The following is a 48559-nucleotide window of genomic DNA, read 5'->3' on the forward strand; positions in this document are numbered from 1 at the left end:
CGTACGCGGAGGCGACACCGCCACAGGTGAGAGTCAACCGTCTTTCAGCGAGCAAGTGCTGCTCAACCAACCCAGAGACCACCGCAGTCAAGTCGGCTGCGTGAACTGCGCCTACGGCCGGGAGTCGCCGTGCCGTTCGTCTTCCGGCCCCCGTCGGACAGCAAGCACCGGACCCCCGTGGACGAGCACCCGGGGCGGCACGGTGCGCGGCGCCCTCACACCGCGCGTGAACGTGACGCCGTACCCCGCCCCGCGCAGGGGCGGGTGCCGAGAGCCGCTCGCCCCGCCGGGGCGCGTCGGGTGCTGCACCGAGGAGACGCCGGCGCGACCGCGGTGACCGTACGACCCGCGCCCGCCCTTACGGTGACGCCTAGCGCAGGGGGGCCATGAGACCGGGCCACCGCAGCGGGTCAGATGCCGCCGGTGTTGAGCAGCCGGTTGGGGGTGCCGGAGGGGACGCCCCGCAGGACACCGGGCGTGGCCGTGTGGTCGAGCCAGACATGGACCTGCTTGGCCGTGGCATGAGGGTGTGCCGACAGGTACAGCGCGATCACGCCGGTCGCATGCGGCGCGGCCCAGGACGTGGCACCGTCGTCCTCCGTGACCGTACCGCCTCCCGCCAGAGCGGCGGTCACCTTCTGGCCGGGGGCGTACAGGTCCACGCACCGTCCGTACCCCGACCCGTAGGAGCCGCCGTCGCTCCATGGGCGGTCGCCGGGGGTGGAGGCCGCGACGACGATCGTGCCGGGAACACCGGCCGGAGAGTGCTTGCAGGCGTCGTCATGGAAGTTGCCGGCCGACACCACGGTGGGTATCCCCGCGTCGACCATCTTCTTCACGGCCGCCTCCAGGGCAGCCGACCGGTGATCCAGGTTGAGCGACATGTTCACCACCGCGGGTTTCCGTGCGTGCGCGGTCACCCACTTGACCGACTTGACCAGGGCCGCCTCGGCCGCTGCCGCGGAGCCGCCGCCCTCGCTCTCACACACGATGCCCTGGACCCGTACGAGATCCGCCCCGGGTGCCACTCCGTACTTCGCCCCGCCGATGATGCCCGCGACGAACGTGCCGTGCCCGGTGCCGGCTTCACTGAAGCAGTCACCGGAGTCCTTCGCCCCCACGAAGTCGGCCCCGAGGTGGGCGCGTCCGCCGAACTCCTTGTGGCCGATGTCCATCCCGGTGTCGATCACATAGACGTGCACGCCCTTACCCCTTGCGGTGGTGGTGAACTTCCCGTCCAGGGGCCGCGACCGCTGGTCCAGAATGTCCAGGTTCCACGGAACGTGCCGGGTGACAGGCGACGCCGTGGCCCGCGCGACCCCGGACAACGTCCTCACGGCGCCGGCAGACGCCGGCACCGACCCTGACGGCGACCCGCCCCCGGACAGCACCACGGACCTTTCCGTCCCATGTGCGGGGAGCGCGTCGCCGCCCCCGGCAGCCGACCCGGTTTCCCCGCCGCAGGCCGAGGCCCCGAGCACCACCACCATGGCCACCACCATGAGACCGGCCTTCGTCACGTTCCGCGTCACAACATCCCCCACCGCTCCGCTTTGTACACAGCCAGCACACAAGACGACCAAAACAAGCCAATAGTTCCAGCCCGGCGTGTAGGCGGGCTCGTCCACTGACAGCCGCACACCACCGGGCACAACCCCGCAGCCCCACGCCGCCGCCTGGAGGAGCTGACACGATGCCCGGGCCGCCTGAAGGTGATCACACGGCACGCAAGCTTCAGGAACGCCTCGTGAATGCCGTCGCGGACCTCCTGGCGGATCTGCAGCCGTCGCAAGCCGTCGATCCACGCATTCGTCCGCTCGACCACCCAGCGGACCGGGCCCACGCCTAAGCCGTACGGAACTCCGCGTCGGACGACGACCGGCTACATGACCCGCTTCCACAGACGCCGACGGCACTCGCCGAAGCCGTAACCCCGGCCGGCGAACAACCACCGCAGCCGGCCACAGGGGCGACCGGCCACTCCGCCGATCCACTGGATCACGCCGAGCAACGGCAGCAGCCGGGTAATGCCATGGCGGCTGCCACCGGCCAGGACGATGGCGAGCAGCGTGCCCCCTGCCTCCCGGACCACATGGTGCCTCGCGCCCGACCGGGCACCGCCGACCGCGCTCGGCCCGGTCCTGGGCCACCCCGGCAGGCCCGGCAGGCCCGGCGGCCAGAGCCGCCGATCACCGCCCGGAACCAGTCCAGCTTCCCGGCACAGTGCAACCGGTCCCACACCCCGCCCTCGCGCCCGACCCCCAGCCAGCGCCAACACATCATCCCGGACCCCAAGCCGAACCCCCGCAACAACCACCCCCAACCCGACACCCAACACCAACAGCCACCCGAAAGACACCACCGGATTCGACGTCCCGCCCCCACCGCCGAACAGTCGAACCGCCGCCCGCCTGGATCACGCACGCCCACCGTCACGCCCCGGACCACGAACAACTCGTCCAGCACTCGGAAACCTTCATCACATGGGCCGCCATCACGCTGATGACCAGGCGCATCACCCGCCGGCCGTCCCGCAGGAGCACACAGCCCGCCTCCCGCGACGCCAACCGGGACTGACCGTTCTCAAGTTCACGGTCAGCAACCCCACCCGGACCGGCCCGCATCCCGGACCGGGACCAGCTCTCCCACGGCGCCGCCTGCTTCGTCTCCCTCCGGCTCCGGCAGGATGAGTACATGCTCATCGTGATCGGCGGACTGCCCGGCACAGGCAAGACCACCCTGGCGCGGCTGCTGGCCGCACGCATCGACGCGGTCCACCTGCGCGTCGACACCATCGAACAGGCCATCGTCCGCTCCGGCCTGGCACGGCACCCCGTCGGACCGGTCGGCTACGTCATCGGCTACGCCCTGGCCCAGGAACATCTCCAGCAAGGACTCACCGTGATCGCGGAATCCGTGAACCCCCTGGCGGTCACCCGCGACAGCTGGCATAACGTGGGGACCAAGGCAGTCGTCCCCGTCGTCGAAGTGGAAGTCATCTGCTCAGACCCGGACGAGCATCGAGACCGCCTGACCACGCGATCGATCGACATTCCGGACCTGCCACCGCCCGACTGGCAGCAGGTCCTCGACCGCGACTACGAACCGTGGGCCCGGGAGCACCTCGTCATCGACACAGCCGGACAAGAGCCGCACCAATCACTTGCGCTGCTCCTTCGCCATCTTGATCACACCGGGTTGATGCCACACGATCCCAACCCGGGCGCCCGTCGGCCTGCCGAACGGAGTTAGGTGGATCCTGGAGGCTGTTCGCTACTCCAGCACCGCGCGGAAGGTGCGTTCGCCGATGCCGCGCATCAGCGGGTTGTCCGCCGACTGCGACAGGAAGACCAGGGACAGGGCAAGCGCCCACCCGCGGGCCCGCTCCCAAGTTGCGTCGTCCGCGCGGCCGTACGCTTGTCGAAGGGCAGCACGCTGCTCCGCCGTGAACAACATCCAGGCCACGGACAGGTCGGTGGCGGGATCACCGGAGGTGATGTCACCGAAGTCGATCACGGCGCTGATCCGGCCACGGTAAACCAGGATGTTGGCAGGGTGCAGGTCACCGTGCAGCCATACCGGCGGCCCGTCCCAAGCAGGCGCAGCGGCGGCCGTCTCCCAGATCTGCAGTGCGGTGGCGCGCTCGTCCAGGTCGACATGCGCCAGTCCGGTCAGGACACCCTTGGCCCGCCCGGCCAGCGGAATTCCGCGAGCTTGGTTGACCGGCGCGGCCGAAGGGGCTGGGGCGTGCAGCGCATCCAGAAAATCGCCGAGCGCCGCAGCGGCTGACCAGGCATCGTCGGGCTCCGATCGCGCCGCGATCCGGCCGGGGAAGAACGGCACGACGCTCCAGGACCACGGATACTGAGCCGCCGGCCGCCCGACACGCACCGGCGCCGGCACAGGCAACGGCAAGCGGCCGGCCAACTGCGGCAACCACCGCTGCTCGTGCGCGACGAGCTCGGCGGCCATGGCACGCCGGGGCAACCGGACGAGGAACTCCTCACCAAGCCGGCACACAAGGTTGTCCCAGCCGTTGGCCAGCACCTCGACCGGCAGGCCCGCCAGATCGGGGTGCTGTTCGTCGAGCAGACGGCGCACCAAATCGGCGGAGACCGAAACCTCCGCAGCAGGCATTCGGCGAACTGTCACAGCGAGAACTCTACGGCGGCGGCCCAGTGCGCCCGAAGGTCACAGAGTGAAATGCCCTGGCCAGCCGGGACGATCACCTAGCCCACCAGACAGTGCCAAGCGAACGCCGGACAACTCTCACCATGTCATGTTTGGCCCAGAAACAGGCACTCAGCGGGTTCTGACCTAGCCGGCGCTGGCCCACGTGGCACTGAAATCGCTACCGGTGATGCTGGTACTCAGCGCGCTGACGGTGTCCTTCTTCTGGCCCCTCGTGCCGGTGGTCATGATGATCTGCAACGGGTTGGCGTTGCCGAGCGGGGCGGCGTTGACCAGGGCTTCAGTGATGGAGACCGTGCCGAAGTTCGCCAGCGGCGGGATGCAGCCGCTGTCACAGGGGGGCAGCCCCACGATGACCTCGGCGGAACTGGGCGGCGGGACCGAGGCCGCGCCGACCGGGAGCTCCCTCCAGAACCCGGGGTAGTCCGAGATCCCCATGTTGTAGTTCTTTTGGTCGGGGTTGTAGGCCGAGAAGGCGATCAGCTCGTCGCCAGGGTGGACGGGTTCGCTGAAGGTGTGCCGCTGATCCGGGTAGAACTGGTACCAGGCGTAGTACACCGGGGTGCCGTTCGAGCAGTCGGCCTCGGTGCCGATCTGCTCGACCGTGCTGCTGTTGTAGCCGCCCAGGCCCACCCAGACGCTGGAGTACTGGCTGCCGGAGGCGCAGGTGACCGCCGGCACCACCCAGGAGGCCTGGACGAGGTCGTAGGAGCCGACGGCGGCGTAACCGGACCAGTCGGCGCTCAGCACGGGGGCCGCGCCGGCAGCGCTCGCCGAGAACAGCACGGACGCGGCGGCGAGGACGAGCGAGGCGAGGAAGATGCACATGCGTCTTAACAAGGGGGTGCTCCCTGGAAGGGGTCGGAGGGCCCGGCGGCGGTCGGCTCCCGCCGCCGAGTCGTCTGCCATCCTTCCGTCCCAACCCCGCCCGCGACCACCCTTCGTCAGGAGCCGTCATGCTTCCACCGTCGGCTTCCCCGGCTCTCGCCGCACCTGCTCATCGTGCCGTGCACGGTCAGCGGCGCCGCAGTCCCTCAGCCCAGTTCCGGAGTTGGTCCACGAGGACCAGGCTGTCGCCCCGGGACACGGCCCGAAACAGCCGGGTGACGTCGGGCCGGTTGCCGCCGGTGAGCGTGACGGCGAGCGGGGATCCGTGGCATTCGACGACCAAGTGGTGCTTCGAGCCGGGGCGGGCGCGGTCAACGGGCGAGGGGCCGACGTGATCCCTGCCGACCAAGATCGTCGAACACAAGACCCGCAGCTCACTTCATTCCGAGAGGCCAGCCGGAAGACAGTGGCTGCGGCTGACCACCCCGGGCGGGCTCGGGCCTACCCCTCCGATATGACGGCTGACGTCTCTCGATACTCGATTCCGAGCGACAGATACCGATGCCACAAGCCGGATCAGAACGGTTCGAAGCTGACCTTGCCCGGACCAATCTCTCCGCGTTCTTCCAGCTCATTCAGGTCTTCCGGCTCAAGGAACTCCAAGGCAGCCGGGTCGATCCCATGGTGCGGTTCCACATCGCGCAATTGCTGGACGAAGGAAAGCACAAAGCCGGTGAACGATCCATCGAAGACCTGAGGGTTCGACCCGTTGATGTTGGTGACCACCTTCCAACGGTCCGGGTCCCGGTCGCAGGGCCAGAAGAAGTGCTCATCACCGGAGTAGTCGTATCCCCAGGAGATGAGCCCGCCCGGCTCGGGATGGAACCGGAAGGGGTACTCGTCCTGGTCGCGACGCCACGACTTGCCGAACGACTCGCTGATCCGCCGCATCCGATCGATCAGCGGACTGGACCCCCGGGGGTGGAAGACCACCAACTCTTCGCAGATCACCCCGGCGCCATAGGCGTCAAGGAACTTCTTGAAGTCGCCGGGCAGCGCCGAACCGACGTACTCCTCGACCTCGGTCCAGTCCTCGGGGGACAACTCTCGGGCTGGCGGCGGGCCGAACAACTGCACCAGCTCGTCCAATGCGGTCATACGCCCCACTTGCCTGTTCGTCCGTTGTCGGCGGCAAACCTAGTCATTCCCGGCTGCGCCGGGCAAGGGCGGAGTTGGCTGACACCGGCCGCCGGGCGGGCCGCCGACGGAAGCCGCAGCCACGCGGGAACGAGGCCCGCCCGCAACAAGGAGGACTCCCGCTGCCGGACACGCCGACGAGCCGCGAACCGGCCCCGCCACGTGCGCACGGTGTCCACGTGCACTCCCACCTCGACGGCGATACGCGCGTTGGACCTGCCGCGAGCCGCCCGGAGCACGATCGGCGCCCGTACCCGGGCCCGGTGCTCGGACTTGTGGCCCCAGGCGGCCTTCTTCAACCGGTGCCGCTCGGCGGCGGTCAGGACTATCGGGCGCGCGGCGGCAACAGGCAAGGCAGGCAGACCGATCTGCAGAAGTGGATCACGACAGCCGCAGCCTGCCGCATCCGCTTTCACCAGGGCGCGGCCCGTGCTTGGGCTGCGGGTCCGGGCGCTCACGGGGATTCCGGCGGGCGATATCGATCGGGCGGCTCAGGAGAGTTCGTGCCGGGTGCCGTCGGCGACGGCGTGGAGCTTGTCGGGGTTGGCCACGTTGTGGATGGTCGAGATGCGGTCCTCCGCGTCGAAGTCGAAGGTCAGCGTCGCAATCACACGGTCCGGGCCGCGAAAGACGACGCCCGGGCCGCCGTTGATCCAGGTGAGCTCCGCCCGCATCTGATCGGGCGTGACGCCCTGGTAGGTCACGGTGCCGAGCGCGGCGAACCAAGCAGCCACGGTCTCCAGGCCGACGACCGGCTTGAGGGCCTGGCGGACCTTGCCGCCACCGTCGGTCCACAGCGTCACGTCCGGCGAGAGCAGCTCCATCAGGGTGTTGATGTCGCCGCCCGTGGCCGCCGCGAAGAATCGCTCGGTGACGTCGCGTTGGCGGGCAGGGTCGGCGGTGAAGCGGGGCCGCCGCGCCTGCACGTGCTCGCGGGCGCGGTGCGCGGCCTGCCGCACCGCCGCCTCCGAACGCTCCACCGCCTGGGCGATCTCCCCGTAGCTGAAGGCGAAGACCTCCTTCAACACGAAGACCGCGCGCTCCAGGGGGCTCAGCGTCTCCAGGACGACCAGCAGGGCCATCGAGACCGAGTCCGCCGTGGCGACGCCGTCGGCGGCGTCCGGGCCGGTGAGGATCGGCTCGGGCAGCCACGGGCCGACGTACGTCTCACGCTGGTGGCGGGTCGAACGGAGCCGTTCCATCGCCAGGTTGGAGATGATCCGGGTCAGGTAGGCCTTGGGGTCGGCGACCTGGGACCGGTCGGCCGCCGACCACTTGAGCCAGGCGTCCTGGACCACGTCCTCGGCGTCGGCGGCGGAGCCGAGGATGCGGTAGCCGACCGAGAAGAGCAGGGTGCGGTACTGCTGGAAGGCGAGCTGGTCGGCGTCGGCCTGCTGCGGCTGGGTCACTTGGCGCTCCTGATCCGGGTGTAGCGCCCGCCGTGCGGCCAGAACGCGCCCGAGGCGGGCATCTTCTTCATGCGGGCGAAGGTCGGCCACGGCGCGGCGCTGACCGTCTCCTTGTACTTCGCGGCCCGCTTGCCGGTCAGCACGATCCGGCGCGGGCTGTCGTCGGGGTGGGTGAACTGCACGACGGCGTCGTTCCGGCCCAGGCTGACAGGCGTGTGGTAGTAGCCGAAGCGGAAGGGCTTGGGTTCCTTGCCGGCCAGCACCCGCAGGATCGAGAGGGCCGCGTGCACGCCGGTGGGCATGCCGCCCTGGCAGGTCCCGTGCATCACACCGTAGCCCTGACGGATCGCCGCCGCGTCGCCCACGGCGTAGACCTCCGGGTGGGAGACCGAGCGCAGCGCGCTGTCGGTGACCACCCGGCCGCGCTCGTCGACGGTCAGGCCCGCAGCCGCGGCCAGCGGGGAGACGCGGGTGCCGCTGGTCCACAGCACCGCGGCCGCCTCGATGCTGGAGCCGTCCGCGAGCTCGACGCTGTCCGGCAGCACCTTGACCACCTCGGCGCCGCAGCGCACCTGCACGCCGAGGCGGGCGAGCGCCGCGTTCAGGTAGGCCTTGGCCTTCGGGTGCATGGTCGCGCCCGGCTCCGCCCGGCCAAGCAGGACCACCTGGAGCTCCGGGTGCCGCTCGGCGATCTCCGCGGCGGCCTCGATACCGGTGAGGCCGCTGCCGCCGACCACAACCGTCCCGCCGTCGAGGCGGGTCAGCCGGTCGGCGAGGAGGGTGGCGTCCTCCGGGCTGTTGAAGGTGTGGGCGTGGTCGTCCACGCCGGGGACGGAGGCCGTGTCCGCGATGCTGCCCAGGCCGTAGACCAGGGTGTCGTAGCGCAGCACCCGGTCGTCGTCGATCCGGACGGTCTTCGCATCGGCGTCCACGGCGGTGACCCAGCCGCGGACGAACGCGGCGCCGGTGCCGTCCAGCAGTTCCGGGATGTTCAGCTCGGCCGTCTCCTGGCCGGTGGCGGTCATGTGCAGCCGGAGCCGCTCGGTGAAGGTGTCGTAGGGGTTGACCAGCGTCACTCGCAGGTTCCCGCGCTTCCTGGTGCGGGCCGCGAGCTGCATCGCAGCGGAGAGCCCGGCGTAGCCGGCGCCCAGGACCAGGACCTCGTGCTGCTGCGTTGTCGTGTTCATCGCTCTGCTGCCTCTTTCGAGTGGACCGTTCCCGCGTTGCGGACGACCACCAGACGCAAGCTGCCCGTTCGTTCGTGACATGGGGCCGATGTGACCCACATCACCTCGCAGAGAGAAGGCGGACACGACGCGGCACCAGCCCCCCGGAGCGCCGCGACGCAGCATTCAACCATGATCGACTGACTCCGCACCGGAACTGACGGAACAGCAGGAGCCGCAGACCAGTGGCAGGGCTTGATGCACGCCACCCGCGAGCACGACCGCCTCTACACCACCCCCGACAAGCGGCACTTCACCCTCACCACTCGATCGCGAGCTTCACCCGAGACGAACCGCACCCACATCACCGATCGTCATCACCTCGACACCTGAACGGCGGCGCCCCGCGGCCGGCTCCGGAGTCAACCCCCGAAGGACCTCTGGAGCCGACCACCAAGGAATGTCCCGTATAGATCTTCAGGGCTCGGCGGTGGGCTATCCCATGGCCGCTCGGGCCGTGTCGAGGAACGCCAGCCGGTTGTCCTCCAGGTAGTCCCGTACGCTCTCGCCGTCGGGCAAGCCTTCCCATACCGTCCGGTTGAGGTCGAGGAAGTACGCACGTGCCGCGTCATGCACCGGTAGCGGGAACTGGATGCGGATGAGCCGCTCGGCGACCCATAGTCTGTTCATGACGTCCTGGGTTTTGAGGTACCAGGGGTGGGTGTCGTCGAACTCGGCGGGCCGGCTGAAGGCGGAGCGTTCGGCCTCGGCCGCCACCTCGATGAACCGCTCCAGCAGCGCGAGTCGTTCCGCGCGCCGGGCCTCCGACAGGGTGTTCTGCTGCCGTTGCTGTTCGGCGCGTTCCGCTGACAGTTGAGTCCGGTGCTGGACGAGGTAGGACAGCATGCCGCCGAGGACGACGCCGCCCAACGATATGAGTGACACCCAGACCTGACCTGACATGGTGGTCATCGTGCCACGGGGTGGATCCTTGGGACGATCTTGCTGTGGCCGGTGTGATCACGGCGTCCGAGCCGTCCTGGATATCCCCGTTCACCGGGCTGAGTCCATGCTGTTTCGGCAAGTTGGTGACTGTGGTGCATCGCGAGAGCGCGAACGAGGTACGGCGCGGGTGCCCATGGAGCCTGCCGCCGGAGGATCGGGTGCTGCCCGTCGCGGCCTACTGGCGCGCGAACTTGACGATGCGCCAGCTCGCCCCGCTGTTCGGCATCTCCAAGTCGGCGGCCGACCGGATCATCAACCATCTCGGCCCCAGGCTCGCGCTCCGGCCTCGCAAGCGGTTCGCGAAGGGCGCCGTGCTCGTCGTGGACGGCACCCTGGTGCCCACCCGCGACCACACGATCGCCGAGCAATCGAAGAACTACCGGTACTCCACCGCCCATCAGGTCGTCATCGGCGCCGAGACCCGCCTGGTCGTCGTGGTCGGCCGCCCCTTGCCCGGCAACCGGCACGACTCCCGCGGCTGGGAGGAATCCGGCGCCAAGAACGCCGTCGGCACAACGATGACCATCGCCGACGGCGGCCACCAGGGCACCGGACTCGTCATCCCTCACCGCCGCACCAACGGCGAGGAACTCCCGGCCTGGAAGGAGGAACACAACCGCTCCCACAAGCGAGTTCGCGCCCGCGTGGAGCACACCTTCGCCCGCATGAAGGGCTGGAAGATCCTCCGCGACTGCCGCCTCAAAGGCTACGGCGTCCACCACGCCATGCTCGGCATCGCCCGCCTGCACCACCTCGCCCTCAGCGGATAACCGAGCCAATCGAGCCCCGGCCTCCTGCATCCGCATCGACTCCAAGATCACTTACGGGACAATCCTCAGGCGGTTTCGAGGAGTCGCTTCCGCAACTGGGTGGCGCCGGATTGGGCGAGCCAGTCCGCGAGCGTACGCAGTCCGGGATGGATGATGCGCAGCGCCTCGATATCGGCGTGCCAGCGCGATCCGGCTGCCCAGTGCTTCCGAACCTGGGCGATCTCAGGGTTGAGCGCGGCGGCCTCGGCGTGGGTGATCTGCTCGTAGCGCACCGTGGCGCGGGTGGCCTCGCTGATCGCGGCAACTGCTTCGGCCGGGGTGGGGGCGTCCCCGGCCAGCTCCAGACTTCTCCCCGCGAACCGGTCCGGTTGTTCGAAGGCCAGCGCGGCGAACTCTGCGATGTCCTCCACCGCGATCATCTGGACGGGTTCGTCCGGCGGGAAGATGTGCCGATGCACACCATGGACGATGCCGTCGAGACCGATGGTCGTCGAACCGAGATAGTTCGACATGAAGCGCACCGGGCGCAGTACGGTCACTGACCGGATCCGCGCGCGCAGGTGGTCCTCGATGCGTTTCTTCCCCTCGGAACCACCCGGGCGACCCGGGGTGGACGCGACGCCCGTGAACACGACGTGCTCGACCCCGACGGCGGCCGCGGCATCGATCAGCGCCCGGCCCCGGGCGAACTCCCGCTCCGCGTCGGAACCGGCCGGTCCGAATACCGCGGGCGGTACGGCGAACAGCGCCGCCGCTCCCTCCAACGCCGCGGGCAGACTCGGCGGGTCGTCGAAGTCGCCGCGGACGAGTTCGGCCCCGGCGGTTTCGAGTGCCTTGGCGGCGGGAGCCGTCGTGTCCCGCACGAGCGCGCGCACCGGCCTGCCGGCCGCCAGGAGCCGGCGTGCGGTGGCACCGCCCTGCCGGCCGGTCGCACCGGTCACGAGGACCAAGCGGTCAGTGGTCATGTCGTCCTCCGCCCCGGGATTGTCGGTGGGCTTGGTCGGATCGGGCCCGGGGTCGATGTGGGATGCTCCACCCGGTTGAGTCCGGCGGACAAGGGATTACGTGACATGACCGCAACCCCCCAGAGCATCGGCCGAGCCGATGCCCGCCGTAACCGCGTGAAGGTGCTCGCCGTCGCTTCGCGGGCGTTCGACGAGCACGGCCTGGACGTCTCGCTCGGCGCGATCGCACGGCAGGCCGGGGTGGGCGCCGGCACCGTGTACCGGCACTTCCCCAGCAAGGAGATCCTGCTGGAGGCCGTACTCGTCCAGCAGGTCGACGACCGGGTGGTCGCGGCTCGACAGTGGGCGGCCCGCGCTGATCCTGTCGCGGCGTTCTTCGGCTTTCTCCTGGAGGTCGTCGCCGCATCCCACGGGCGCAAACACCTGTGCGACGCCTTGACCACGGAAACGAGCTGGCCGCGCCCGAGCCTGGCCGCGGCGGCGCAACGATTCCGTCAGGCACTCGACGAACTGCTCCACGCAGCCCAGCAGGCCGGCGGCGTCCGTACGGACGTCAGCGCGGACGATGTCGCCGCGCTCACTGTCGGGTGCGCGACGATATGGGCCGCCCACCGCGACCGGAACGGCGGCACTCGCATGGTTCGGCTTGCGCTGGAGTGCCTGCGGAATCCCGCACCCGTCACGGAAGACCGCACGTTTCGTGACTCACTCGGCACGCTTCACGCGGCACCGCGGTGTGAGGAGTGCGGTGCCCGGCTCGAGGCCCGGTCCACCGGCCGCCCGGCCCGCTACTGCGGCGCGACCTGCCGACAGCGAGCACATCGCCGCCGCCTTGGACCGGCAACGCTTCCCTAGCGGAGGACTCAAACAGGGTGCTCGCGGCCGACGTCGCTGTTCCGATCCACACCAGTCGTTACCGGCGAAATCCCGCATCCCCAGACGTGAAGATCACGATCTGCAACGTGAGTACTAAGACCGTGTCCCACGTGGTGAGGCGGACGTTGACCCGGTACGGGGCGGGGAACCTGGAGCTGGATCGTGCCGGACGGGCTGTGGGAGATCGCGCAGCCGCTGATCCCACCGTCGAGGGTGCGGCCGCAGGGGGCGGCGGTACGCAGGGACCTGCGGAAATGGTTACGTGGCAAGCACATTGGAGTCCGGATCGCCCGCAAAGGCATCGAGTCCAGCGAACGGCTGGGCTATCGCAGGTGGGTTGTCGAAAGGACGATGTCGTGGCTGTCCGGCTACCGCGGACGCAGCCCACGCTACGAGCGCAACCCCCGCAACTACCTGGCCTTTCTCGGTCTCGCCGCGGCGATCTGCTGCCGCAGACGACTCGTCCGCCTCATCACGTGGGACACGGTCCGAGCCGTGCCCTCCTTGAAGAGGTCGCCGGGGTCAGCGGCACGGCGCTTCGCCCGCACCTGCCTCCGTACTTCCTCATCCGTGATCACCTCTGCGCTGCCCCTCCCCCTTCCCATCTGCACTGCGGGGATGCGCAGGCCGTACGACAACCGCACGGCGTGCAGGATGTCCCGCCGGGCAGCAACTCCACTGTGTGACAGTTCTGTTGACGGTTTCGAGACGGCAAGCCCGGCACTGCGCGGGTCGTGCCGACGGCGAAAATCGGGCAGCATGGTGGACTCGCCGGCCTCAATCGGCGTGCCGGCAGAGCGCGCCCCCTGCGATCGCGCCGCTGCCGGACCCTTCGTCCCGCAGTCCGCCCCCATCGGCAGCCCGTGACCCGGATCACACCCGCATCCCGGAGATTCATTGCCGGTGACCACGCCCCCGGTGACCGAGAGGTGAAACAGCCCGACCACGCAAGGAGCGGCCAGCAATGACCTACGACATGCCCGACCCGCCCGGCAACTGGCCCATGCACATCCCAGGACGCATCATCGGACATGTGTACGACATGGTCGTCGAAACCGCGGACGGCATCCGGCTGATGAGCGATGACGAACTGAGCCGTCACTACTGCACCAGTCTGGAAGCGCTCCGGGATCCCGTTCCCATGATGCGCACCGAGCCTCGGCCGGACGTCGTGTTCGCCTTGACGGCCCGTGGTGGCGTCCTCGGGAACCGTCCCCTTCCGCCTGCGGAAGGGGACGCCGCCGTCGACTTCTTCGGCGCCCGTTCTCTTGTGGTCCCCCGCAGCGAGCGGTGGCGGGAGGCCTTGTCCACCGCTCTGGTCGGCCCTTGGTGCGATCCACTGTGGGAGTCCGGGCACCTGCCGCACTCCGCACTCGGCGCGCTGAAGGCCGAGGCGCGCGTCCTGCACCGGCGACTCGTGCCGATGTGGCGGCGGCGCACCCGGCACGGGCGGGTCCTGTCCCTGGACGCCGACCTCGGCGGCCTGTCGCTGTACGACCTGGTCGCCGTCGACGTCGACCATCTGACGCACACGGCGGGCGGGGTGTTCGAGGACGAGCGGCTCGGCGCCGTGCTACGCGGCCTCGAACCGGCCGAACTCACGGTCGTCCTCACGTACGCCGAAGGCGAGACGGCCACCTGGACCGAGGCCGCGGCCGCCGCAGGGGCCACCGACCCGGCCGCCTTCGGCGAACGGGTCCGGCGCAAGGCCAAACGGCTCGCGGCCGAACAGCACCGCCGCGCCGCACAGCGCCGCACGCCTCCCCCGGCCGCCTGACCCGGGCTCACCATTCCGTCGACGGGCCGACTTGCCCATGCTGCGCCTGGACTGCCGCCATCGGCTCAAGGCCCGGGCGCTGTCTGTCTGCGCACAGTGAACGTGCAGCTCAGAGCCCATCCGGGCGGTCGGCGGCAGGCTCCACCACTCATATGGTCGCGCAGACTTGCGCGGCTTACCCACCGCTGCCGCATACTCCCGGCCCTGTCGGAACCCTCACCCCACGACACCAAGGGTGAGCCCCGCCCACGCTCCACTCCGCATGCGAGAGGCGCATGCCCGAACCCACGGGAGAAACCCGCCATGTCCACGCTCGCCCTGCTCGTCGCCGTCCTGCTCGGCCTGGCCTTCATCCTTGTCCCCGGCGCCCTCGCGTACCTGGCATACCGACATCCGACTGCCCGCGGCCCGATGGGCGTCGGCATCGCCGGCGTGGCCGCCATGGCCGCCGTCGTCATCCCGATCATCCTTCGCTGAGAGCGTGCACGCCGCTCCCAGGCCGGGCCCCGTCCCGTCTTCCCCCATGCGGATTTCGCCGAATTCGCTTCCTGGTGCCCTCGGACGGCAGCCGAAGGAACCAGGAAGGGCCGTGGGGTCTGCGACCGGCTGCAGGGTCGGACAGCTCAAGTTGCCCCGCCCTGGCTGGATGCGGTCGAGCAGGGTGTCGTGACAGGCAGGGAGGGAGCCGTCGCGAACGGGGGGCGGGCCCGCCGGTGAGCGTGTGCGGCAGCGAGGTGCGGCGAACGATCACGGCTTCAGCGCCACGGCTCCCAGCTGGGGTACGACCGTGGGCTCTTCGCCGGGCGCCGGCCGCCACAGCGAGCAGGACACGAGCCCGGGCTCCAGGAAGGTGAGCCCGTCGAAGTACTGGGCGACCTCCTCGCTGCTGCGGGCGGTGACCGGCGGTTTGGCGTTGGCGTTCCAGAACGCCATCGCCTCAAGCTGGAGGTCGCCGCCGAGTTCGGGCTCCGTGGTGGGATGGGTCAGTACGAGGAAGCTGCCGGGGGCCAGTGCCTCCAGGAGCCGACGTGCGATGGCCCGCGCCTCGTCACCGTCAAGGATGAAGTTGAGGATGCCGAGCAGCATGAGTGCGGTGGGCTTGGTGAAGTCGAGTGTCCGTCCGGCGATGCGCAGGATGGTGTCCGGGTCGTGCACATCGGCGTCGATGTAGTCGGTTGCGCCTTCCGGGGTACTGGTCAGCAGGGCGCGGGCGTGCGCGAGCACGATGGGGTCGTTGTCGACGTACACGATCCGCGACTCGGGGGCTGTCCGCTGGGCGATCTCGTGGGTGTTCTCCAAGGCCGGCAGGCCGGTGCCGATGTCGAGGAACTGACGGATGCCGTGCTCCTCTGCCAGGCTGCGCACGGCGCGGCCGAGGAACTCCCGGTCGGCGCGCGCGATGTCGCGGATGACGGGGATCATTCCGGCAACGTGGTCGCCCACCTGCTGGTCCACCTGGTAGTTGTCCTTGCCTCCCTGCCAGTAGTTCCACACGCGAGCGTTGTGCGCCGTCCCCGTATCAAGTCGCTGCACTGCGGCGTCGGCACTCTGGTTCTCGCTCACGTCTTCCTCTCCTCGCACGCCCAAAGACCGCATGAAACAAGGCACTTGCGGTCACGGCTGCGCTACGGCACATCGGTGGACGTCATTCTGCCGCACACCTCCTATGCCTTTCCTAAGAGTCCCGGTCCTCCGGCACAAGGCCGTCCTCACTCCTCCTATCAGAGGCTGGCTCAGCACCGCGGTACCCAGCAGACCTTCCGCTCTGGCTCTGGCGGTGCCTCCACAGCGCACGCCACCAGGCGAGCTCGGATGTCAGGAATCCGGGCGTTCTCGTCCGGACTGCATCCCGTTGTACGGAGGACCTTTCCAGGAGATGTATCGGTCGGGGCCACACCGGCTCGTGGGGTCTGCGCTCCCGGCGGCCGTAACGGTCGGAGGCCTGCGCCCAGGCCTTCTGCATGGACTGTTCAAGTGTCAGAGAACTCCGATGACGGGCGCTTGCCGCCAGCCACTCCACCAGGTCGGCAGGAACACCTGCCACCAGCTCGGCGGCCGCCGAGACCCCCGGCCTCCGTCACACCGCCCGCGTACCCGGAACCCTGCACCCATGCCTGCGTCCATCCGCCGCACTGCGCTTCTGAACGCACCAGCCCACCGCCCCGGGGAACAGCCTCCGCGGCACACCGGCCCTGAACAACGCCCCCTCGACAGCAGCAGCCTCCGGTCGGGCGCCGGGGAGCGCGGGCCGCCGGTCGGGCGGCCCGCACCGCACGGTTTGTTGCGTCAGCGGATGTCGTAGGGATGCTCGGCGCCCTCCCGCTTGGTGTAGATGTCCCAGTAGCGCTGGGCGATGGTGTCGGCCTGGGTTTCCGGGCCGCCGGAGCCGATCCACGCGAAGATCGGCACGTGGGCCGCGTACACACCTGTGCCGTCGAGGACCTGGTTCAGTTTCAGCACCCAGGCGCGCAGGGCGGCCGTGGCGATGGCGATGTTGCCGAACTCGGGCGGTCCGGCAAGCGGGTCCAGGGAGGACCCGCCGGTCGTGAACAGGAGCGTGCCCGCGTCACGGTCGATCATCTCGGAGAGCACCTGCTGTGCGGCAGCGATTCCGCCGTAGAGGTAGTAGTTCAGCTGCGGCTGGATGTTTTCGGCCGTGGCGTTCAGCGGAGTGGTCATGGTGGCGCCTCCCACGTGGTCTTCGGCGCCGCCCTCCGGGTTGTGCGATGCGGGCGAGTACTCCAGTACGTCAATGCCGCCGAAGCGCTCCTTGATGCGGGCGAACGCGGCGGCCAGGGACGGCCGGTCCATGACGTCGGCCGCGAACCCGGCGGCCTCGATCCCTGATTCGCTCAGCTCCGCGGCGAGGGAGTCCAGCTTCTTCTTGGTCCGCGCCACGAGTGCCACGGAGAAGCCGTTGCGGCCGAAGACCTTGGCGATGGACAGGCCCAGTCCGGGACCGGCACCGACGATGGCGATGGTGGGCATGAAAGTGTCCTTTCGGGAGAAGGGTCGAGCGTGGATGGGGAACGGTGCTGACGGTGTCGGCACCGATGCCGGTCGTGGCCTGCGGGGCCTCGTTCGGCGCGGAGGCGCGTGCGGGTCACCGGTGCTCGGGTTGCCTGGTCAGATCGTGATGACGAGCTTGCCCCGGGCATGGCCGACCTGGCTGCGGGTGTGGGCCTCGGTGATCCGGGCGAGGCGGTAGGTGGCCGAGATGTGCGGGGTATAGCCTCCGGCCGAGCCCAGGGCCGCGGCTTCGGCGATGGCCGACGCGGGGTCGTCGGCGGTGGCCGAGAGCCGGACGCCGTGTTCCTGGGCGGTGGGGTCGGCGATGGTGACGACGGCGTCGGCACTGGGCGCGATCCTGGTGAGGTCCGGCAGGGAGCCGGCACCTGCCACGTCGAGGATCGCGTCCACGCCGGCAGGGGCGAGGGCGCGCACGCGGTCGGCGAGTCCGGGGCCGTAGGTGGTCGGCATGGCACCGAGTGAGCGCAGGTATTCGTGGTTGCCCTCGCCGGCGGTGCCGATCACGGTGGCTCCGCGGGCGAGGGCGATCTGGGCGGCGGCGCTGCCGACTCCCCCGGCGGCACCCTCGATGAGCAGCGTGCTGCCCGCACCGACACCCAGCAGGTCCAGCACGCGGATCGCGGTCTCGCCCGCCACACCTGCGGCAGCGGCCTGCTCCGTGGTCCATGCGTCCGGCACCGGCGCCCACGCGGTGAGCACGGCGTACTCGGCTGCGGTCCCCGTGTTCGACAGCCCGAAGACCCGGTCGCCGACGGCGGTGCCGGTCACGCCGTCGCCGACCTCGTCCACCACTCCGGCGGCATCCTGCCCCGGGATCGCAGGCAACTGCTGCGGCATCACCTGCTGCAGGAACCCGGCCCGGAGCTTCCAGTCGATCGGGTTGACGCTCGCCGCCTGGACCCGGATCCGTATCCGCCCCGGACCTGCATGCGGCTCAGGCACGTCCTCGATCTTCAGCACTGACGGGTCGCCGTACGCGTGATATGTCGCTGCTCGCATTGAAGAGGATCTCCAAGTTTTCTGTCGGATCGGCGGGTTGGGTCGCACGACCGGCCGCATCAGGACGGGCCGGCGGCGTAGTGGACGCCGGTGAGGTCTTCGGACAGCTGCCACAGCCTGCGCGCGGTCTCGGGGTCCTCGGCGGCGGGATCCGGCTCGACGACTTTGGGGTGACCGCGCAGCTCCCGGAATCCGTCGGGGCCGAAGAACTGTCCGCTCTCGACGCCCGGGGCGGTCGCCGCGTACAGCTGGGGCAGGGCGCCCGTCGCGGCGTCCTGGGCCGCAAGGCGGTTGGTGATCTTGGTGAGCATCGTCCGTTGCAGGCCGGTCGGGCCGGTGCTCTGCAGGTTCGTGGCCGTGTAGCCGGGGTGGGCGAGCAGGCTGCGTACGGGGCTGCCGGCCGCGCGGAGCCGGCGGGCAAGTTCCAGTGCGAACGCCACGTTGGCGAACTTGGACTGCCGGTAGAACCGCATCGGGGTGTACCTGCGGGCACCGGTCAGGTCGTCGAAGTGGATCCGTGCGCCACGGTGGAGGTCCGAGGTGACGGTCACGACGCGCGGATCGCGCCCGGCCTGCAGCAGGTCGAGCAGCAGGCCGGTGAGGGCGAAGTGGCCGAGGTGGTTGCCGGCGAACTGGCGCTCGTGGCCCTGCGGGCTCAGTCCGCGGGGCGGAGCCATCAGACCCGCGTTGTTGATCAGGACGTCCACCGGCATCCCGTCGGCGTGAACGCCCTCGGCGAAGGCCTTGACCGAGTCCAGGTCGGCGAGGTCGAGGCGGCGCACCTCGAGGCGGGCACCGGGTCGGCCGTCACTGATCTCCGCGACGGCTCTGCGGCCCTTTGTCTCATCCCGTACGGCCAGGACGACGTGCGCGCCACGGCGGGCCAGTTCCTTGGTGGTGGTCAGACCGAGGCCGCTGTTGGCCCCGGTGACGACAAAGGTCCGTCCGCTCAGGTCGGGGATCCGGGTGGCGGTCCACTTACTCATATGACCCAGCATGCCTTTTGTGGCACACTGGGTCAAGCAGAACGCGTCGTGCCGTTTCTAGCGCGCGGTAGCAACCGCAGACCCCGACACCACCAGGCGACAAGGAGCAGTCATGTCTCCGACTCCGTCCAACCCGCCGTTCGTGCTCGCTCGCCCGGAGAGCGCGCCCCTGGACCCCCCGCCGCTCTACGCCGAACTACGCGAGGAACAGCCCGTCACCCGGGTCTCCCTGTGGGAAGGGCGCCTCAGTCCGTGGCTGGTCACCCGCTGGGAGGACGCCCGTGCCGTGCTGGGCAGCCCGGCGTTCAGCACCGATCCGACTCACCCCGGCGCACCCAACTTCAAGGAAGGATCCGCGCGCAGCCCGCGCGGCTTCTTCCAGAACTACGACGATCCGATCCACGCGGCGATGCGGCGCACCCTGACCAGGGAGTTCATGGTCAAACGCATCAACGAACTGCGCCCGGCCATAGCCCGCCTGACCGACGAACTGCTCACCGACATGGGCGAGTTGAGCGGTCCCGTCGACCTCGTGGAGCACTTCTCGCTGCCGCTGCCGTCCCTGGTCATCTGCGAACTGCTGGGCGTGCCGTACGAGGACCACACGTTCTTCCAGAAGCACTCGAAGACCATCGTCGACTTCAACTCGACCGGGGAGGAGACCCAGCAGGCCTTCGCCGCCCTCGCCGCATACCTGTTGGGCCTCGTGGAGACCAAGCGCACCACACCCGGAGACGACGTGGTCACCCGGCTCGCCGCGCAGGCGGACGAGGGTGCCATCACCGATCAGGACGCCGCCGACCTGAGCGCCTTCCTGCTCTTCGCCGGGCACGAGACCACCGCGAACATGATCACGCTGAGCACCATCACCCTGCTGAGCCACCCCGGCCAGATCCCGCACCTGCTCGGTGGGCCGGACCAGGTCGCGAACGCCGTCGAGGAACTCCTGCGCCACCTCTCCATCGTGCACGGCGGACTGCGCCGTACCGCCGTCGAAGACGTCACCATCGGCGGTGTCACCATCCGCGCGGGAGAGGGCGTGATCGTTCCGGTCCATGTCGCCAACCGCGACCCGGAGTTCTTCGACGCCCCCGACGATCTCGACCTGGACCGTGCGAACGCCCGCCTGCACCTCGCCTTCGGCTACGGCATCCACCAGTGCCTCGGCCAGCCGCTGGCCCGCGCCGAACTGCAGATCGTCCTGCCCGAGATCTTCCGCCGGCTTCCCGACCTGAAGATCGCCGTACCGCTGGAGGAGATCGCCTTCAAGCAGGACACAGCCGTCTACGGCGTCCACGAACTGCCTGTCACCTGGTGACCCGCCACCCCGAGCACCTCGCGAAGAGCAAGGAAGAACCGTCATGCGTGTAGAAGTCGACGTCCCCAAGTGCGTCGCCTCGGGCCAGTGCGTACTGCTCGCCCCCGATGTCTTCGACCAGCGGGACGAGGACGGCATGGTCGTCCTCCTCGACGAGACCCCTCCCGCCGAACTCCACGGCGCTGTACGGGAGTCGGCCACCGTGTGCCCGGCGGCCGCGATCCGGCTGACGGAATCATGACCGGCGCACCCGGCCGCGTCGTGATCGTCGGTGCCTCCGCGGCCGGCCTCACCGCCGCCGAGACCCTGCGCCGGGAGGGGCACGCCGGAACCATCACCCTCGTGGGCGACGAAGCCGCGGCCCCCTACGACAGGCCCCCGCTGTCGAAGGAGATCCTCTCCGGCGCCTGGACCCCCGACCGGCTGCCTCTGCGCACTCCGGCCGACCTCGACGCCCTTGGCCTGGACAGCCGCTACGGCCGCCGGGCCGTCCGGCTGAACACGGCTCAGCGCACCGTCGTACTGTCCGACGGCACCGAGGTGCCCTACGACGGGCTGATCGTGGCCACCGGGGTCCGCCCCAGGAAACTGCCCGGCGCACCGACCCACGTCCTGCGCACCCTGGACGACGCCCTCGCCCTCAAGGACCGTCTCGGTCCCGGCCGGAGCCTTGCCGTGGTCGGTGCCGGATTCCTGGGTGCCGAGGCCGCGGCAGTGGCGGCGGGCCTGGGCACCCGAGTGATCCTGCTCGAACCGGCCCCGGTCCCGCTGGCCCACGCGGTCGGCGAGGAGGTCGGCCGGATGCTCGCCCAGGTCCACCTCGACCATGGCGTGGACCTGCGCACCGGCATCGGTGTGGCCGAGGTCGTCCCGGAGGGCGTACGACTGGACGACGGCAGCGTGGTCGAGGCCGACACCGTACTGGTGGCCATCGGCTCCCGGCCCAACACCGAATGGCTGGCCGGCAGCGGACTGCGGCTGGCGGACGGGCTGGTCTGCGACCAGTTCTCCGCGGCTGCTCCCGGGGTGTACGGCGCGGGCGACGTGGCCCGCTGGCACAACCCGCTCTTCGGCATGCCGATGCGGATCGAGCACCGCACCAACGCCGCCGAACAGGGCATGGCCGCCGCCCGCAACCTCCTGGGCACCCAGCGGCCTTTCGCGCCCGTCCCCTACTTCTGGTCCGACCAGTACGACATGAAGATCCGCGCCTACGGCTGCCTGCGCGGCCACCACGAGGTACGGATCACCGAAGGGTCCCTTGCGGAAAGGAAGTTCACCGCCGTCTACCGCACCGACGACCGTCTCACCGGCGTCCTGTCCATCGGCATGCCACCCAGGAGCATCCGCCCCTGGCAGCAGGCCATCGCCGCCCGCGCCCCCTGGCGGCAGGCCGTGGCCCTTCCGGAAGGAACGGCGGCATGAACAGCATCACCGGGCTTGAAGGACACGGTGTCATCGTCACCGGAGCCGGGTCGGGCATCGGACGCGCCGCCGCGCTGCGGTTCGCACGGCTCGGGGCCAAGGTCCTCGTCGCCGACATCGGCGCGGCCCGTGCCGAGGCCGTGACCAAGGAAATCGGGACGGAGGGCGGCACGGCTGTGGCGGTGGTCGGCGACCTGAGCGACCAGAGGACGGTCGACGAAGTGATCGGTACCGCGGTCGGCGCCTTCGGAGACCTCGGTGTACTCGTGAACAACGCCGGGATCATGGACAGCACGACCGCCACCGCCGACGTCAGCGACGCGGAATGGGAACGGGTCATACGCATCAACCTCACCGCCCCGTTCCTCCTCACCCGCGCCGCCCTCCGCACATGCTGGAACGCGGCAACGGCGTCATCGTGAACACGGCCTCCGAGGCCGCCCTGCGCGGCAGTGGCGCCGGCACCGCCTACACCGTTTCCAAGCACGGCCTTGCCGGACTCACGAAGTCGACCGCGGTCATGTACCGGGACCGAGGCGTCCACGTCAACGCCATCGCCCCGGGCGGCACCCGGACCAATGTCATGGATGCCATCACCGTGGACAGGGACGGGGCGGCCGCCATCAGCCGCTACCAGGAGAACGTGGGACGCATGGCGTCGCCGGACGAGATCGCCGACGCCATCGTGTTCCTCGCCTCGGAGGCGGCGAGGAACATATCCGGCGTCATACTCCCCGTCGACAACGGCTGGTCAGCTGTCTGACACCAGCCACAACAGCGGTGCCCGGCCCATACGTCAGGGCCGGGCACCGCAACGCCCACCACTTCGGGCGCTGCCCACCACGCATTCGATACCAGCGCTGCCTTGGCCAGTCCTTGCGGGCCTTGATCTCGTCGGTCAACTGCGGGACGACGTCGAAGAGGTCGCCGACGACGCGGTAATCGACCAAGTCGAAGATCGGAGCTTCTGAATCCTTGTTGACGGCGACGATGGTGTTGGAGGTCTGCATGCCGGCGCGGTGCTGGATGGCGCCGGAGATGCCGTTGGCGATGTACAGCTGCGGGGACACACTCTTGCCGGTCTGGCCGACCTGGTTGGTGTGCGGGTACCAGCCCGCGTCCACCGCGGCACGCGAGGCGCCGACGGCCGCGCCGAGGGAGTCGGCGAGGGCCTCGATGATCGCGAAGTTCTCGGCGCCGTTGACGCCGCGGCCGCCGGAGACCACGATCGCGGCCTCGGTCAGCTCCGGACGCCCGGTCGACTCGCGCGGGGTACGGCCGGTGACCTTGGTCCCGGTCGCCTTGTCCGAGAAGGTCACGGCCAGAGCCTCGACCGCACCGGCGGCCGAGTTCGGCTTGACCGTGATGACCGGGGTGCCCTTGATGACAAGGGACTTGGTGGTGAAGGGCGCGGCGAACACCGACTGGGTGGCCACTGGGCCCTAAAAGGCCTGGTCCGTCATGGACACGATCGCTGGGAGGGCGGCCTCCAGCTGCTCGCTCGCCGCGTCGCCGTCACGACGGCCCTTCACCACGGCGTCCTCGAGCGAGGCCTCGGACAGCAGGGTGACCTGTGGGACGCCGAGACGCTCGGCGACCAGCGCCGGGACGACACCCATGGCGCCGTCCGTCGACGCCATCCCGGACACGACCAGGTCGAAGCCGGCCTTCTCGATCGCCTTGGGCAGGACCAGCGAGGTGCCGGTGGCGTCGGTGCCGTGCAGGTCGTCGGCCTCGACGTGGACGGCTTTGTCGGCACCCATCGACAGGGTCTTGCGGAGCGCGTCCTCGGCGTCCTCCGGGCCGACCGTCAGAACGGTCACCTCGACGTCGTCGCCTGCTTCCTGACGGTCTTCCGAGATCTGCAGGGCCTGCTCGACCGCGTACTCGTCCAGCTCGGAGAGCAGACGTCCGCGTCGTCGCGGTCGACGGTCAGGTCATGGGCGAAGTGCCGGTCGCCCGTGGCGTCGGGCACGTGCTTCACACAGACCACGATCTTCACGCGTCAAGTCCTCCTCGCTTGACCAGCTGGCTCGCGATCACGTTCCGCTGGATCTCATTGGTGCCCTCACCGACGATCATCAGGGGCGCGTCACGGAAGTAGCGTTCGACGTCGAACTCGGTCGAGTATCCGTAACCGCCGTGGATGCGAACGGCGTTGAGAGCGATCTGCATGGCGGTCTCGGAGGCGAGGAGCTTCGCCATCCCCGCCTCCATGTCCACCCGGCGCCCGGCCTGCGCCTCCCGGGCCGCGTACAGGGTGAGCTGCCGTGCCGCCGTCAACGAAGTCGCCATGTCGGCGAGGTAGTTGCCGATGGACTGGTGCTGCCAGATCGGCCGGCCGAACGACTCCCGTTGCTGGGCGTAGGCCAGGGCGTCCTCGAAGGCCGCGCGGCCGACGCCGAGGGCGCGGGCGGCGACCTGGAGCCGGCCGGTCTCCAGACCCTTCATCATCTGCGCGAAGCCCTTGCCCTCGACGCCGCCGAGTACGGCGTCGGTCGGCGCTCGGTAGTCCTCGAAGGACAGCTCGCAGCTCTCCACGCCCTTGTAGCCGAGCTTGGGAAGGTCGCGGGAGACGGTCAGGCCCGGGCCGTGTTCGACCAGGAGGATGGAGATGCCCTGGTGCGCGGGGCTCGCGTCGGTGTCGGTCTTGCACAGCAACGCGATCAGCTGGGAGCGCCGGGAGTTGGTGATCCACGTCTTGGCACCGTTGACGACGTACCCGTCGGGGTCCTTGCGGGCGACGGTACGCATCGCCTGGAGGTCGGAGCCGCCGCCCGGCTCGGTCAGTGCCATCGTCGCGCGGATCCCGCCGGTGGCCATCTTCGGCAGGTACCGGCGCTTCTGCTCGTCCGTCCCGAAGTGCAGCAGCAGCTTCGCGACGACGGTGTGTCCGCCCATGGCGCCGGCCAGGCTCATCCAGCCGCGCGCCAGTTCCTCGGTGACCAGGACGTAGCAGGGGGTGGAGACGGGAGTGCCGCCGTACTCCTCGGGGACCGCGAGGCCGAAGATGCCGAGCTGCTTCATCTGCTCGATCAGGGCTTCAGGGTAGGTGTTCGTGTGCTCCAGCTCCTGGACGACCGGCTTCACCTCCTTGTCCACGAAGTCGTGCACGGTCCTGACGATGAACCGCTCGTCCTCGGACAGGGTGTCTAGGGTGCTCATGCGGTGATGCTCCTTGGGTGGATCGCGTTGTCCGGGCGGGCCGGTGTCACAGGACGTGCTGGGCACGCAGAGCGCAGATGTCGGCCGTGCTGTGTCCCAGTTCGGCCAGAATCCGTTCGGTGTGTTCGCCAAGCGCGGGTACGGGGTCCATGCGCGGGGAGCTGCCGGCCAGGTCCACCGGAGGCAGCAGCGCCGGGACCGCCGTTCCTCCGGGGATGCGGACGTCCCGCCAGCGGTTCCGTCCGGCGAGCACCGGATGTGCCAGGAAGCCGTCGATGTCGTTGACGCCGGCGTTGGCGATGCCGGCCTCGTCCAGCAGTTTCGTCACCTCGCCGCTGTCCGACTCCGCGAAGCGTTCGGAGACGATCGCGTTCAGTTGCTCGCGACGGGCCACGCGAGCCGAGCCGGTGGCGAAGCGCGGGTCGTCGACGAGGCCGGGGGCTTCGAGAATGTCCTCGCACAGGGCGGTCCACTCGCGTTCGTTCTGGATGGAGAACAGGACGTCCTCGCCGTCGGCGCAGGTGTAGGCGCCGTACGGGGCGATGGTGGCGTGCTGGGTGCCGACCCGCGGGGGCTGGGCGCCGCCGAAGCGGGTGTAGTAGGCGGGCTGGCTCAGCCATTCCGCCAGCGCCTCGAACAGCGACACCTCGACGGCCCGTACGACACCTGTGGTGGCCCGGGTGAACAGCGCGGTGAGGATGCCCGAGTAGGCGTACATGCCGGCGGCGATGTCGGCTATGGAGATCCCGACCCGGGCGGGCTCGTCCGGGCTTCCGGTCAGGGAGACCAGGCCGGTCTGGCACTGCACGAGCAGGTCGTACGCCTTGCGGTCGGCCCACGGCCCGCTGGTGCCGTAGCCGGAGACGGAACAGGGGATGAGGGACGGGAAGCGTGCCGCGAGGGCTTCGGTGCCGAAGCCCATGCGGGTCGTCGCGCCCGGCGCCAGGTTCTGCACGAACACATCGGCCCCTGCGAGCAGTTGCTCCAGGATCCGCCGCCCGTGCTCGGACTTCAGATCGAGGCTCAGGGACTCCTTCGACCGGTTGAGCCAGACGAAGTAGCTGGACTCGCCGTGCACCGTGGTGTCGTAACGGCGCGCGAAGTCGCCGCCTCCCGGGCGCTCCACCTTGATCACCCGGGCGCCGAGATCGGCGAGCTGACGGGTGGCGAGGGGGGCGGCCACCGCCTGCTCCAGGCTGATGACCGTGATGCCGGACAACGGCAGGTCTTCGGGGGACGCGGCCATGGGTGACCTCCAGGAGGGTTTCTGGTCCCGAACCGGGAGTACCATCATGAAGACTCATGGCATTCAGAGTGAAATAGCATTTCGTGATCCAGTCATGCCGACCGGGGATGGCGGCGGAGGAAGGGACCATGGACGTCAAACAGCTCAAGGCGCTCGTCACCGTCGCCGAGGTCGGCAGCGTCACCCGCGCCGCCGAGCTGCTGCACCTGGTGCAGCCCGCCGTCACCCGGCAGATCCGCACGCTGGAGCAGGAGCTCGGAGTGCCCCTCTTCGAGCGCACCCGTCAGGGCATGCGCCCCACGGACGCGGGGACGATCATGGTGGACCGCGCCCGGCGCGCCCTGAACGAGCTGGAGCGGGCCCGTGCCGAGGTGCGGCCCACCCCCGGTGCGGTGACCGGAATCGTCACGGTCGGCCTGCTCGAGAGCACCACCGATCTGCTGGCCGAAGCGCTCGTGACCGCCGTGGCACGCGATCATCCGGGCATCGATCTGCGGCTGATGACCGCATACTCCGGGCATCTCCAGCAGTGGCTCGACGACGGCGACCTGGACCTGAGCCTGCTGTACAACCTGGACAACACGCCCTCGCTCAACGCCCGCCCGCTGGTGCGCGAACAACTGTGGGTGGTCGCGCCCGCGACGGCCGGGTTGCGAGCCGACCGGCCGGTCCCGTTCGCCGAGGCCGCCGCCCATCCCCTCGTCATGCCCGCCGCCGGTCACGCGCTGCGCGCCCTGATCGACGGGGCGGCGAGCCGTGCCGGGGCCGAGCCGCACATCGCCGTCCAGACCAATTCCATGCCGGTCCAGAAGCAGCTCGTCCTCGCCGGGCACGGCTGGACCATACTGCCCGGCGTCGGGATCGCCGAGGACGTCGCGAGCGGAACACTGAGCGCCGCACCGCTTGCCGAACCCGACGTGTGGCGCTCGATCGTCCTCGCCACCCCCAGATACGGCCGGACACCCCCCGCCGTCGAGGTCGTCGCCCGCGAGCTGGTACGCCAGATCCGCTCGGCGGTGGCCGAGGGCCGATGGCTGTCGGCCCAGCTCCTGAACACCGGCGGCACTGCCGAAACCGAGTGACCTGCCACCACACCAGCACCACCCGAGGAACACGACCATGACGGACGCCCGATCGCTGCCCCACGCCATCGCCCGCGCGGAGGACGGCACCGCACTCGCCTATCAGCACAGGGGATCCGGCTCCCCGCTCGTGCTCCTCGCCGGGCAGGCGAACAACCACCACTGGTGGGACGGCATACGCGAGGACTTCCACAGCACGCACAGCACGATCACCATGGACTACCGAGGCACGGGCGCCAGCGACAAGCCCGAAACCGGGTACTCCACCCAGCAGTTCGCCAAGGACGCGATCGCCGTCCTCGACGATCTGGGCATCGAGCGCGCCGACGTCTACGGCACCTCCATGGGCGGCCGCGTCGCCCAGTGGCTCGCCGCCCGGCACCCCGGGCGGGTCGGGCGTCTCGTCCTCGGCTGCACCACCCCCGGCGGCCCGCACGCCGTCGAACGGGACACCTCGGTACGCCGCGCCCTGGTCCAGCCCGATCCCCGAGCCGCCCGCGAGGCGCTCATCGACCTGATGTACTCCCCGGCCTGGCGCACCGCGCACCCCGGCCCCTACAACACCCTCGGCGACCCGAGCGCGCCCCCGCACGCCCGGCGCGGCCATCTGCTCGCCAGCAACCAGCACGACGCCTGGGACGCCCTGCCGGCCATCAGCGCGCCGACGCTGATCCTCCACGGCGACCAGGACCGGATGGCCCCGCCGGACAACCTCCCCCTGCTCGCCGCCCGTATCCCCGACACCCGCACTCATCTCTTCTCAGGAGCCCGGCACGCGTACTTCGAGGAGTGCCGGGCAGAGGCGAGCGCCCTGGTCTCGGCGTTCCTCGCGGACTGAGAGAACACCGGGGCCCCCGGAGGTGTAGCCATACGCCTCCCGCATACGAGGATCACGACTTTCTATTGTTCAACCTCATCCATCAGCACTCATGATGATGGGCACTTCGAGCCACGAGCAGGCTCGAAGAAGCCATCGAGCAGCGGAGTCGCATCGGATGAGCCAGACACACGCACCCGCACCGCCCTCCTGGCAGGAGGACGTCTTCGCCGCACTCAAGAAGCGCGGCATCCAGCAGATCGCCTACGTGCCGGACGCCGGCCACTCCCACACCATCCGCGAGGCCCAGCGCGACCCCGCCATCCACGACGTCGTGCTGACCACTGAGGAGGAGGGCGTCGCCGTCGTCAGCGGCGCCTGGCTCGGCGGACAGCGCGCGGCGCTGCTGATGCAGAGCAGTGGCGTCGGCAACTGCGTCAACATGTTCTCCCTGTTGCAGATGTGCCAGTTCCCCTTCCTGACGCTGGTGACCATGCGCGGCGAGTACGCCGAGTTCAACCCCTGGCAGGGCCCCATGGGCCGCACCACCCAGCAGGCCCTCGAACTCATGGGGATCACCGTGCTGCGTGCCGACACCCCCGCAGAGGTCGAGGAGACCGTCGAGGCCGCGCTGGACTCGGTGTTCGAGGCGGGCGAGCGCGTCGCCGTACTCCTCGGACAGAAGCTGATCGGCCGCAAGAAGTGGGAGCGCGACTGATGACCACCACGGACGTACGACTCGACCGGCGCCGCTTCGTCGCCGACCTGACCGCCCGGCTCCCCGAGGACACGCTGATCGTCACCGGGCTCGGCTCCCCCAGCTACGACGCCTTCGCGGCCGGCGACCGCCCCACCAACTTCTACCTCTGGGGCGCGATGGGCGCCGCCGCACCGCTCGCCCTCGGTCTCGCCCTCGCCCAGCCGGACCGCCCGATCGTGGCGATCACCGGAGACGGTGAACACCTCATGGGCATCGGCGCGCTGGCCACCATCGGTGCCCGGCTCCCGCCCAACCTCACCCTCGTCGTCCTGGACAACGCCCACTTCGGCGAGACCGGGATGCAGCCCAGCCACACCGGCCTGGGCACCGACCTCGTCGCCGTGGCCCAGGGTTTCGGTATCCGTGACGCCGTCCGGATCGACGACCTGGCGCAGGCCGAGGGCCTCGCCGCACGCATCAGGGCGCGCGCCGCGACGACATACGCGCAGGTGCTGATCACCACCGCCGAGCCGCCCCGTGCCCTGCCGCCTCGTGACGGCGTCGCGAACAAGAACTCCTTCCGTGCCGCTCTCGGCCTGAACACCTTCTGATGCGGCGGTAACCTCCCATGCAGCGCTATGAGTTGTTCATCGACGGGGAAGGCCGCAAGGCCGCCGACGGTGAGTGGTTTCCCACCGACAACCCCTACCTGGGCACCCCGTGGGCCGAGATCGCCAAGGGCACCGCACAGGACGTCGACGACGCCGTGCGGGCCGCCGGCCGCGCTCTGCGCACCGGCCCCTGGGCCGAGTTGACCGCCAGCGCGCGCGGCGCCCTGCTGCGCCGGCTCGGCGACACCATCGCCGACAACGCCCGTCATCTCGCCGAGCTCGAAGTCCGCGACAACGGCAAACTGTTCACGGAGATGCACGGGCAGGTCGCCTACATCCCCCAGTGGTTCCACTACTACGGCGGGCTCGCCGACAAGATCGAGGGCACCGTTCCGCCGCTGGACAAGAAGGGCTACTTCGCCTACACGAAGAAGGAGCCCGTCGGAGTCGTCGCGGTCATCACGCCTTGGAACTCCCCGCTGTTGCTGCTGGCCTGGAAGATCGCCCCGGCCCTGGCAGCGGGCTGCACCGTGGTGGTCAAGCCGTCCGAATTCACCTCGGCCTCGACCCTGGAGCTGGCCCGGCTCTTCCACGAGGCGGGGCTGCCGCCCGGCGTGCTCAACGTCGTCACCGGCTTCGGCCAGGACGTCGGCGCACCCCTGGTGGAACATCCCCTGGTCCGCAAGGTGAGCTTCACCGGTTCGGATGCCACCGGCCGACGTATCGGTGAAGCCGCAGCCCGCGACTTCAAGCACGTCAGCCTGGAACTCGGCGGCAAGTCACCCAACATCGTCTTCGCCGATGCCGATGTGGAAGCCGCCGTGAACGGCGCCGTCTCCGGCATCTTCGCCGCCACCGGGCAGACTTGTATCGCGGGCTCCCGGCTGCTGGTCCAGGAGGACGTGCACGACGAGGTCGTGGCCCGCCTTGTCGACCTCGCGGCCACGGCCCGGATGGGTGATCCGATGGACGAGGACACCCAGGTCGGCCCCATCACCACACCCGCGCAGTACGCCAAGGTCCTCGGCTACATCGACATCGCGCAGCAGGAAGGCGCCCGGCTCGCCCTCGGCGGCAGGGCGGCCGACCGTGGCGGCTGGTTCGTCGAACCGACCGTCTTCACCGGCGTGCGCAACACCATGCGCATCGCCCAGGAGGAGGTCTTCGGCCCGGTCCTCGCGGTCATCCCGTTCAAGGACGAGGACGAGGCGGTCGAGATCGCCAACGACAGCCGCTACGGCCTCGGTGCCGGTGTGTGGACCAGCGACATGGGCCGCGCCTTCCGCATGGCCGACCGCGTCCGCTCCGGCACCGTCTGGGTCAACACCTACCGCGCGATCAGCTATCTGGCCCCCTTCGGCGGCTTCAAGGACTCCGGGATCGGCCGGGAGAACGGCATCGGCGCCGTCACCGCGTACCTGGAGGACAAGAGCGTCTGGATCAACACCGGCGCCCCCACCGGCAACCCCTTCGTCCTGCGCTGAGCGGCACCCGAACGAACCGTTCCCCGACGCGACGAGAGCAACGGAGCTTCCCATGTCGCAGAGCCGCACCTCCCTCCCCGGCCGCTCCCGGGTCACCGCGAACGTGATACGCGGCTGCCTGGGCAACCTGATCGAGTGGTACGACTGGTTCGTCTACGCCACCTTCAGCGTCTACTTCGCCTCCGTGTTCTTCCCCAAGGGCAACCAGACGGCCCAACTCCTGTCCACCGCAGTCGTCTTCGCCGTCGGCTTCCTCATGCGCCCCCTCGGCGGCTGGCTCCTCGGCGCGTACGCGGACCGGTACGGCCGCCGCCGGGCACTGACCCTGTCGGTCACCCTGATGAGCCTCGGCTCGCTCACCATCGCCCTGACTCCGGGCCATGACACCATCGGCCTCGGCGCACCGCTCCTGCTGGTCGTCGCCCGGCTGGCCCAGGGTCTTTCCGTGGGCGGCGAGTTCGGGTCCAGCGCCTCCTACCTCGCCGAGATCGCGCCCGCGGGCCGGCGCGGCTTCTACTCCAGCTTCCAGTACGTCTCCATCGTGCTCGGCCAGCTCGCCGCCCTGGTCGTGGCGATCGGCCTGCAGAACACGCTCACCGACGCGCAGTTGAAGAGCTGGGGCTGGCGGATCCCGTTCGTGATCGGCGCCGCGGCCGGTCTGGCCGTGATGTACCTGCGCCGGTCGATGGAGGAATCCGAGCAGTTCCGGCAGGAGCAGGCCAGGACGACCCGCCAGGACCCGGCCGTCGAGGAACGCAAGGGTCTGATCGCCCTGTTCCGGGAGTACCCGCGCCAGATCCTCGCGGTGTTCGGACTGGCCATCGGCGGCACGGTCGCCTTCTACACCTACACCACCTACCTGCAGAAGTACCTGGTCAACACGGCCGGCCTCGGCAAGTCCACGGTCTCCCTCGTCGGCTTCTGCGCCCTGTTCGTCTACATGCTGCTGCAACCGGCCGCGGGAGCGCTGTCGGACCGGATCGGCAGACGCCCGGTCATGTTCGGCTTCTCCCTCTGTGGCATGTTCTTGACCGTGCCGATCATGACCGTCCTCGGACACACTCGCAGTCCGTGGCTCGCCTTCCTCCTCATGACCGTCGCTCTGGCCTTCACCAGCGGATACTCCGCCCTGGCCGCCATCATCAAAGCCGAGATGTTCCCCACCAAGGTGCGCGCGCTCGGCGTGGGACTGCCGCACGCCCTGGTCACGGCCACCTTCGGCGGCCTGACCGAACCCATCGCACTGGCCCTGAAGAAGAGCGGCCACGAGATCGTCTTCTTCTGGTACGTCACCGCGTGCATCGCGCTGACATTCCTGGCCACCGTGCTCGTACGCGAACCGTCCCGCGCCTCCCTGCTGGAGGCCGGGACGGCGGCAGCTCCCTCCGGCCTGACCACCACACCCACCCCCCAGGGAAGCTGAGACATGACCACCCCGCTCGCCTCCTACGTGGAGTCGTGGCATCCCGAACCGGCAACGGACGAGGACGACCTGGCGCCCGGCCCGGCAGCCGCCCTGTCGGCCCTGCTGGACCTGCCCGACCCCGCCGCCAAGTCCGGGGACCCGCTGCCACCGCTGTGGCAGTGGCTCCATTTCCTCAACTGGCCCGCCCAGCACGAACTCGGCCCCGACGGGCACCTGCGCGAAGCACGCTTCCTGCCGCCCGTCCCCGACCGGCAGCGCATGTTCGCGGGCGGCCGCTGCGAGATCACCGAACCGCTCCGGCTGGGCGAACCGGCAGAACGCGTCAGCAGCCTGCAGGCCATCACACCCAAGCAGGGACGCACCGGCGAGCTGCTGTTCGTCACCGAACGCCAGGAGTTCCGGCAGGGCGGCCGCCTCTGCCTGGTCGAGGAGCAGGACATCGTCTACCGCTCGGGCCGCAGCGCCGGGCAGCACCCGGCAGCGCTGGACGCCCAGAGCGTCCCGACGGCCGAGGGTCCGTGGCAGCTGCGCCTGCAACCGGATCCGAGGCTGCTGTTCCGCTTCAGCGCACTCACCGCCAACGCGCACCGCATCCACTACGACACCCCGTACTGCCGCGAGCTGGAGGGCTATCCCGGCCTCGTCGTCCACGGCCCGCTGCTGGCCCTGCTCATGCTCGAACCGGTCCGTCGAGGCGCCCCGGAGCAGCAGGTGCGGTCCTTGTCCTTCCGGCTGCACCGGCCGGTGTTCGCCGGCGAACACCTGGTGGCCGACGGCACGTTCACCGGCGGGCGGGCCCGGTTGCACGTGGCCACGCACCGGGAGGCGGCACACGCGACCGCGGAGGTGACGTTCGCATGAGCCCGCCGGACAGCGACCCCATCGCCACCGCCAGGAGCCTGCTCTTCGTGCCCGGCAGTCGGCCCGACCGCTTCGACAAGGCGGCCTCAGCCGGCGCGGACCTGGTCATCATCGACCTGGAGGACGCCGTCGCACCCGAGGACAAGGACGGCGCCCGCGGCCATGCCGCCGCATGGCTCGCCCTCGGCAACCGGGCCGTCGTACGCGTCAACCCGCCCGGCACCCGCTGGTCCGAGACCGACCTGCGCATGGCTGCGGAGCACGGCTGCCCGGTCATGGTGCCCAAGGCCGAGGACCCTGCCGTCCTCGCCGGCATCAGTGCCCGCACGGGCGGGCGCTGCGGGATCCTCCCGCTGCTCGAAACCGCCCTCGGTATCGAGCGCGCCCGTGAGGTGTGCGCCGTCCCCGGCGTCGTGCGGGCCGCCTTCGGCAACGTCGACCTGGCCACCCAGCTGGGCGTCGCCCACGACGACCACCAGGCCTTGCTGCACGCCCGCTCGCAGCTGGTCCTCGCCGCGGCAGCGGCGGGCGGCTGCGCACCCGTCGACGGCGTCACCACGGCCGTACGAGACCCGGACGCGCTCCGCACGGACATCGCCCACGCCCGGCGTCTGGGCTTCACCGGAAAGCTGTGCATCCACCCGGACCAACTGCCCGCAGTGGCTGAGGGGTTCGCGCCGACCGAGGGCGAACTGCGCTGGGCGCGCGCAGTCCTCGGCGCGGCCGAGTCGGTCACCACGGTGGACGGGCACATGGTCGACAAACCGGTACTGGAGCGGGCCCGACGGGTTCTGACGCGGGCCGCCGGGCCGCACGCCGCGGCGTGGACGTGCCGTCCGGGCCCCACACCGCACCGGGGTCCGGGCGTACGTGCGGTGTGTGGGGACGGAGGCGGACGGTGATCGAGGGCACGGCCCGCCTCCGTGTCCGCGTCCGCGTCCGCGTGGAGACCGTCAGCCACCGCCCGCGGGCCGGTCCCGGTGGTGGTGCGCTCGCGTACGACGTCGCGCAGCAGCCCGAGGAACATGCACCAGCGAGGTGAACGTCGTGTCGACCTGGGTCACCAAGGGTGTTGGTCAGTGCCGGGAGCGATACCAAGGCCGCGCCGCTTCCTCGACGACCCGTCCGTGCTTCGCGAGCACCGCACCGGCCTCGGTGGGCCCCGCTCCCGGCGGCTCGCGCACGACGAGAGGCACCTGCCACTCGCACTCGGCCCTGGCCATCTGCCGCGTCACGACACCAGGCGTGGGTTGCCGTCCATGAGCGGCCACGCTCAACGAGCCGAACTCCTCGATCAACGCCGGCAGCCGCACGTGACCAGGATCCACGCCCTGTCCGCACCACGCGCCCGGACAGCCGGACCGCGGCCTCGCGGATTGCGTCGATCCCGAAGCCGGGCACGACGCCCGCCTCGACGTTCTTCCCGCTCACGGCGCCACCTCGAACAGCGTCTCGATCTCCACCGGGGACGTCGGTGCCGTCAGGCGCCGACGGCTTCGGCAGACGGAGCCCTCGCTCGGCGAGTCGGGCGTGGATGCCGGACAACCTGGTCCGTTCTTTCGGAGCGACGTGCCACAGCGAACGCCGCCGCCGAGGTGGCGGTGGCCGACGAGGGGCTGCGACCGGGCGAACCCATGGTGCGCACTGATCACCGAGAACGTCCGATAACACGCAGTGATCGCCCGATGCCCGCTCGGCATGGCACTTGGTTCGGGCACGGCGAAGTGGGCGAAGGACGCCGCGCGCCGGGTGGGTGTCTTCTCAAGAGTCGGCGTCGGCGCGTGAGACGAGGTCGGTGATGTGGGCCCACATCTGTGTCGGGTTGGAGTACATGGGGAAGTGGGCGCAGTGCTCGATCTCGGCGAGTTCGACACCGCCTTCCGCCAGGGCGGGCAGGTAGGACAGGGCGTTGTTCTGTTCCCCGTACATGAACGTCTTCGGCGCGGGGAGTCCAAGGAACCGGTCGAGCAGCTTGCCGTGGTCGGAGAGGTCGACCATGGACTCGAAGATGGTCCTGACCGCTGCGGCCCGGACCTTGTGGGGAAGGCTCGACGCGTACAGGGCTCCGCCGTAGAAGCGTGATCCTGCGACGCGTTCGGCGAACCGGGCCAGGAACTCGTCGGGATCGTCGTGGGAGTGGGTGGCGATCTGCCGGCTGAGGAAGCAGTCCTCGGGTGCGACGTTGCCCTCGATGTTGGTGAAGCTCGCGATCCTGCCGGGCTCGCCGTCGGCGAGCAGGAGTGCGGTCAGGCCGCCCATCGAGTGGCCGACGGCGTGGAACCGCTCGATCTGGCGGACCTTGAGGACCTGCTCGGCGACGGAGACGAGGAAGGGGACGGAGACGGCGTCGAGGTCCGCACACGTGCTGGCGCCACAGCCGGGCGCGTCGTAGGCCAGGACCGGGTGGTCGGCGAGCCGTTCCTGCTGGACGACGTCCGCATAGTCCTCCTTCGTCGAGCCGAAGCCGTGCAGGAACACCAGAGGCGTGCCGGTGCCACCGCGGTGGAAGCCGGATACCTCGATCCGGGTTGCGCCGACGGTGAGGGGGAGCGTGAAGCGTTCGAGCTTCCTGACGGGGCTCATCGGGCCTCCTCGGTCTGTCGAACGGTCGTCTCGTGCGCTGTGGGCCCGAGGGCGGTCTGCAGTCGCCCGATCGCGGTGCTCAGAGTTTCGTCGTCGACGGCGAAGCACACACGGATGCGTCCAGGGGCGTTGAACGCCTCGCCGGGAACGACCGCGAGATGGGCGATGTCGAGGAGCCAGGCGGCGAGTTCGGTGCTGCCGGCCCAGCCGCGGTCCCGGAGCAGTCCGGTGACGTCGGGGAAGGCGAACATGCCGCCGTCGGGCAGCGGGCAGTCGATGCCGGCGATCCCGTTCAGCGCCTCCACCAGCAGCGCGCGCCGGCGCCGGTAGTCGCGGGCGGCCTCGACGGGGGTGCCGGTGTCGCCCAGGGCGGCGAGGGCGGCCCGCTGGTTGACCGTCGGGACGTGGGTGATGGTGCGGGACACGTGGAGCCGCGCCGAGGCGATGATCTCCGGCGGCGCCGCGAGCCAGCCGACGCGCCAGCCGGTCATGGCGTGTTCCTTGGACACTCCGCCCACGACGATGGTGCGGGCGCGCAGTTGCGGAGCCGCACGGAGGATCGACCGGTAGGTCCCGGTGTAGTCGAATGCCTGGTAGATGTCGTCGCTGATGACCCAGACGCGGTGCCGCTGTGCCCAGTCGGCGATCTGCCGCAGTCGGGGCTCTGGGTGGACGGCGCCGGTGGGGTTGCCAGGGCTGGAGAAGATCACCGCACGGGTGCGCGGGGTACGGCGGTTGTCGAGTGCCTCGGCCGAGATCCGGAATTGGTCATCGGTGGGGACGGGGACGGCGACACCGCCTGCAGCGGTGACGACCTCGGCGTGGCCGGGCCAGCCGGGCGCGGCCACCAGGACCTCGTCGCCGGCGTCTATCAGGGCCTGGGTGGCGAGGAAGAGGGCGTGCTTCGCGCCGAGGGCGACCTGGACGTCGTCCGCGCTCCAGGGGAGCTGGGTGCCGTCGGTGACCGCGGCGGCGACGAGCGCGCGCAGGGCGGGGTCGCCCTGGGCCGTTCCGTAGTGATGGGTGGCGGGGTCGCGGACGGCGCCGACGGCGGCCTCCACGACCATGGCGCTGGTGGCTGCCTGGGGCTCTCCGGCGGCGAGCGTGATGACGTCCACGCCCTGGGCCCGCAGGGCTTGCGCTCTGGCGGCCACGGCGAAGATCGGATTGTCCGTCATCGGTGTCGTCACCGCCCGGCAGCTTCGAAGTCGTTGTACAGGTCGAGGGTGCTGCGGCCTTCCCGGAGCCGCTTCATCAACTCGTTCTCGTGGGCCGCGCGTGCGTCGGCGCGGTCGAGGATCCGCTCGCTGTCGGACACCGGAAGTGCCACGACTCCGTCGACGTCTCCGACGACGAGGTCGCCGGTCCGGACGGTGACGCCGCCGATCCTGACGGACCGCCCGCACACGCCGCGGAAGTCCTTGCGGGTTCCGAGGATCGCGTTGTTGCGTGAGAAGACCGGGAAGCCGAGGGCCTCGGTCTCCGCGGCGTCCCGGACGCCGCCGTCGATGAGCAGGCCCGCGATCCCCCGGTGCTGGGCGGCCACGGTGAGGATCTCGCCCCAGTGGCCGAAGCGGGCGCCGCCGACGTCGGCGACCAGGACCGACCCTGGCGGTGCCTGCAGTACGGCGTGGTGCAGGGCGAGGTTGTCGCCGCCGGCGCCCTGCACGGTGAAGGCCGGGCCGCACAGCCGGGCACCGGCCCACAGCGACCGGATCCGCGGCGACAGTGCCACGGGGAGCCCGGACGCCTCGGACAGGGTCGCGGTGGAATGGCCGCGGGCGAGGTCGTTGGTGCTCACGAGGGGTCCTTCCGGGTCTGGAGCGAGTGGTAGCCGTGCCGCGCACGCGCCTCGATGAGTGCGGCGCCGTCCCGGACGGCCTGGACGATGGCATCTTCGACGTGGTCGATACGCCGGGCGATGTCCGCGACCTCGTCCCAGCGGGCGGCCGGGACGGCCACGGCGCCGTCGTCGTCGGCCACGAGGATGTCGCCGGGGTGGATCAGGACGCCGTCGATGGTGACGGCCGTCTGGACCGCGGCCACCCGGACGCGGTCCTTGCCGGTGCGCATGAACCGGGAGACCGACCAGATCGGGTAGCCGGCGTCGGTCGCGACGGCGACGTCGCGGCAGGTGCCGTGGATGACGGTGCCCGCGACACCGCGCGCGTGGGCGGTCCGGCTCATGATGCCGCCCCACACCGTGCAGTCTGTGCGGCCGGCGTTGCTGATCAGGATCACCGCGCCGGCGGGGACGTCGTCGAGGAAGTCGCCCACCGTGCCGCCGGCCTCGTCGACCGGTTCATAGGTGACGGTGAAGACGGGTCCGGCGGCCCGCTGGCCCTGACGCAGCGCGCCGATGCCGTGCAGGGATCCGGGGAGCCCGAGCGAGTCGAGGGCGTCGGAGACCGACGCGGTGGACAGATCGGCGGTGAGATTCCAGGCGCCGGTGGGGTCACTCATCGGGCCGCCTCCCTCTCTCCGGCGAGGCGGGCGTCGTGCATGGCCTGGGAGAGGGGTGCGCCCGCACGTACCTCGTCCGCGATGGCGCGCTCCCGGCCGACGATCGCCTCGGCGATTTCCGCCACCTCCTCGGCCCGGCCCCGCGGGACGCCGACGAGACCGGTCTCGTCGGCGAGGACGACGTCGCCCTGCGCAACCGTGAGCCCGGCGATGCCGACCGGCTCGCCGGTGGAGCGCTGCCGCAGCCTGCCCCGCGCCGTGGCCGGAATCGAGCCCCGCGAGAACACCGGGAAACCCAGCTCACGGGCCTCCGCCAGGTCGCGGCACACGCCGTCGGCGACGACACCGCGAACACCACGGAGGGACGCGCCCAGGCTGAGGATGCCGCCCCAGCACGACACGTCGGTGCGGCCCTGGTTGTCGACGACGATCACGCTCTGGTCGTCCGCGTTCTCGACGGCCGTGGTGGCGATGTGGGCGCCGGCAGGGCCTTCGTTGCGCGGCTCGAGCTTCACGGTGACGGCGAATCCCACGACGGCCGCCGGACCCCACGCCGGACGGATGCCGCCGACTCCGGAGGGAAGCCCCAGCTGGTCGAGCGCGTCGCTGACCGCGGCGGAGTCGAGTGCCGCGAAGCGGTCCAGGAGAGATGAGTTGCTCATGGCTTCCACTCCAACAGCCTCCAGCTATATTCGGAAGGTCTGATTTCATCTCTCAGTAAGAGGCTGTGCGAATCATGGTCGAGATCCGGCAGGCCCGGTACTTCGTCGCGGTCGCCGAGGAACTCCACTTCGGCCGCGCGGCTGAGCGGCTGCAGATGTCCCAGCCACCGCTGTCCCAGGCGATCAAGCAGCTCGAACAGCGACTCGGCTGCGAACTGCTGCACCGCACTCAGCGGTCGGTTGCGCTCAGCCCTGCCGGAGCCGTGTTCCTGGACCACTGCCGCACCCTCATCCGGTACGCCGAGGAAGCCGAAGCCGCCGCCCGTCAGGCCGCCACCGGGCGCGGCGGTCGGCTGAGCCTGGGCGCGGTCGCCTCCGCCTTTTCGTGGCCCCTGCCGCTCGTCCTGGACCGGTTCCACGAAGCCCTGCCGGACGTCGAGATCCGCACCCAGGAGATCGACACCCACGAGGCCGCAGCCGGGCTCCTCGACCGCTCGCTCGACTGGGCGATCGTGCGCCAGACCGCGCCCGTGCGCGGCACCATGGCGACCTCGCTCTTCGCCGATCGGTTCGTCGCGGCCCTGCCCCTCCGCCACCCGGCCGCCGATGCCGTCGGCCCACTGGATCTGGCGGACCTCGCGGGCGGCCCGTGGGTGTGGCTGCACCGCCACATCTCGCCCGACTACCACGACGCCATGGCGGCCATCTGCCGAGCGGCAGGGTTCAGCCCTGCCCCCGCCCATTGGGCGCGGTCGGTGACCTCGCAGATCTCCATGGTCGAGTGCGGGCTCGGCGTCACCGTCGTGCCCGCCGCGGCCTCCGCGTCACGCCCCGCCGTCCGTTTCAGACCGCTCCGTCACGCGACGGCGACCATCGAACTCACCGCCATGACGAGAGTCGGCCCCGGAGCGCTGGCCGAACGCCTCACAACCATCGCGACACAACTGACCACGACGCAGGCACCGCCGCCGCCCGACTGACTCCGGGCGGCGGGCACACTCGTCCCGCAGGCCATCCCCTGGCAGGGGGGAGCCACCGTTGCCTTCTCAAGAGGACGCAATCAGCCTTGGCCGAGAGGGAGCAGCGTCGTCCGGGTCACCTCGGCGATCCACCCGCCCCCAACTCCTCGCCGCAGTGCCCGGGTCAGCTCACGGTTGACCGCGCGGCCGGCCTCCACTTCATCGGCCCGTTCGGGCTTCATCATGTGTGCTCACTCCGCGTTCGACCGCCAAGACCAGCGGACACGACGGCCATGGCGGTACGGGGAACTGCCGTCGCGCTTGCGGTGGCGGGCCCCTCGGTTCGTGGGTCTGCTCCAAGACCGAGTGCGGCACGGCGACCTGGCGCTGCCCGCCGTTGCCGGGCCCCCGCGCTCACGCACCAGCGCAAGACGAAGACAAGACCCTCGGCGTACGCCTTCGTCGTCGGCTCCGCCCGGCCTCGCGCCGGCAGGGTCTCCCGCAGGAATCGGTCGGCATCCTCGACGACCTCAAAATCGTCATCCCCGCGGTCCGGTACCGGAGGCCCGCGTGGCGTTCTCCTGTGAAGCCCGAACAGCTCGAACGAAGCAGTGTGTTCCCGAAATTGCCCTGGGGATCCGGTCGGGGCATTTCGTATGCCAGGGCGGGAAACCGGCCCCGATGACGGCCCCGGCATGGGGTTCTCACCGGCGGCCGGCCGCGTGCGGGGTTCGCGTATGTCGCCGGGGCATGCCGGTGACCCTGATCATGCCGAGGCGGCGATGGCGTAGCGGATACCGGTCAGGTCCTCGGACAGGTCCCACAGCCGGCGTGCGGTGTCGGGGTCCTCGGCCGCGGGATCCGGACGGACGACCGTGGGGTGCCCCCGAAGTTCCTTCCAGCCGTCGGGGCCGTAGAACTGTCCGCCTTCGACGCCGGGCGCGGTCGCAGCGCGAAGCTGGGACAGGACGCCGATCTCGGCGTCCTGGGCGAAGAACCGTTTGACGAGCGCGCCACCCACCCGGATCAGGCCGGTCGGGCCGGTGCTCTGCAGGTTCGTGGCCGAGATCCCGGGATGGGCGAGCAGGCTGCGTATCGGGCTGCCTGCCGCACGGAGCCTGCGGTCGAGTTCCAGGCCGAACAGGACGTTGGCGAACTTCGACTGGTCGTAGTACTTCACCGGTGCGTAGTCCCGGGCGCCGGTCAGGTCGTCGAAGTGGATACGGCCGCCATGGTGCCCGATCGAGCTGACCGTCACCACGCGCGGATCGCGCCCCGCCTGCAACAGGTCCAACAGCAGGCCGGTGAGGGCGAAGTGGCCGAGATGGTTGCCGGCGAACTGCATCTCGTGACCCTGCGGACTCAGCGCGCGGGGCGGCGCCATCACCCCCGCGTTGTTGACCAGGACGTCCACCGGCACCCCGTCGGCATGGAGGCGAGCGGCGAACTCCGCGACCGAGTCCAGGTCGGCGAGATCGAGACTGCGCACCTCCAGGCTCACGCCGGGCTGGGCGTCGCTGAGGCCGGCGACGGCCCGGCGGCCCTTCGCCTCGTCCCGAACGGCCAAGACGACGTGCGCCCCGTGGCGGGCGAGGTGCCGGGTGGTGGCCAGGCCGAGACCGCTGTTGGCCCCGGTGACGACGAAAGTCCGCCCGGCCAGGTCAGGGATGCGGGCTGCGGTCCACTCGCTGTCTGTCATGAGACTCAGACTGCCACTAATGACACAATGCGTCAACCAAGGCCTAGTGCGCCTCGACTAGCGCGAGGTAGCATCGGTGTCGTGGTGGATACGAACACGGGCCCGACGGCCAACATGGCGGAGCGCAAACGTCAGCTGGTACGTGGCGAACTGGCCGAAGCCGCGGTCAAGTTGCTGGCCGACCAGGGATTCGAGGAGACGACGGTCGACCAGATCGTGGCCGCCGTGGGAATGTCACGCCGCACGTTCTCGCGGTATTTCGATTCCAAAGAAGACGTGATCGTGCACATGCTCGCTGAAGCGGGCGTCCACCTGTGCGCGGAACTGCGCGCCCGGCCAACCGACGAACCCCCCGCGGTGGCGCTGCGCCACGCCCTGTCGGTGTTCACCTCCCTGAGCATCGGCAATCCGGACAAGACGCTGCGCGTGAGCAGGCTGATCCTCGACACGCCGGCCCTGCTGGCCCGCTTCCTGGAGCGGCAGTCGCAGTGGCAGACCGAGATGACCGGCATCCTCGCCCGGCGTACCGGGCTGGATCCCGACGCCGACCTACGCCCCGCTCTCGCCGCGGGCGTTGCGCTCACCGCATTCCAGACGGGGCTGCGCCGCTGGGTGGACAGCGACGGCACCAAGGACATGGACAAGCTGGTCGACCAGGCTTTCGCATGGGTCACGCCGGCACTCGATCTCCCCACCGACCTGGGCTGACGTCTCCCACAGCGGACGTCACTCGCTGCCGCCGGAGGGAGCGGCCGCTCACGAGGACTGTCCCAGGCGCCCTGGGACACGGAGGCCGCTCTCCAGGGGCTTGTTTGTGGCCGTCAGGAGGAACGCGACGATCCCCAGCACAGCCACAGCCGCCGGGGCACAGCTGAGCTGCCCGCCGGTCTCTCCGAGCCGACGGCGCCGTTTCGACACGTGCGTGGCGGTGTACCTGCTGGTGCTCGGCCTCCTGCTGAATTCTCTGGCCGGCCTCTGGTCGGCCGACCCGACAGCCGGCTACGTACTGGTCTCCTACGCGCTGCGCGAGGTCAAGGAGATCCTCTCCAGCGAGCACTGACGGCCTGGACCAGCCAGCGGCACGTCCTTCTCCGGCAGAGTCCGGACCGGGGCACGGCGAAGCGCCGCATTGCCCGTGCCCAGGTGCTGTCGCCTGTCGTGAACTTCGAACATGGCGTGGGACCAGCACCTCCCAAACCACTGAACAAGTGCTGTCGCATCTGGATCGCGATGAGAGCCATCCCCGCGACGAGCAGGGCAGGTCGCCAACTTCTTCTGGTCACGCCGAGGACCGTGGCCAACCACGAACGCAGCGTCGGGGCAGGTGGCGTGAGCTGATCAGCGAGACCGGCCGGACTCCGGCTGGACGCCCGCATCGTGGCGGCGCACTCGCCGTCACGCGTGGATTGGGGCCTGTGTGGCCACGGTGACGATGTCGCGGTTCTCCAGGACGTGGCGGGAGTAGCCGTGGCGGGCGAGGTGCAGTGCGACCTGGCCGAGTTGCGCGGTGCTGGTCATGAGGACGGGCGCGAGCCGTAGCAGGCGCAGGAGCGGAGCGAGCGGGGTGACGAGGGTGTTGGCCCACCGGTAGGCCGCGGTCTTCGACCGCAGGCCGTGGGAGGGCTGCACGAAGCCGGGGCGCAACGCGTAGCCGTTGGGGAGGGTGGCGATGACCGCGTTCTCGGTGCGGCCCTTGACCCGCGCCCAGCGGCTGCGGCCCTTCTCGGTGCTGTCGGTGCCGCCGCCGGAGACGTAGACGAACGTCAAGGCCGGGTTGACCTTGGCGAGCGTGCGCGCCGCAGCCACGGTGAAGTCGTAGGTGATGCGTTCGTAGTCCTGCGGGCTCAGACCGGCCGAGGAGACACCGAGGCCCCAGAAGCAGGCGTCGGCGCCGCGCAGCTCTTCGGTGGTCGCGGTGAAGTCGAGGAAGTCGGCGTGCTGGACCTGGCGCAGCTTGGGGTGCGTCAGGCTCAGCGGTGTACGCCCGATGGTGACGACCTCGGTGACGTCGGGGGCCCGCAGGCTCTCCTGGAGGAAGCCGTCGCCGATGAGGCCGCTCCCGCCGAAGACAACTACCTTCATGCGGTCCTGCTCCTTTCCCTGAGCGCACTGTCGGTTCTGCGACGGGCCCGGCGGTGGATCGCGGCGAACGCGGCGATGCCGACGAGGAGTTCGACGGACATGATCGTGTAGACCGAGGCGCGTTCGGCGACCGCGACACCCGTGATGACGCCGGAGGAGGCGACGATCGCCGCCCAGACGAACATGACCACCACGCTGACCGTCCCGGCGGCGCCCAGGACCACGAGCGCGATGCCCAGACGTCGGTGTGCCTGCCGGCACAGGCCGGCACCTGCGGCCATCGCGGCGAGGTTGCCTCCGAAGATCGCGAGCGCGGCGCCGGAGGTGTGCAGGGCGATGGTGCCGTCGGCGACCGCCTCGGGGGAACCGGGGAAGGTGCCGACCAGCAGCAGCCCGACCCCGGTGACGATGCCGAGGATGCGGACCCGGCGGCCCGGCCGCTGCGGCAGAAGCGGGGCCAGAAGGCATACGGCGAGGGTGAACAGGACGCCGTGGGTGATGAAGGCGGTGTTCATGACGGCGTGCATCGGTGAGCAGACCGGGTGTCCGGCGAGGTCGCCGCAGCTGGGTACGCCGAGGTCGCTGATCGCGTTGACGCCGTAGCGGTAGGCGGGGCGTCTCCAGGCTGCCGCACTCACCGCTTCCGCGGTGATGTACAGGAGCGGGTTGAGTATGAGCAGGAGGCTCCCGGTGAGAGCTCTCGCGCGGTGCGCGCCGATCTGAGCGGGCATGGCGTCCTGTCGACGGGGTCGGTGGCCGATGGGTGCGGTGGGCCGGGGCGGGCGAGGTTCAGAGGCCGGCGGGTACGGAGACGCCGGTGAGCTTTTCGGCTTCGGCCCACAGCCGGGCCGCGACCTGCTTGTCGGCGGCCGTACGCGGCAGCTTCGCGACGACCGGCGGGCCGACCATGGACCAGCGGGGCCCGTAGTAGGCGGCCTGCTTCGCCTCGGGGTCGGTGGCCGCGCGCAGCAGCGGCTGGGCGCCGCCGGTGGCGTCCTGCGAGGGCACGATGCGGCCGAGGATCCGCAGGAGCAGCGGCGGGCGGCCGCCCATGGTCGGGCCGTTGGCGGCGATGTTGGTGCGGGCGCTGCCCGGGTGCGCGCCGACGGACAGCAGCCGCCACCCGTTCTGCACGGCGAGGTCGGCCAGGTGCTGGCTCATCAGCAGGTCGGCGAGCTTGGACTGCGCATAGGCGGGGATCGCCTTGTAGCCGTCGGCCGCGTTCAGGTCGTTGAAGTTGACGGTGCCGCGGGCGGCCTGGCCGCTGCTCATCGTCGCCACCCGCGGTGCGAGGGCCTTGAGCAGCAGCGGGAGCAGTCGGACGGTGAGGGCGAAGGGGCCCAGGAAGTTGCTGCCGAACTGCAGCTCGAAGCCGTCCTTGGTCTCGTGGCGCACCGGGGGCATCATCACGCCGGCGTTGTTCAGCAGCAGGTCCAGCGGCCTGCCGTCGGCGATCAGGCCGTCGGCGAAGGCGCGGACGGTGTCCAGGTCGGCCAGGTCGAGGTGACGCACCTCGACCTGGGCGCCGGGGTGGGCGGTGAGGATGTCGCGCTGGGCCTGCTCGCCCTTGGTGACGGTGCGCACGGCGAGGATCACCGTGGCTCCCGCTGCGGCGAGGGCACTGGCGGCGGCCTTGCCGGTGCCACTGTTCGCGCCAGTGACGACGGCGAGCTTTCCGTGCTGGTCAGGGACCTGGTACATGACGGACTCCTATTACGTACTGCCGGTATCTTGTCTCCGCTCCACGGTAACGTACCGCCGGTCACTTATCAAAGTACCGACGGTATGTAATATGTGGACATGGCTTTCCAGCGAGCACGTACCGACGAGCAGCGCGCCCAGCGACGCCGGCAGATTCTTGAGGCCGCCGCCGGGATGCTGACCGAGATGCCGGTCGCGCAGCTGAGCCTGAACGAGCTGAGCCGACGCGTCGGCCTGGCCAAGGCGAACGTGCTGCGCTACTTCGAGTCGCGCGAAGCCGTCCTGCTCGTCCTGCTCGACGCCGAGGTGAAGGACTGGATCACCGCGCTGGAGGCCACCGAGCTGCCCGGCGAGGGCACGCCGCGTGAGCGCGGGGACCGTCTCGCCGAGCTCCTGGCCGTCTCCATGTCCGCACGTCCGGTGCTGTGTGACCTGCTCAGCACGCAGGCCGCGGTGCTGGAGCACAACATCTCCACCGAGGCCGCCATCGGCCACAAGCTCGCCGCACGGCAGTCGATCGAGGCACTGGTTCGGCTCGTGGCACGGCACCTGCCCGAACTCGGCCCGGACGGCGCGGTGGCCCTCGTGGAGACCACTTTGCTGATGGCGATGACGGCCTGGCCCTGCAGCCACCCCTCGGAAGCCGTACAGGCCGCCTACGCCTCCGACCCGGCACTGTCCGGTATGCGCATCGACTTCATCGACCTGCTGCGCCGCACCGCAGCGGTAACCGCCTCCGGCCTCCTCGCCCGCCAGGAGACGGCAAACGCCAGCCCGATCACCTGAATACCTGTTTCCGAAGTCCTGTTCGCCGTAGGCCTGTTGAGCACCTTGAAGGAATGAGTGACCTGGCGTATCGGGTGCGGGCAAAGATGCCGGAACTGTGGGGACCTGCTCAGGAACCGCCTCCAGGCCATCGAGCGCGAGACCGAAGTGGTCTGACAACTGGGGACGTTCGCAGTTCTCCGTGTCCAGCGACGCGGAGCCGGACATGGGGGCGTTCCGAGAAGTGGTCCGGGCCAGGCGGCGGGAGTCATCGGCCTGAATCGGCAGTCCCTGACCAGGGCCGGCGTCCTGGCGGGCGCACGGCCCCACCGGTCAGGGCAGTTCGCCGCGCATGGCCCCGCCCACCAGTTCGCCGATCAGGACAGCGGTCGCCGCCGGGCCGCGCAGCGGAGCCGTGGGCAGGATGGAGGTATCCGCCACTCGGAGTCCGGCGATGCCGTGCACCCTGCCGAAGGGGTCGACGGCGGAACGTGAATCGTCTGCGGGTCCCATCGGCACGGTGCCGCAGGTGTGGTGGGACGTGCCGAGATGCGAGGCCACCCATGCGTCCAGGGCCCGTTCGTCGCCGAGCGTGCGCGGACCGGGCTCGAGCAGGCCGAGGGAGGCTGCGCCGAAGGCACGCGTGGCGATCAGCTCCGCGGTGGTGCGGACCACCTCACGCAGCCGTCGCCGGTCCTCGGCCGTGGCCAGATAGCCGTACTCGATCAGCGGCTGGTCCTCCGGGTCGGCGGAGACCGTGCGCAGACTTCCGCCGGTTCGCGGCGACTGGACGGACACGAGGAACGCCAGGGGGGCACCGGGAACCGCCGTCCTGCCGCCGACCAGCCCGGCCATCGGAACGAGCGACTGCAGGATCTCCAGATCGCCGGTGTGGGTTCCGTCCGACGACGACAAGTGCAGCCCGGGGCCGAGCCAGGTGTCGGCGGGCTCGGCGAGAGGCCTCCGAGGCGTCCATTCCAGCACGAGTTGCGGATGGTCGCTCAGCCTCGCGCCCACGGCGGGCAGGTCCTGGACGAGCGGGATGCCGAGTCGTTCGAGAGCGGCACGCGGTCCCACTCCGGACAGGTGCAGCAGATGCGGGGACCCGAATCCCCCGGCGCAGAGGACGACCTCCCCCGCCTCCAGGACCGTGGACACACCGTCGCGTTCGACCACCACGCCGGTGGCCCGGCCGTGCCTGGTGATCACCTTCCTAACCGAACTGTGCCCAACCACCGTGAGGTTGGGCCGGGTGAGCGCGCTCAGCAGGTAGCTGATCCCCGTGTTGACGCGCCGTCCGTCGACGGCGTTGGAAGGAACCGGGCCGAATCCCGGGGCACCCTGGGCGTTCTTGTCGGGCTCCTCCGGAAAGCCCAGCTCACGCGCGGCCGCCCGGAACGCCGCTGCGGCGGGATGCCGTAGATCCGTGCGCCGGATCCGCACCGGCCCCCGGTCGCCGTGCAGGTCGTCGGCACCGTGGTCGAGGTCGTTCTCCAAGTCGCGCAGGAGCGGCAGCAGGCGGTCGTACGACCATGCGGCACCGCCCACCGCGGACCAGCGGTCGAAGTCGGCCCGCCGGGCCCTGATGAAGTAACCGCCGTTGACCGTGGTCGATCCGCCGAGATAGCGCCCACGCGGCACCGTATACGGGCGGTTCGGCGTGAGGTGTACCGAGTACGGCCGTACAGCGGCGTGCCCGGGCTGCGCGCCGGGCACCAGCCGGGCGTCCAGCAGTTCGGCGCCGAAGGCCGTCAAGTGGCGCGGCACCGGCCCGGCTTCGAGCAGCAGCACCGTACGGGCGGGGTCCTCGCTGAGGCGGGCCGCGAGGGCGGCACCACTGGCTCCCGCCCCCACCACGACGACATCGGGGCGGCCCGCCGGGCCGGTTCGTGTTCGGCTCATACCTCGCTTCGCCTCCTGCACCGCGACCACAGCATCGTATATGAAATCGAATAACAAAAGATGCAACATGGTCTTCACTTTTGACACCCGGTGTCGTTACCCTCCGAGAAGCCGAGCCGAACATGACCGGCGCAGACCCCGCACCGCCCTGGAACCGCCCGAGGAGGGCCCGTGAACGAGCTCCAGACCGCCCAGACCGCCGAGGTCACCGCCGACGAGGCGGCCGCCCACGAGCCGCTGGTCGAGGCGGACGAGTTGATCGAGGAGGTCTCCATCGACGGCATGTGCGGCGTCTACTAGGCGCCGCCGGATGTCCGCGATGGACCTCGACCGCGCGATGGACCTGGACCGTGCCTGGGACCTGCATCCGCAGGTCTCGGTGCGGCCCGAGCCCTTCGGCGCGCTGCTG

49 protein-coding genes and 5 pseudogenes are annotated in these 48559 nt (G+C 70.2%); 24 read left to right on the forward strand and 30 right to left on the reverse strand.

Going from position 1 to position 48559, the window contains the following annotated elements; genetic code table 11:
* Window positions 1-410: 410 nt before the first annotated feature.
* Both ACIPSJ_RS51205 and ACIPSJ_RS51210 read right to left on the reverse strand, forming a co-directional pair.
* A complete protein-coding gene (locus ACIPSJ_RS51205) occupies window positions 411-1202 on the reverse strand; it encodes a S8 family peptidase (RefSeq protein WP_401357201.1) in 792 nt (263 codons plus the stop codon).
* 680 nt (window positions 1203-1882) lie between these two features.
* A complete protein-coding gene (locus tag ACIPSJ_RS51210) occupies window positions 1883-2092 on the reverse strand; it encodes a hypothetical protein (RefSeq protein WP_401357203.1) in 210 nt (69 codons plus the stop codon).
* A 602-nt stretch (window positions 2093-2694) separates the two neighbouring features.
* Between ACIPSJ_RS51210 and ACIPSJ_RS51215 the strand changes: the two genes are divergently transcribed.
* On the forward strand, window positions 2695-3252 hold the full coding sequence (locus ACIPSJ_RS51215; protein WP_401357205.1) for an AAA family ATPase: 558 nt from the start codon (window positions 2695-2697) through the stop codon (window positions 3250-3252).
* A gap of 21 nt (window positions 3253-3273) precedes the next feature.
* Here ACIPSJ_RS51215 and ACIPSJ_RS51220 read toward each other — a convergent pair whose 3' ends face one another.
* The 7 genes and pseudogenes from ACIPSJ_RS51220 to ACIPSJ_RS51250 form a co-directional block, all read right to left on the reverse strand.
* Window positions 3274-4137 (reverse strand): aminoglycoside phosphotransferase family protein, encoded by an 864-nt coding sequence (locus tag ACIPSJ_RS51220; RefSeq protein WP_401357207.1) that lies wholly within the window; start codon window positions 4135-4137, stop codon window positions 3274-3276.
* A gap of 180 nt (window positions 4138-4317) precedes the next feature.
* Window positions 4318-5031: a G1 family glutamic endopeptidase gene (locus tag ACIPSJ_RS51225; RefSeq protein ID WP_401357209.1), complete on the reverse strand. Its 714-nt coding sequence runs from the start codon at window positions 5029-5031 to the stop codon at window positions 4318-4320.
* A 244-nt stretch (window positions 5032-5275) separates the two neighbouring features.
* Window positions 5276-5416, reverse strand: a pseudogene (locus ACIPSJ_RS51230) (IS5/IS1182 family transposase); the annotation flags it as partial.
* 179 nt (window positions 5417-5595) lie between these two features.
* Window positions 5596-6177, reverse strand: a complete 582-nt coding sequence (locus ACIPSJ_RS51235; protein ID WP_401357211.1) for a hypothetical protein — start codon at window positions 6175-6177, stop codon at window positions 5596-5598.
* Window positions 6174-6674, reverse strand: coding sequence for a helix-turn-helix domain-containing protein (locus tag ACIPSJ_RS51240; protein ID WP_401357213.1), 501 nt, complete (start codon window positions 6672-6674; stop codon window positions 6174-6176). The genes ACIPSJ_RS51235 and ACIPSJ_RS51240 overlap by 4 nt, the downstream gene beginning before the upstream one ends.
* 33 nt (window positions 6675-6707) lie before the next feature.
* Window positions 6708-7625 carry an RNA polymerase sigma-70 factor gene (locus tag ACIPSJ_RS51245; protein ID WP_401357215.1) on the reverse strand — a complete coding sequence of 306 codons (918 nt, stop codon included), beginning with the start codon at window positions 7623-7625 and terminating at the stop codon, window positions 6708-6710.
* Window positions 7622-8812, reverse strand: a complete 1191-nt coding sequence (locus tag ACIPSJ_RS51250; protein WP_401357218.1) for an NAD(P)/FAD-dependent oxidoreductase — start codon at window positions 8810-8812, stop codon at window positions 7622-7624. Before ACIPSJ_RS51250 ends, ACIPSJ_RS51245 begins: the two co-directional genes overlap by 4 nt.
* Before the next feature lie 237 nt (window positions 8813-9049).
* Between ACIPSJ_RS51250 and ACIPSJ_RS51255 the strand changes: the two genes are divergently transcribed.
* A complete protein-coding gene (locus ACIPSJ_RS51255) occupies window positions 9050-9184 on the forward strand; it encodes a hypothetical protein (RefSeq protein ID WP_401357221.1) in 135 nt (44 codons plus the stop codon).
* Between the two features lie 102 nt (window positions 9185-9286).
* Here ACIPSJ_RS51255 and ACIPSJ_RS51260 read toward each other — a convergent pair whose 3' ends face one another.
* Complete coding sequence (locus ACIPSJ_RS51260) at window positions 9287-9763, reverse strand: hypothetical protein (RefSeq protein ID WP_359218579.1); 477 nt, start codon at window positions 9761-9763, stop codon at window positions 9287-9289.
* A gap of 35 nt (window positions 9764-9798) precedes the next feature.
* Between ACIPSJ_RS51260 and ACIPSJ_RS51265 the strand changes: the two genes are divergently transcribed.
* The gene (locus ACIPSJ_RS51265) at window positions 9799-10566 is read left to right on the forward strand and encodes a transposase (protein ID WP_401357225.1); all 768 of its coding nucleotides are present in this window, start codon (window positions 9799-9801) and stop codon (window positions 10564-10566) included.
* 65 nt (window positions 10567-10631) lie between these two features.
* Here ACIPSJ_RS51265 and ACIPSJ_RS51270 read toward each other — a convergent pair whose 3' ends face one another.
* Window positions 10632-11531 (reverse strand): NmrA/HSCARG family protein, encoded by a 900-nt coding sequence (locus ACIPSJ_RS51270; protein WP_401357228.1) that lies wholly within the window; start codon window positions 11529-11531, stop codon window positions 10632-10634.
* A gap of 105 nt (window positions 11532-11636) precedes the next feature.
* On the opposite strand from ACIPSJ_RS51270, the gene ACIPSJ_RS51275 reads away from it, so the two are divergent.
* The 4 genes and pseudogenes from ACIPSJ_RS51275 to ACIPSJ_RS51290 all read left to right on the forward strand — a co-directional run bounded on the left by ACIPSJ_RS51275 (window position 11637) and on the right by ACIPSJ_RS51290 (window position 14661).
* A complete protein-coding gene (locus ACIPSJ_RS51275; protein WP_401357230.1) occupies window positions 11637-12386 on the forward strand; it encodes a TetR/AcrR family transcriptional regulator in 750 nt (249 codons plus the stop codon).
* Between the two features lie 255 nt (window positions 12387-12641).
* Window positions 12642-12884, forward strand: a pseudogene (locus ACIPSJ_RS51280) (transposase); the annotation flags it as partial.
* Window positions 12885-13371: 487 nt separating this feature from the next.
* The gene (locus ACIPSJ_RS51285; protein WP_401357232.1) at window positions 13372-14184 is read left to right on the forward strand and encodes a hypothetical protein; all 813 of its coding nucleotides are present in this window, start codon (window positions 13372-13374) and stop codon (window positions 14182-14184) included.
* A gap of 303 nt (window positions 14185-14487) precedes the next feature.
* Complete coding sequence (locus tag ACIPSJ_RS51290) at window positions 14488-14661, forward strand: hypothetical protein (RefSeq protein WP_401357233.1); 174 nt, start codon at window positions 14488-14490, stop codon at window positions 14659-14661.
* A gap of 270 nt (window positions 14662-14931) precedes the next feature.
* On the opposite strand, the gene ACIPSJ_RS51295 is transcribed toward ACIPSJ_RS51290, so the two are convergent.
* From ACIPSJ_RS51295 to ACIPSJ_RS51310, 4 genes are all read right to left on the reverse strand, one after another.
* Window positions 14932-15747: an SAM-dependent methyltransferase gene (locus ACIPSJ_RS51295; protein WP_401357235.1), complete on the reverse strand. Its 816-nt coding sequence runs from the start codon at window positions 15745-15747 to the stop codon at window positions 14932-14934.
* 723 nt (window positions 15748-16470) lie between these two features.
* Entirely contained in the window at window positions 16471-17172 is a 702-nt protein-coding gene (locus ACIPSJ_RS51300; RefSeq protein ID WP_401357237.1) for an SDR family NAD(P)-dependent oxidoreductase, read from the reverse strand.
* Window positions 17173-17310: 138 nt separating this feature from the next.
* Window positions 17311-18213: an NADP-dependent oxidoreductase gene (locus ACIPSJ_RS51305; RefSeq protein WP_401357239.1), complete on the reverse strand. Its 903-nt coding sequence runs from the start codon at window positions 18211-18213 to the stop codon at window positions 17311-17313.
* Window positions 18214-18272: 59 nt separating this feature from the next.
* On the reverse strand, window positions 18273-19199 hold the full coding sequence (locus ACIPSJ_RS51310; RefSeq protein ID WP_401357241.1) for an oxidoreductase: 927 nt from the start codon (window positions 19197-19199) through the stop codon (window positions 18273-18275).
* 112 nt (window positions 19200-19311) lie between these two features.
* Between ACIPSJ_RS51310 and ACIPSJ_RS51315 the strand changes: the two genes are divergently transcribed.
* The 4 genes and pseudogenes from ACIPSJ_RS51315 (at window position 19312) to ACIPSJ_RS51330 (ending at window position 22705) form a co-directional block, all read left to right on the forward strand.
* Window positions 19312-20517: a cytochrome P450 gene (locus ACIPSJ_RS51315; RefSeq protein ID WP_401357244.1), complete on the forward strand. Its 1206-nt coding sequence runs from the start codon at window positions 19312-19314 to the stop codon at window positions 20515-20517.
* Between the two features lie 43 nt (window positions 20518-20560).
* Window positions 20561-20758 (forward strand): ferredoxin, encoded by a 198-nt coding sequence (locus ACIPSJ_RS51320; protein ID WP_401357247.1) that lies wholly within the window; start codon window positions 20561-20563, stop codon window positions 20756-20758.
* Entirely contained in the window at window positions 20755-21942 is a 1188-nt protein-coding gene (locus ACIPSJ_RS51325; RefSeq protein WP_401357250.1) for an NAD(P)/FAD-dependent oxidoreductase, read from the forward strand. The genes ACIPSJ_RS51320 and ACIPSJ_RS51325 overlap by 4 nt, the downstream gene beginning before the upstream one ends.
* Window positions 21939-22705, forward strand: a pseudogene (locus ACIPSJ_RS51330) (SDR family NAD(P)-dependent oxidoreductase). The gene ACIPSJ_RS51325 and the pseudogene ACIPSJ_RS51330 overlap by 4 nt, the downstream one beginning before the upstream one ends.
* Before the next feature lie 112 nt (window positions 22706-22817).
* Here ACIPSJ_RS51330 and ACIPSJ_RS51335 read toward each other — a convergent pair.
* From ACIPSJ_RS51335 to ACIPSJ_RS51350, 4 genes and pseudogenes are all read right to left on the reverse strand, one after another.
* Window positions 22818-23384: pseudogene (locus ACIPSJ_RS51335) on the reverse strand (electron transfer flavoprotein subunit alpha/FixB family protein); the annotation flags it as partial.
* A gap of 6 nt (window positions 23385-23390) precedes the next feature.
* Window positions 23391-23944, reverse strand: a pseudogene (locus ACIPSJ_RS51340) (electron transfer flavoprotein subunit beta/FixA family protein); the annotation flags it as partial.
* The gene (locus ACIPSJ_RS51345; RefSeq protein WP_401357253.1) at window positions 23941-25107 is read right to left on the reverse strand and encodes an acyl-CoA dehydrogenase family protein; all 1167 of its coding nucleotides are present in this window, start codon (window positions 25105-25107) and stop codon (window positions 23941-23943) included. The pseudogene ACIPSJ_RS51340 and the gene ACIPSJ_RS51345, both read right to left, overlap by 4 nt.
* Window positions 25108-25153: 46 nt before the next feature.
* Complete coding sequence (locus ACIPSJ_RS51350) at window positions 25154-26353, reverse strand: CaiB/BaiF CoA transferase family protein (protein ID WP_401357255.1); 1200 nt, start codon at window positions 26351-26353, stop codon at window positions 25154-25156.
* Window positions 26354-26481: 128 nt separating this feature from the next.
* Between ACIPSJ_RS51350 and ACIPSJ_RS51355 the strand changes: the two genes are divergently transcribed.
* From ACIPSJ_RS51355 to ACIPSJ_RS51390, 8 genes are all read left to right on the forward strand, one after another.
* A complete protein-coding gene (locus tag ACIPSJ_RS51355; protein ID WP_401357257.1) occupies window positions 26482-27435 on the forward strand; it encodes a LysR family transcriptional regulator in 954 nt (317 codons plus the stop codon).
* A gap of 37 nt (window positions 27436-27472) precedes the next feature.
* Window positions 27473-28273 carry an alpha/beta fold hydrolase gene (locus ACIPSJ_RS51360; protein WP_401357259.1) on the forward strand — a complete coding sequence of 267 codons (801 nt, stop codon included), beginning with the start codon at window positions 27473-27475 and terminating at the stop codon, window positions 28271-28273.
* Window positions 28274-28430: 157 nt separating this feature from the next.
* Window positions 28431-28970 (forward strand): phosphonopyruvate decarboxylase, encoded by a 540-nt coding sequence (locus tag ACIPSJ_RS51365; RefSeq protein WP_401357261.1) that lies wholly within the window; start codon window positions 28431-28433, stop codon window positions 28968-28970.
* Window positions 28970-29563, forward strand: coding sequence for a thiamine pyrophosphate-dependent enzyme (locus tag ACIPSJ_RS51370; RefSeq protein WP_401357263.1), 594 nt, complete (start codon window positions 28970-28972; stop codon window positions 29561-29563). The genes ACIPSJ_RS51365 and ACIPSJ_RS51370 overlap by 1 nt, the downstream gene beginning before the upstream one ends.
* Window positions 29564-29580: 17 nt before the next feature.
* Complete coding sequence (locus tag ACIPSJ_RS51375; RefSeq protein WP_401357265.1) at window positions 29581-31047, forward strand: aldehyde dehydrogenase; 1467 nt, start codon at window positions 29581-29583, stop codon at window positions 31045-31047.
* A 52-nt stretch (window positions 31048-31099) separates the two neighbouring features.
* On the forward strand, window positions 31100-32470 hold the full coding sequence (locus tag ACIPSJ_RS51380; RefSeq protein WP_401357267.1) for an MFS transporter: 1371 nt from the start codon (window positions 31100-31102) through the stop codon (window positions 32468-32470).
* 3 nt (window positions 32471-32473) lie between these two features.
* Window positions 32474-33334 (forward strand): hypothetical protein, encoded by an 861-nt coding sequence (locus ACIPSJ_RS51385; RefSeq protein ID WP_401357269.1) that lies wholly within the window; start codon window positions 32474-32476, stop codon window positions 33332-33334.
* The gene (locus ACIPSJ_RS51390; protein WP_401357271.1) at window positions 33331-34236 is read left to right on the forward strand and encodes an HpcH/HpaI aldolase/citrate lyase family protein; all 906 of its coding nucleotides are present in this window, start codon (window positions 33331-33333) and stop codon (window positions 34234-34236) included. The genes ACIPSJ_RS51385 and ACIPSJ_RS51390 overlap by 4 nt, the downstream gene beginning before the upstream one ends.
* A 174-nt stretch (window positions 34237-34410) precedes the next feature.
* On the opposite strand, the gene ACIPSJ_RS51395 is transcribed toward ACIPSJ_RS51390, so the two are convergent.
* The 6 genes from ACIPSJ_RS51395 to ACIPSJ_RS51420 form a co-directional block, all read right to left on the reverse strand.
* Window positions 34411-34662 (reverse strand): LysR family transcriptional regulator, encoded by a 252-nt coding sequence (locus tag ACIPSJ_RS51395; RefSeq protein ID WP_401357274.1) that lies wholly within the window; start codon window positions 34660-34662, stop codon window positions 34411-34413.
* 433 nt (window positions 34663-35095) lie between these two features.
* Window positions 35096-35917 (reverse strand): alpha/beta fold hydrolase, encoded by an 822-nt coding sequence (locus ACIPSJ_RS51400; protein WP_401357277.1) that lies wholly within the window; start codon window positions 35915-35917, stop codon window positions 35096-35098.
* Window positions 35914-37095 (reverse strand): aminotransferase class I/II-fold pyridoxal phosphate-dependent enzyme, encoded by a 1182-nt coding sequence (locus ACIPSJ_RS51405; RefSeq protein WP_401357280.1) that lies wholly within the window; start codon window positions 37093-37095, stop codon window positions 35914-35916. The genes ACIPSJ_RS51400 and ACIPSJ_RS51405 overlap by 4 nt, the downstream gene beginning before the upstream one ends.
* 8 nt (window positions 37096-37103) lie before the next feature.
* Complete coding sequence (locus ACIPSJ_RS51410; RefSeq protein WP_401357283.1) at window positions 37104-37718, reverse strand: RraA family protein; 615 nt, start codon at window positions 37716-37718, stop codon at window positions 37104-37106.
* On the reverse strand, window positions 37715-38380 hold the full coding sequence (locus ACIPSJ_RS51415) for an RraA family protein (RefSeq protein WP_401357285.1): 666 nt from the start codon (window positions 38378-38380) through the stop codon (window positions 37715-37717). The genes ACIPSJ_RS51410 and ACIPSJ_RS51415 overlap by 4 nt, the downstream gene beginning before the upstream one ends.
* The gene (locus ACIPSJ_RS51420; protein WP_401357288.1) at window positions 38377-39042 is read right to left on the reverse strand and encodes an RraA family protein; all 666 of its coding nucleotides are present in this window, start codon (window positions 39040-39042) and stop codon (window positions 38377-38379) included. Before ACIPSJ_RS51420 ends, ACIPSJ_RS51415 begins: the two co-directional genes overlap by 4 nt.
* 74 nt (window positions 39043-39116) lie before the next feature.
* Between ACIPSJ_RS51420 and ACIPSJ_RS51425 the strand changes: the two genes are divergently transcribed.
* Window positions 39117-40022, forward strand: coding sequence for a LysR family transcriptional regulator (locus tag ACIPSJ_RS51425; RefSeq protein WP_401357291.1), 906 nt, complete (start codon window positions 39117-39119; stop codon window positions 40020-40022).
* Between the two features lie 745 nt (window positions 40023-40767).
* Here the strand turns inward: ACIPSJ_RS51425 and ACIPSJ_RS51430 are convergent.
* Window positions 40768-41700 (reverse strand): oxidoreductase, encoded by a 933-nt coding sequence (locus ACIPSJ_RS51430; protein ID WP_401357294.1) that lies wholly within the window; start codon window positions 41698-41700, stop codon window positions 40768-40770.
* 114 nt (window positions 41701-41814) lie between these two features.
* Between ACIPSJ_RS51430 and ACIPSJ_RS51435 the strand changes: the two genes are divergently transcribed.
* Together ACIPSJ_RS51435 and ACIPSJ_RS51440 are read left to right on the forward strand one after the other, a co-directional pair.
* Window positions 41815-42408: a TetR family transcriptional regulator gene (locus ACIPSJ_RS51435; protein ID WP_401357318.1), complete on the forward strand. Its 594-nt coding sequence runs from the start codon at window positions 41815-41817 to the stop codon at window positions 42406-42408.
* Between the two features lie 214 nt (window positions 42409-42622).
* On the forward strand, window positions 42623-42760 hold the full coding sequence (locus tag ACIPSJ_RS51440) for a hypothetical protein (protein WP_401357297.1): 138 nt from the start codon (window positions 42623-42625) through the stop codon (window positions 42758-42760).
* 335 nt (window positions 42761-43095) lie between these two features.
* Here the strand turns inward: ACIPSJ_RS51440 and ACIPSJ_RS51445 are convergent, their stop codons facing one another.
* From ACIPSJ_RS51445 to ACIPSJ_RS51455, 3 genes are read right to left on the reverse strand one after another with little or no spacing between them, the layout of a single operon-like run.
* Complete coding sequence (locus tag ACIPSJ_RS51445; protein WP_401357300.1) at window positions 43096-43782, reverse strand: epimerase; 687 nt, start codon at window positions 43780-43782, stop codon at window positions 43096-43098.
* Complete coding sequence (locus ACIPSJ_RS51450) at window positions 43779-44513, reverse strand: DUF998 domain-containing protein (protein ID WP_401357303.1); 735 nt, start codon at window positions 44511-44513, stop codon at window positions 43779-43781. The genes ACIPSJ_RS51445 and ACIPSJ_RS51450 overlap by 4 nt, the downstream gene beginning before the upstream one ends.
* 58 nt (window positions 44514-44571) lie before the next feature.
* Window positions 44572-45483, reverse strand: coding sequence for an SDR family oxidoreductase (locus ACIPSJ_RS51455; RefSeq protein WP_401357306.1), 912 nt, complete (start codon window positions 45481-45483; stop codon window positions 44572-44574).
* Window positions 45484-45582: 99 nt separating this feature from the next.
* Here ACIPSJ_RS51455 and ACIPSJ_RS51460 point away from each other — a divergent pair, with 99 nt between their 5' ends.
* Window positions 45583-46269: a TetR/AcrR family transcriptional regulator gene (locus tag ACIPSJ_RS51460; protein ID WP_401357309.1), complete on the forward strand. Its 687-nt coding sequence runs from the start codon at window positions 45583-45585 to the stop codon at window positions 46267-46269.
* A gap of 312 nt (window positions 46270-46581) precedes the next feature.
* Here ACIPSJ_RS51460 and mftG read toward each other — a convergent pair whose 3' ends face one another.
* Window positions 46582-48150, reverse strand: a complete 1569-nt coding sequence (mftG, locus tag ACIPSJ_RS51465; RefSeq protein WP_401357312.1) for a mycofactocin system GMC family oxidoreductase MftG — start codon at window positions 48148-48150, stop codon at window positions 46582-46584.
* 171 nt (window positions 48151-48321) lie between these two features.
* On the opposite strand from mftG, the gene mftA reads away from it, so the two are divergent.
* Window positions 48322-48450, forward strand: coding sequence for a mycofactocin precursor MftA (mftA, locus tag ACIPSJ_RS51470; RefSeq protein ID WP_401357315.1), 129 nt, complete (start codon window positions 48322-48324; stop codon window positions 48448-48450).
* Window positions 48451-48559: the final 109 nt, after the last annotated feature.

Source organism: Streptomyces sp. NPDC090088, assembly GCF_044747345.1.
Taxonomy (GTDB): Bacteria; Actinomycetota; Actinomycetes; order Streptomycetales; family Streptomycetaceae; genus Streptomyces.

Bases quoted from the DNA above. Each gene is read 5' to 3' on its own strand.
- ACIPSJ_RS51450 (WP_401357303.1), bottom strand. From the start codon at position 44,513: ATGCCCGCTCAGATCGGCGCGCACCGCGCGAGAGCTCTCACCGGGAGC.
- ACIPSJ_RS51305 (WP_401357239.1), bottom strand. From the start codon at position 18,213: ATGCGAGCAGCGACATATCACGCGTACGGCGACCCGTCAGTGCTGAAG.
- ACIPSJ_RS51270 (WP_401357228.1), bottom strand. From the start codon at position 11,531: ATGACCACTGACCGCTTGGTCCTCGTGACCGGTGCGACCGGCCGGCAG.
- ACIPSJ_RS51215 (WP_401357205.1), top strand. From the start codon at position 2,695: ATGCTCATCGTGATCGGCGGACTGCCCGGCACAGGCAAGACCACCCTG.
- ACIPSJ_RS51455 (WP_401357306.1), bottom strand. From the start codon at position 45,483: ATGTACCAGGTCCCTGACCAGCACGGAAAGCTCGCCGTCGTCACTGGC.
- ACIPSJ_RS51320 (WP_401357247.1), top strand. From the start codon at position 20,561: ATGCGTGTAGAAGTCGACGTCCCCAAGTGCGTCGCCTCGGGCCAGTGC.
- ACIPSJ_RS51360 (WP_401357259.1), top strand. From the start codon at position 27,473: ATGACGGACGCCCGATCGCTGCCCCACGCCATCGCCCGCGCGGAGGAC.
- ACIPSJ_RS51290 (WP_401357233.1), top strand. From the start codon at position 14,488: ATGTCCACGCTCGCCCTGCTCGTCGCCGTCCTGCTCGGCCTGGCCTTC.
- ACIPSJ_RS51260 (WP_359218579.1), bottom strand. From the start codon at position 9,763: ATGACCACCATGTCAGGTCAGGTCTGGGTGTCACTCATATCGTTGGGC.
- ACIPSJ_RS51255 (WP_401357221.1), top strand. From the start codon at position 9,050: ATGCACGCCACCCGCGAGCACGACCGCCTCTACACCACCCCCGACAAG.
- ACIPSJ_RS51370 (WP_401357263.1), top strand. From the start codon at position 28,970: ATGACCACCACGGACGTACGACTCGACCGGCGCCGCTTCGTCGCCGAC.
- mftG (WP_401357312.1), bottom strand. From the start codon at position 48,150: ATGAGCCGAACACGAACCGGCCCGGCGGGCCGCCCCGATGTCGTCGTG.
- ACIPSJ_RS51425 (WP_401357291.1), top strand. From the start codon at position 39,117: ATGGTCGAGATCCGGCAGGCCCGGTACTTCGTCGCGGTCGCCGAGGAA.
- ACIPSJ_RS51315 (WP_401357244.1), top strand. From the start codon at position 19,312: ATGTCTCCGACTCCGTCCAACCCGCCGTTCGTGCTCGCTCGCCCGGAG.
- ACIPSJ_RS51400 (WP_401357277.1), bottom strand. From the start codon at position 35,917: ATGAGCCCCGTCAGGAAGCTCGAACGCTTCACGCTCCCCCTCACCGTC.
- ACIPSJ_RS51445 (WP_401357300.1), bottom strand. From the start codon at position 43,782: ATGAAGGTAGTTGTCTTCGGCGGGAGCGGCCTCATCGGCGACGGCTTC.
- ACIPSJ_RS51275 (WP_401357230.1), top strand. From the start codon at position 11,637: ATGACCGCAACCCCCCAGAGCATCGGCCGAGCCGATGCCCGCCGTAAC.
- ACIPSJ_RS51350 (WP_401357255.1), bottom strand. From the start codon at position 26,353: ATGGCCGCGTCCCCCGAAGACCTGCCGTTGTCCGGCATCACGGTCATC.
- ACIPSJ_RS51405 (WP_401357280.1), bottom strand. From the start codon at position 37,095: ATGACGGACAATCCGATCTTCGCCGTGGCCGCCAGAGCGCAAGCCCTG.
- ACIPSJ_RS51285 (WP_401357232.1), top strand. From the start codon at position 13,372: ATGACCTACGACATGCCCGACCCGCCCGGCAACTGGCCCATGCACATC.
- ACIPSJ_RS51365 (WP_401357261.1), top strand. From the start codon at position 28,431: ATGAGCCAGACACACGCACCCGCACCGCCCTCCTGGCAGGAGGACGTC.
- ACIPSJ_RS51415 (WP_401357285.1), bottom strand. From the start codon at position 38,380: ATGAGTGACCCCACCGGCGCCTGGAATCTCACCGCCGATCTGTCCACC.
- ACIPSJ_RS51250 (WP_401357218.1), bottom strand. From the start codon at position 8,812: ATGAACACGACAACGCAGCAGCACGAGGTCCTGGTCCTGGGCGCCGGC.
- ACIPSJ_RS51435 (WP_401357318.1), top strand. From the start codon at position 41,815: ATGGCGGAGCGCAAACGTCAGCTGGTACGTGGCGAACTGGCCGAAGCC.
- ACIPSJ_RS51325 (WP_401357250.1), top strand. From the start codon at position 20,755: ATGACCGGCGCACCCGGCCGCGTCGTGATCGTCGGTGCCTCCGCGGCC.
- ACIPSJ_RS51345 (WP_401357253.1), bottom strand. From the start codon at position 25,107: ATGAGCACCCTAGACACCCTGTCCGAGGACGAGCGGTTCATCGTCAGG.
- ACIPSJ_RS51420 (WP_401357288.1), bottom strand. From the start codon at position 39,042: ATGAGCAACTCATCTCTCCTGGACCGCTTCGCGGCACTCGACTCCGCC.
- ACIPSJ_RS51375 (WP_401357265.1), top strand. From the start codon at position 29,581: ATGCAGCGCTATGAGTTGTTCATCGACGGGGAAGGCCGCAAGGCCGCC.
- ACIPSJ_RS51300 (WP_401357237.1), bottom strand. From the start codon at position 17,172: ATGCCCACCATCGCCATCGTCGGTGCCGGTCCCGGACTGGGCCTGTCC.
- ACIPSJ_RS51235 (WP_401357211.1), bottom strand. From the start codon at position 6,177: ATGACCGCATTGGACGAGCTGGTGCAGTTGTTCGGCCCGCCGCCAGCC.
- ACIPSJ_RS51430 (WP_401357294.1), bottom strand. From the start codon at position 41,700: ATGACAGACAGCGAGTGGACCGCAGCCCGCATCCCTGACCTGGCCGGG.
- ACIPSJ_RS51390 (WP_401357271.1), top strand. From the start codon at position 33,331: ATGAGCCCGCCGGACAGCGACCCCATCGCCACCGCCAGGAGCCTGCTC.
- ACIPSJ_RS51220 (WP_401357207.1), bottom strand. From the start codon at position 4,137: ATGCCTGCTGCGGAGGTTTCGGTCTCCGCCGATTTGGTGCGCCGTCTG.
- ACIPSJ_RS51380 (WP_401357267.1), top strand. From the start codon at position 31,100: ATGTCGCAGAGCCGCACCTCCCTCCCCGGCCGCTCCCGGGTCACCGCG.
- ACIPSJ_RS51310 (WP_401357241.1), bottom strand. From the start codon at position 19,199: ATGAGTAAGTGGACCGCCACCCGGATCCCCGACCTGAGCGGACGGACC.
- ACIPSJ_RS51355 (WP_401357257.1), top strand. From the start codon at position 26,482: ATGGACGTCAAACAGCTCAAGGCGCTCGTCACCGTCGCCGAGGTCGGC.
- ACIPSJ_RS51460 (WP_401357309.1), top strand. From the start codon at position 45,583: ATGGCTTTCCAGCGAGCACGTACCGACGAGCAGCGCGCCCAGCGACGC.
- ACIPSJ_RS51385 (WP_401357269.1), top strand. From the start codon at position 32,474: ATGACCACCCCGCTCGCCTCCTACGTGGAGTCGTGGCATCCCGAACCG.